The organism is Caballeronia sp. LZ035 (genome assembly GCF_031451175.1).
Classification (GTDB): domain Bacteria; phylum Pseudomonadota; class Gammaproteobacteria; order Burkholderiales; family Burkholderiaceae; genus Caballeronia.
In genome coordinates, this window is sequence record NZ_JARUXS010000003.1 from 1,444,555 (window position 1) to 1,501,397 (window position 56,843).

A 56,843-nucleotide genomic window follows, 5' to 3' on the forward strand; every position below is an offset into this window, starting at 1 on the left:
CCCGATGTTTAGCAAAGCGTCTGGTGCGACCGCAGGCAGGAAAGCCGCGCCGCGGAGCAAAGCGGTGACGCAGGCACGCGATGTTCAGCAAAGCGTCTGTTGCAACGGCAAGCCGAAGCCGCGCTGTAGAGCGAAGCGGTGACGCGGGTGCGCGATGTTCAGCAAAGCGTCTGTTGCATCCGCAAGCAGGGAACCGCGCCGTAGAGCAAGGCGGTGACGCGGGCACGCGATGTTCAGCAAAGCGCCTGTTGCAATCGCAAGCAGGGAACTGCGCCGTAGAGCGAAGCGGTGACGCGGACGCTTCGCCGCGTGATTCAGGCGCTTCACGCGCCCTCCGGCACCTCATCCAGCCGCGCCGCCGGCGACACCGCAATGATCGCCGCCTGCACGACGAAGCACAGGGCCGCCGCCACGAGGCACGGCCCGATGCCAAGCCGCGCGCTGATCGCCGCGCCCAGCAGCGCGCCGAGCGGACGGGCGCCATAGGTCGCCGTGCTGTTGAGCGCGGAGACGCGGCTCAGCATCGAGGCGGGCGTGATGGCCTGGCGCAGTGTCGTGGAGCCGACGGTCCACAGGATCGGCCCCGCGCCCAGCAGGAAGAAGCTCGCTGCCGCCAGCCAGAAGGACGGTGCGGCGAGCGTCGCGACCAGCATCAGCGATGCGGCCAGCCCGCACAGCGGCCCGACCATCAACATGCGTCCGAACGTGATGCGGCGCGCCACCGCAGGCGCCGCCAGCGCGCCGCACACCATGCCGATGCCATAAGCCGCGAGCGTCATGCCGATCGCCGATGCATCGAGACGCAGATGCTGCGCCGCGTACGACACATACACCGCCTGCACGATGAAGAAGCCGAGATTGAAAAACACGGCGGTGGTGAGCATCGGGCGCAGCAGGGCATCGCGCGCGACGAAGCTTGCGCCTTCGCGCAACTCGGCGAAGAAGCGGCGTGCGGCGGCGTGCTGGCGTGGCGGTTCGCGCAAGCGTGCGAGCAGCAGCGCCGCGCAGGCCGAAAGACCGGCTGCGCAACCGTACGCCCAGCCCGCGCCGATCCATCCGACGAGCAATCCGCCCACAGCCGGTCCCGCCGAATACGCGACGCTGCGTGCGAGTTCGATGCGCCCGTTCGCGGCGGCGAGCGCCGTACGTTCGACGAGCGCTGAAACCAGTGCGGGCGCGGCGACGTTATAAGCGACGGTACCGGTCGCGCCGAGAAAGCCGAGCACCGCGAGCAAGGGCAGCGTCAGCGCGTGCGAACGCACGAGCAGCAGAATCGACAACATGGCGAGCGCCCGGGCGCATTCGGCGCAGGTGATGAGGATGCGGCGCGAGCCGCGGTCAGCGATGACGCCGAGCGGGATCGACAGCAGCAGGAAGGGCAGCGTCTGGGCGCTTTGCAACAGGCCGGTATCGGCGGCTGAAGCCCCGAGCGCGAACACGGCGACGAGCGGCGTCGCCGCGAGGCCGATCTGCTCGGCGGACTGCGCAAGGAGGTTGGACCAGGCAAGGCGCTGGAAGGCGGCGGAAAACGGCATGGGCGGGCTCCGGAACGAGAGGATGGCCCATGGTCGCGGGTGAAGCGCGCGGCGGCACTCCGGGGCTTGCGCTGTGATTCGGGCGCTTAGGGCCCGCTACCCAGTTTCGCCTGCTCCGCCACGATCCGGTCCGCGATCTTTCCCGCCAGATCGTCCAGTGAAGACGCCCCTTCCACCTTGTTGATGACGAAACGCGCCGCCGCGCCGTAAGGCTTGGGCGCCGCCGCCGATTTCTGCCCCTTGAGTTCGTCGCTGGTGTCGATGCGCGCCGAAGCCTGACCCGCCGACGCCGACAGACTCGCGAGTTGCACGGTGACGTGGGTGTTGGGCGGCGTGTCGGAGGAATTCATCGAGGGGAGCGCAGCGCCTGGGCCGGTCGGGATGGACTCATCGAATTCGCCGGTCACGAGCCAGCCCGACGCGGGCAGCGCGCTCTGCGACTCCGCCCGGCATGCGTTGACACCGCGCGTCTGGAGCGCCTTCACGATGTCCTCCGCGAGCGCGGACGCGTTTTGATCGACCTTCATCGTGTTGCGCATCGAGCGCAGGCGGGACCCGGGAAGGCGCGACTCCCCGCCCTGATTCACCGCCGTGAAGTCGCGCACCACGACAGGCACGCCAGCGCCGCTGCATGGCAGCGGCTGCGCGTCTTGCGCGAAGGCGCCCGGGCCCATCATGAAACCGAGCACGATCAACAGCCATGACGACGATGTCTTCATCGCAGCCTCCGGCGATGCATCAACGGATCAACGGTTCTACCGCCCGGCGATGATACCGCCGCCCGCCGCACAGCCACGCGTTTCGTGCCCGAAGGTTTCAGGGCGCAGCCGCCATCTCCACCGACCCCGCCCGCTCCATCAGCACCGCCAGCGGAATCGGCCGGCTGAGCAGGTAGCCCTGTACCTTGTCGCAATGAACGGCACGCAAGGTATCAAGCTGCTCCTGCGTCTCGACGCCCTCCGCCACCACCGTCACGCCGAGCTTGTGCGCCAGATCGATTACGCCTTCGACGACGGTGCGCACCATCGCGTCGGTGGCGATGTTGTCGACGAAAGACTTGTCGAGTTTCAGCACGTCCGGACGGAAGCGCGCCAGATAACTCAAACTCGAATACCCCGTGCCGAAATCGTCGATGGCAATGCGCACGCCCATTTCCCGCACCTTCGAGAGCACCTCCTGCGCATCGTCGACGTTGTCGATCAGCGCGGACTCGGTGATCTCCAGCATGATGCGGCTCGAGTCGATGCACGCACGCTTGATCGCCTGCCGCAGCACATGCACGAGACGCGGATCGCGGAACTGCTTCGGCGACACGTTGAGCGCCACGGAACACACGGCCGGCAGCGCGCTGGCAAGCCGCGCCGCCGACTGCACGGCTTCGCGGATCACCCAGTGCCCCGCCTCGACGATCAACGCGCTTTCCTCCAGCACCGGCACGAACGCGCCAGGCGAGAGCATGCCAAGCGACGGATGGTTCCAGCGCAACAGCGCCTCGGCGCCCACGAGCGCGCCTGAATCGACGCGATACTGCGGCTGGTAATGCAGCACGAACTGATTGTCGCGAATCGCGCCATGCAGTTCGGATTCCAGATGCGCACGCGCCAGGTCGTCTTTCTCGCGCTCGCCGAACACGCGGAAGGTGTTGCGGCCGGCGCGCTTGGCGGCGTACATCGCCATGTCGGCGCTGATGAACAAGGCCTCGGGCGTGCGCCCGTGTTCCGGGTACAGCGCGACGCCGATCGAACAGGTCATCGTCACGCTCTTGCAGTCGACCTTGATCGGCCGGTGACACGCCACCGCCAGCTTGCGACACGCGCGCTCGATACTCTCCTGCTCGAACGGGCCGGGCAGGATCACCGTGAACTCGTCGCCGCCCGGACGGGCCGCCACCGCGCCATTCGGCAACGCCTCCTGAAGCCGCCGCGCGATGGTGCGCAACACGGCGTCGCCGGCAATGTGCCCGGCCGTATCGTTGATCGACTTGAAGCGGTCGATATCCACGAACAAGTAGGCGAACGCCGTGCCCGCTTCGCAACGGTCCACCAGCGTTTCCATCATCGCGTTGCGGTTGGCGAGGCCGGTGAGGCTGTCCGTGTTGGCCAGCCGATGCAGTTCCTGAAGACGCTCGCGCTCGTCGGTGGCATCCACGCACACGCTTACCACGCGCGACACCGCGCCGTCCTCGGTCACCGGATAGATATCCGCGCGCACCCAGCGGGTCCGCTCGTGCGGCAGGCACAGCCGGAAATAGCTTTGCGTCGCGGAGCCGGTCTGCACTGCGCTGCGCATTTCGACGCGCAACGCGCCGAGATCGTCGGGATGCACGCGCTGGGCCCACGAGGTCTGATCGGCTTCGAGCGCGGACATCGGCATTTCCCACATGCGTTCGAACGCCGAACTCACGTGCAGCAGTTCGCGAAAATCGTGCGTGGCGGTCCAGAACACCGCATCGACGTGATCTTCCATGTCCTTCTGCACGCGCGCGTTGCCGCGCAGTTCGTCGATGAGACTCACCTCGGCCGTGATGTCGCGCGACTTGCACAGCACGGCCGTCACGCGACCATGTTCGCCGTAGACGGGCGCGAAGGTCGAGGTCCACCATTTCAGCGTGCCGGTCATGGTGCGGCACGCGCCGGAGAAAGAGGTCGATTCACCGGCCTTGGCACGCTCGAAAGCCTGCCGCGCGTCGGGACCTTCCCAGAGCGCGAGCCAGTCGATGTCGATCAGCGCATCCGCGCATTCCGCCTCGATCAGATTGCGGCCCACGTCCGAAATGCACATGATGCGGCCGTCGAGACTCAACAGCTTGAGGCAATCCTCGGCGATGGCAAGCAGCGCGTGCGCAACCTGACGGGCGACGAAAATCTTCCGGTGCGCGGCCTGCATGCGATGCACGACCAGCGTCAACGTCAGCACGAGCGCGGCCAGCGCGATATTCCACGGCATCGGCACGAAGAAGGTGCCGCAGGCGGCAATCAGCACGCCCAGCGGAGCCAGGCCGAGGCCATCGAAACGGCGCGCGTATTCGAGGTACGGCAACTTGCTGGCAACGTTCTCGCCAATGGTTCCGAGAAAGTCGGTCGGTTCTCTCTGCACCGCTTTGACCCTGTTCTGCTATTAGTATGATCGTTGTTTATCGGCGCAGCACCGGGGGTCTTTAGTGCGGCAGAGCTAAACGAAGCCCGCCGCTGCGGTAAGTGTTACGGCACGCTCAGCCATTCAAAGCCGCCGCGATCTCGCGCGCCAGCATCTCCGCCCGATACGGCTTGTTCAGCAGCGTCACGTTCGGCCGGAGCACGCTGTCGCGGGAAATCATGTCGCGGGTATAGCCCGACGCGTAAATCACCGGTACCGGACGCGCCTGGGTGAACGCCCATTCGGCGAGGTCCGCGCAACTCACCTTGCCCGGCATCACGACGTCGGTGAGGATCAGGTCCACATGCACGCCGCTTTCGAGCACGCTCATCGCGGCGTCGCCGTTAGCCGCGCGCAGCACGGTGTAGCGCATCGCTTCCAGAATCGCGACCGTCGAGGACAGCACCGAAGGATCGTCGTCGACAACAAGCACGGTCGCGCCGCCGGTCTGCGCCAACAGCGCATCGGCGCGCGGCGTCGCGGTTTCGTCGTCGTGGCTGCGCGGAAAGAAGATCTCCACGGTGGTGCCCACGTCCACCGTGCTCGACACCGCGATATGCCCGCCGGACTGCTTGACGAAGCCGAATACCATCGACAAGCCCAGCCCCGTGCCATGGCCCTCCGGCTTGGTCGTGAAGAAGGGTTCGAAGGCGCGTTCGAGCACCTCGGGCGGCATGCCTGACCCGGTATCCGAAGCGGACAGCTTCACGTATTCGCCCGGCCGCAGTTCCTTGCCTTCGCAGGCCGCCGCGTCGAGCACTTCGTTCGAACTCGCGAGCATGAACTTGCCGTCGCCCCGCATGGCGTCGCGGGCGTTGATCGCCAGGTTCAGCAGCGCGTTTTCCAGCTGATTCCGGTCGACGCAGAAATTCCACGGCTCCTCGACGATCATCGTGCCGATCGCCACCGACGCGCCCACCGCGTGCTGGAGCAATTCGCGCAGTTCGTCGAAGAGCCGGCGCGGATTGATCACCACCGGCGATTGCGGCTGCCGCCGCGCGAAGGACAGCAGTTGCGAGGCGAGCTTCGCGCCGCGCTGCACCGCGTCCATCGCGGCCTGCAGGCGCTCGGGCACGCGCTTGTCGGTGGGCGGCAGATATTGCAGCAATTGCAGGTTGCCGCTGATTGCCTGGAGTGTGTTGTTGAAGTCGTGCGCGACGCCGCCCGTCATCGCGCCGAGCGCTTCCATCTTCAGGCTCTGGCGCAGTTGCGCCTCGACCGCCGTGCGCGCCGCCACCGCCTCCGCGATCTTGTCTTCCAGGTCGCGCGTCAGTTCCTTGAGCTTTTCCTCGGCCACCTTGCGGTCGTGAATATCGATGATGACGCCGGGAAACCGCATCGGACGGCCCGTTTCGTCGTATTCGCAGCGGCCCGACGCCATGATCCAGGTCCAGCCGGACTCGGCGGTGCGAATCCGGTACTCCGCCCGGTACGACGTGTTCTCGCGCACCGTCCGCGCGATCAGCGAGGTGATGCGCTCGACGTCGTCGGGATGGATGATGTCGAACGCCCGTTCGATCGGCAAACCGTCCGTCACCTGCTTCAGCGCGAACAGGAAAGTGCGCGCAAAGCGCTCGTCGCCCTTGACGCGATTGCTCTGAATCTCCCAGACGAAGGTGCCGAGCACCGCGCCCGAGTTGAGCGCGAGTTGCAGGCGTTCGTCGGCCGCACGGAACGCCGCTTCGGCCTCGGCGCGCGTGCGCTCCAGCGTCACCCGCCCGGTGGTCTCCACGACGACCGCCAGCACCCCGACCGGCACGCCTTCGTCGGAGGCGATCGGGCTGTAGTGCAAATCAAGCCATACGTTGGATTCGCGGCCCGCGCGCGGCAGCACGAAGTCGATGTCCAGATAGGACAGCGTTTCGCCACGCAGCCCGCATTCGACCACATTGCGATTGAACGCCGCCGCTTCCGGCCACGCGCGTTCGATCGGCATGCCGAGGATCTCCGGATGGCGGCCGCCGGAAAAGACCGCGTAGGCGTCGTTGTAGAGCAGCGTGCCTTCCTCGCCCCACAACACGGCCATCGGCAATGCATTGCGCAGCATGAGCTGCACGGCGGAACGCAACACGTGCGGCCATGCGTCGATAGGGCCGAGCGGCGTCGTGCTCCAGTCGAAGTCGCGTATGGCGCGCGCGGATTCCCCCATCCATGAATCGAGTTGGCGGGGGTCGGCGATATTCGAAGTCAAACAGCGGTTCCTTGTTGGTCGGGGCGTACGGCGCACGACACGGCGCCCAGCGGCATCAGGGTTCGGCAGCCGTTTCCATCGCGCCGGAGACCCCACTTCCGCTATTTTGCTCCACCCAGCAAGGAACCGGCCCGCCTCTTCACTTGCGCTTCGGCCGGCGTACTGCACGAATTTTGCCGGTGCGCCCGCCGCCGCAGAAAAAGCGCTCGCCGCCGTCCGATTCGAGCCCCGATACCGCCGCGCCCTCGGGCATCTCCAGCCGCTCCAGCACCTCGCCGGATTGCGGGTCGATGCGCCGCAGTTCGCTTTCATCGCCCTCCCAGGTCGCGTGCCATAGTTCTCCGCCGACCCACGTGACGCCAGTGACGAAACGGTTCGACTCGATGGTGCGCAACACCTTGCCGTCTTGCGGATCGACCTGATGGATCTTGCGCGCCTTGTATTCGCCGACCCAGAGCGTGCCTTCGGCCCACGCCAGGCCCGAGTCGCCGCCGTTGCCCGGCGCCGGAATCGTGGCCAGCACGCGGCCGGTCTCCGGATCGATCTTCTGGATGCGGTCCTCGGCAATCTGGAACAGGTGCTTGCCGTCGAAGGCGGTGCCGGCGTGCGCCGCAATCCCGAACGAGCGGCGCGGCTCGCCGCTGGCGGGATCGAACGCGTTGAGCGACTCGCCGGCAGCGAACCATACGTTCTCGCCATCCCATGTGACGCCGTGTACGCCTTCGACGCCGGCAAACGGCCCGTATTCGCGGATGATTTCCGCCTTCGCGCGTTTCATGTCGATGTCCTCCCGATTGATTGAATGAGCGACGACGGCTTCATCCTAGTCATTCGCCAGCGCCGCAGGGAGTAACAAGACCGTCGTGAATCCGGGCATCGGCGGCGTGGTCCAGCGGCGCGCCCGGCCGCGCCCGAAGGATTGCACCTTGCCGGCGGCGGCGAGCGCGTCGAGCGCGCGTTGCACGGTGCGCTGGCTCGCGCCCAGCGCAAGCGCCAGCGCGGAGCTCGACCAGGCTTCGCCGTCGGCCAGATGCGCGAGCAGCGGCGCGTGTTCGTCCTCGACCGGCAGCGCGAGCACGGCCACCTCCCGCGCATCCAGCAGCTTCAGCGCGAAGCCGCGCGGCGTGGCGTCGATGCGCGCATGCGGCCGCAACAGCGCGCGCAACCGCCCCATCTCCACGCGCAAACGCGCGCGATGCGTTTCGTCGGCCTCGCGGAGGCGGAACGCGCGGGCGATCAGCGCATCGCGGGGGACATCGCTGGGCCACGCATGCGCGAGCATGCGCACAAGCGTGAACAGCACCGGACGCGTCGCCAGCGATACCACGCTGCCCGCTTCGCGCACGCACAGACGGCACGCATCGACGACGAAGGTCTGCGAGGCGAACAGCGCCTCCACTTCATCGAGCAGCAGGAGCCGCTCGCCGTCGCGCGTGATGAGGCGCGCGGCCGGCGTCCGCAACAGACGCCATGCGCTCTCGACTTCCGCCGTCAGCGCCGGAATGCCCGCCTGCTGCGCGGCAGCCTGCGCGCGCGCGAGGGCGTCGCGTGCGTCGCGCGTGCGCAGACGGCGCAGCGCAAGTCCCGCTGCAAACAACGCGTGCGCGGTGCGCAGCGCCGCAGGCAGCGCAGCGGGATTCAGGCTGGCGAGCATCTGGCCGGCTTCATCGAGCTTGCCGAGGAGCAACGCGCGCCGCACGTCGAGATAACGCGCGTGTGCGGCGTTCACGCTGTCGCCGTGTAATTCGAGGATGGCGCGGGCCTGATGCAGCGTTTTCTCCGGCCAGCCGAGATCGCGCGACGCCAGTGCGATCTCCGCTTCCGCGACGACGCAGCGCGAGCGCGCCAGCGCCTCTTTCGCGCCGAAGGCCCGTGCCGCGCGCCTGACGAGCACCCGGGCGCGCGCGAAGTCGCCGAGCTGCGCCATGGCGATGCCGCGCAACGCGAGCGCGCCGGCATCTTCGCGCAACGCGATGCGGTTCAACGCGCCGAGCGGATCACCCGCCGCGAGCGCACGCGCTGCGGCGGTGATCAACGAATCCATGCGAATGCGGGCACGCGGGTCACTCCCGGAGGTAGATGTCAGCGCTCAATCTACCATCGTGCCGCGCCCGGCTATCTCCCCAGCAAGCCGAATACGGCCACCCCGCTCTTGGTGCCCACATACACCTTGCCGTTCGCGATCATCGGCGTGATGAACTTGTTGCCCGGGCCGAACTGGTCGCGGCTGCCGGCGTCGTTGCTGCTGTAGAGCGCGTTGCCGAGATTGGTCGCGTCGTACGCGCGCAGGACGCCCGTGGCGCCGTTTTCCGCCGCCCACAAAACGGCGTTCGCCGTGCCGTTCGCCGAAATGGCCGGCGTCGCACCCGGATAGCCGAACGTGTAGTACGTCTGGCTCGTCGGCGTCCGCGACAGCGACGCGTTCGAGATCGAGAACGCCTTGATGCTATCGCCGACCGCGCCGAAATAAACCGTGTTGTTAAAGTAGGCGGGCGCGCTGAACACCCCGCCGCTGATCTGACCGACCAGCTCCTGGTAAATGTGATCCGCGTTCGAGTCGAACTTGCCCATCGAGAAGCGATTCACGACATAAATGGTCGCGTTCTTGCCCGCGCCCACCGCGAGATGACGCACCGTGCCGTTCACATCGACGAAATCCGGCAGGACCATCGCGCCGCCCGAACCGAGGTCTTCATCCTCGTTCGTCAACTGCATCGTGTTCGACGGCTGGAAATAATCCTGCACGCGCAGCGGCGACAGATTCAGCCTCAGGAAGCCGTTGCCATGGTCGCCGTTGATCGGCATTTCGTGCTCGTTCTGGGTGGGATCGAAGGTGCCGTTTCCATCGAGCAGATAGATGGCCTCGCCGTCCGATGCCGGGCCCGCGCCGCTCATCCAGATCGCGCCCATCTGGCCGTTCGGCGTGACGTTCAGCACGCTCGCCTGTTGCAGCGTGTTGGCGTCATAGCCCATGACCCAGCCGGTGTACGGCAGGAAATCGCAATGCGACGTCCACGCGGTATAGATGACGCCGTTCAGCAGCAGCAGGGACGCGCGCTCCACGTACTGGCCCGGATCGAAGGTCAGCGTGCCGTTCACACTGCCCGATCCGTTGCCGGGATAGGTCGCGCGGATCTCCGTCGGGCCGTTGAACAACTCGGCGCCGGTGGTGAGGTCGAGCGCGTGGATGCGCTGGTGATAGGCGCCCGCCCCATCCTTCGAGACCCCGACGACATAAATCACGCCATTCGGCCCGCGCGTCCGGTCGATGACCGGTGTCGCCGTCACGCCGATGCGCGGCGTGATCTGGTTGCAGTTGTGGTCGTCGCTCGGATTCTCGCCGCTGCGCAGCGTCGAGACGCGCCAGAGCACCGTGCCGCTGTCGGCGTCGAAGGCATAGACGCTCGCGTTCTCGGTGGCAACGTACACCACGTTATGCGTGCCGCCCGCGATGTTCACGCTGGCAAGAAAGAGCGGCTGGGCATCGACGGCGCCATCGGCGGAAAAGATGGCGAGCTTGCCGAAGGTATTGGAACGGACGTTCGCGGGCGTCAGGACTTTCTCGGCCAGTTGCTGGCCCGTGCGTGCAATGTCGTTATGCCAGGTGAGGACGTCCATGGGATTGGCGGCGGCATTCGTGCTCGCTTTTGAAACGCTGGCGGGCGCCTTGACTGCTGAAGCCGGGTCGCCGCCGGAGTCGCCGCCGCTGCACGCGCCGATGATTACCGTGATCAGCACGGCGCCGAGTGCGGCGGTACAGGCGGATAAACGCGCATTCATTTGCAATCTCCTTCAGCGGAAGGCATGGACAGGTCACACGACGTCGAGCGACGACGGTGTCTGAGTAAAGCAATCGTAATGCCCCGTGTCTTTGTGTCCTGATCGATCCCCGCAATACGCGATGGTGTACGAAAGCCGGTGATTTCGCTTCGCCGAACGTTCGGTTTGAATGGAGCAGGCGCTCGTGCAGCGCGCCGGATCCGATACACATTGCTCAGGCACCCAAATCGAATGTGCCCGAGTGCACATAATTCTCCATTCAATTCGCTTACCGAACGGTTAATCCGTTTGTGGATTGCTAACCTTCGATCCAGAGTCTTTTCAGCACGTCTCGCGCTCATCAGGCTGGTCTTTCGAAAGTCCCTCCGCCCCGAGTTCTCTCGACGGGGATCGTGAAGCCGTCGACCAAAACGGCTTCGGAAAGTCAGCCAAGGTGCGAAATCAAATGGATTCCGGCGTGCATGCGTGTGCTCCCTCGCGGACCCGACGCTCCCTGCTGTGGAGCGTGGCCGCACTCGCTTCGGGCGTCACACCTTCATTCGTTCATGCGCAACACGGCGGCCCCGGACTCGTCACGCCGCCCGTTCGCCTCGACGATATCTGGCTCGTCGATCAGACCGGCGCCCGGCGCCGTCTGAGCGACTGGCTGCGCCCCGGCGTCACGGCGCTGCAAACGGTCTACACCGGCTGCGGCACGGTCTGTCCGCTGCAAGGCGCGCTCTTCAGCGCAGTACAGGAACGGATTCCGCGAATCCAGGCGCCTCGCCGCGTGCAATTGTTATCGATAGGAATCGATCCGCTCTCCGATTCACCCGCCGCGTTACGCGCCTGGCTTGCCCGCTTCGAGGCTGGCCCCGCGTGGAATGCGGCGACACCGGCTCTGGCGGATGTGGACCCGATGCGCGCGACGCTGTCGGGCAGCAAGACGCCCCTCGGCAACCTCGCGGACCATTCGACGCAGGTCTATTGCTTCGATGCCAACGCGACACTGCGCTGGCGAAGCGCGGACCTGCCACGCGTCGATGACGTCTGCGACGTACTCGGCGCACTTGCACGTGCATAGCGCATTCATCCCAACAGGGAGCAGATCATGCGAGACCTCCGTTCGACGAAGAGCGTGTTGAGTTGGCTCCGGCGCTGCATGCGCGTGCTGCTGCCGGTCGTGCTGCCGCTGGTCCTCGCATGGCTGCCGGCCACGGTCCGCGCGCAGACCTATGGCCCGCTCACCGTGAATGGCACCAACCTGTGCGCCGATGTCAGCGGCGCATCTGTCACGCAAGGGGCGGCCGTGCTCTCGTGGACCTGCTGGGGCGGTGCAAACCAGCAATGGCTTCCGTCGGCCACCGGCACCCGCTACAACCTCATCAACCGGAACAGCAACCTCTGCATGGACGTCTCGGGGCGCAGCCTGAATCCCGGCGGAGTCATCATCCAGTGGCCGTGCAGCGGCGGTCCCAATCAGGCCTTCTCGATGGTGCCGCAAGGCGGAGGCTATGCGATCGTCGTGCAGCAAAGCGGCCTGTGCGTGAGCACGTCGAGCACCACCACGCAGGGCCCGCAGTTGACCCAGCAGATATGCGACGGCAGCGCCGGGCAAACCTGGAAAGTCGGCGGCTTGCCGACGCAGAAGCCGCCGCTGGTTTCGAAGTGGACGGCGCCCATCACGCTGCCGCTCGTGCCGGTGCAGGCCGCCAATCTGCCCGACGGCACCGTGCTGGTCTGGTCCGCCGACAGCGCGCTCAACTTCACCACCGGCGAAGTCACGCCGGGCAAGACCTACACGGCGATCTTCAATCCCTCGACCGGCAAGAGCCGGCAGGTGATCGTGACCAACACCGGACACGACATGTTCTGCCCGGGCATCGCCAATCTGCCGGACGGACGGATTTTCGTGACGGGCGGATCGGACACGCGCAATACGAGCATCTATTCGCCTTCGACTAACTCGTGGTCGTCGAGCAACCTGATGAACATCCCGCGTGGCTATCAGGGCAGCGTGACCCTCAGCAACGGCAACGTGTTCCTGGTGGGTGGATCGTGGAACGGCGGCCTCGGCGGCAAGACCGGCGAGACGTGGACTTCGGGTTCGGGCTGGCAGGTCAACGGCGCGATCACCGACGACGTCATCCTCACCAACGACGCCGCCGGCATCTTCCGCGCCGACAATCACGCCTGGATGTTCGCGGTCGGCAACGGCCGCGTGTTTCATGCGGGCCCGAGCCGCGCGATGCACTGGTTCGATACGGCGGGCAACGGCAATGTCACCGCGGCGGGCAATCGCGGCAACGACAACGACGCGATGAACGGCAACGCGGTGATGTACGACATCGGCAAGATTCTCGCGGTCGGCGGCGCGCCGAGCTACGACCAGTCGCAGGCGACGTCGAATGCCACGCTCATCGACATCAGCAGCGGCACGGCGGTGACGCGCGCCATCGCGCCGATGAGCTATCAGCGCGCCTTCAACAACAGCGTGGTGCTGCCGAACGGGCAGGTCGTCGTGGTCGGCGGACAGACCTTCGCGGCGCCGTTCTCGGATGACAACGCCGTCCTCACGCCGGAGATCTGGGACCCGGCCACGAACGCCTTTTCGCCGCTCAATCCGCAGGCCGTGCCGCGCACGTATCACAGCATCGCGCTGCTGCTCAACGATGGACGCGTGCTGAGCGGCGGCGGCGGTCTGTGCGGCACCTGCGCGACGAATCACACCGACGTGGAGATCCTGACGCCGCCGTATCTGCTCAACGCCGACGGGTCCGCCGCGTCGCGTCCGAGCCTCACGTCCGTGCCGACCGACGCGCAACTCGGCACCACGATCGTCGTCAACGCCAGCAAGAGCGTGAGCGCCTTCGCGCTGATGCGTTCGTCGTCGGTCACGCATTCGCTGAACAACGAGCAACGGCGCGTGCCGCTGTCGTACAGCGTGGGAACGGCGGGCGAATTTCAGTTGAACATTCCCGCCGATCCGGGCGTCGTGGTGCCGGGCTATTACATGCTGTTCGCGCTGAACGCGAAGGGCGTGCCGAGCGTCGCGCGCGTGTTGCGCCTGCATTGAATGAGGCGGCGATGCGGTGGCATGGCGAGCGGTCTTGCGCTCGCTTGCCTCGCCCTCTCCGTTCATGCGCAGCAAGCATGCGGACCGGGCGACCTCGGCTGTGCGATCTTCACCGGCGAACATCCGCTGGCGGCGCATCTGCGCGACGACAGTCGTGCGTTGCCTTCGTCGACGACCCGTTGTATCAATTGCCACGCCGCGACGCCGGCCTCGGCGAGCTTCGCGCCGCCGCTGACGCATGACGCGTTGCTCGGCGAGACGCGTCGCCGGGGCGGACCGCCGAGCCACTATGACGCGACGGCGTTCTGTCGTACGCTGGAAAACGGCATCGATCCGGCTGGCGTGATACTGCGCAAGGCCATGCCGCGCTATCGGCTGAACGATGCCGAATGCGCGGCGCTGTGGCGTTTCGTCACGAGCCGATGAGTATGAATGCGTTCGACCGCGCTCCAGCCGCATGGTCCGTGGCACACGCTTGCAGAAGGAGTCCATCATGCATGCAATGTTCACCGCCATGCGCGTGATACTGCTCACGCTGTGCCTGTCGAGCCTCGCCTGGGCCGATTCCAACCCGCTGCTGGGCACCTGGCGCCTGAAGTCGTTCGTGCGCGAGGTGGCAGGCACCGGCGAACGATATAACCAGATGGGCGATCATCCCGACGGCTATCTCACCTATTCCCCGGATGGCCGGATGCTGGCGCTCTTCGTTTCCGGCGAGCAGCCGCGACCCAAAGCCGAGCCATCCGCCGAAGAGCGCATTGCACTTCACAAGGCGATGCTGGCCTACGGCGGCACGTACGACGTGTCACCGGCCAAGGTCGTCCATCACATCGACATCGAATGGGACGGCCGGCGCATCGGCACGGATCAGGTGCGCTTCTACACGCTCTCCGGCGACACCCTGACCATCAGGACCGAACCCAACAAGAGCCCGGTGGACGGGCGCGAGGGAATCGGCGTGCTGATATTCGAACGGGTCCACGCTTCACAAGCTCAATAAATCCCATCAGTCTTTCGGGCCATTTTTTTCTCATTATTTTTCGTCGTCTTTCTTCTACCTTGCTGACATTAGCGAAATATTTCGCATGATGAAGCGTCTGCTGAACAAGGACGCGTCTTCAGCCGGATAACAAAAGACGACGAGGGACGACATGGCCAGCACACCGACCGTTTCCATCTGCCTGCCAAGCTGCGACCGGCCGGAACTGCTCGTCGAGTGTCTCGATTCGTGTCTTGCGCAGACCTGGCCGCACATCGAGATCCTGATCGGCGACGATTCACGCGACGACGCCACGCAGCGCTTGATCGACACGCGCTATGCGGACGACGCTCGCATCCACTACGTCCGCAACGATCCGCCGCTTGGCCAGGCGCGCAATGTTGCGAGCCTGTTCGAACGCGCGACCGGCACGCTGGTCATGCTGATTCACGACGACGATTACCTCGCGCTCACCGCCGTCGAACGGCTGGCGTCGTTGTGGGCGCTCTACCCGCATCTCGAAGTGGCGTTCGGCGATCAGCACGAAGTCGATGCCTCCGGTGTCATCGACCCGCAGCGCGGCGCCACGCTCAATGCCGCGTTCCATCGCACGCGGGCCGCGCGCGGGATGCAGCCGCTTCCCGGACGAACCGGCCTCGTGCAGATGTTTCCCAACAATGGCTGGATGGCGCTCGCGGCGCTGGTCCGGCGCGTCGGGTATCGCGAAGAGACCGCGGCCTGCTGCGACTTCGTGTTCGGCGTCGAGTTGTGTCTCGCGGCGTCGCATGTCTATTACTTGCACGAGTACGTGTCGTATTACCGCAAGACCGCTGTCTCCATCTCGAACAGCACCCGCCTGTCGCCGCGCGCGGCCGCGCTGGTCGCCTATTCGTTCGTGCTCGGCCTGCCGCTCGATGCCTCGCTCGAACCCGCTCGCGCCATGGCGTTGCGCAGGCTCGCGCCGATCGTCGTGTCGCTGCGTGCGCGACAGGATGCGCCGCGCGCCGCGCTGCGTACCGCGCTCGCTCATCCGGACGCCTACGGTTACGGGCTCAGCCCGCGCCTCTACTACCATCTCGTGCTGATAGCGCGGGCGCTCCTTGCACGGAGCGTGCGGCAGCGTTCGGGCGCGCCGCGCTTTCCCTGAGAACGTCCCGCATTCCGAATGACCGTGCTGAACATTGTGCAAGGATTCCCGCCGCGCTTCCGGGCAAACCCTGATGAAAACAAGAAGTCCTTGTTAACAAGGACCTTTTCAGCCGGCTACAAATTCCCGCGCCATCGTGTCCTAAAGGGCATCGTTTCGCTGTCGATATATAAGCGGCTGATGAACAACATCGGCCGCGCGACGGGCGAGCCTCTTCGTCCGCCATCGCGCCCCGCGCCCAACGATGCAGCCCACCTAGAGATACCTATGTTTTCGACCATCAAAGGCCGTCTGGCCTTGGCCATGACCATGCTGAGCGCGCTTCTGATCGCGATCGGCGTGGTCGGACTGATCGGCATGAGCCGCTCCAACACGGTCACGCACGACCTGTTCTCCAATCAGATGCCCAGCGCCGTATCGGTGGGCAACGCCGAAATGTTCATGGCGCGCGAGCGGCTGAGTTTCGACCGCGCCGCCCTCAATGTCGGCACGCCCGCGGCAGAAGATGCCATCGACCGGGGCGCGCTGATGCGCAAGATCTCCGACGACGCCTGGGCGAAGTACGCCGGCCTGCCGCAAGGTCCGGGCGAAAAGCCGCTCGCGGACAAGTTCAACGACGAGCGCGTCTCGCTGCAAAAGCTGATCGACCATGGCTACGCCGACATTCGCGCGAAAGACCAGGCGAAGATCATCGACGATGCCAGCGCCATGCAAGCGTCCTTCAACCAGTTCGCGAAAGCGGGCGTCGATTTGCGCAAGCTCCAGTTCGAACAGGCGAACCAGGCGTACGACGCAGGCCAGTCGACCTTCGACCTGTTCCGCACGGTCAGCATCATCGCGATCCTGGTGGGCGTGGCCGCCGCGTTTTATACGTGGATCTCGCTGCGCAGCCGCATCTCCCGTCCGCTCGACGCCGCGCTCGCACAGTTTGACGCCATCGCGTCCGGCGACCTGCGCCGCAGCGTGACCATCACGTCGAACGACGAAATGGGCCAGTTGCTGCGCGGTCTCGCGGCCATGCAGTCGAGCCTCATCGATACGGTGCGCACGGTGCGCGGCGGCAGCGAGTCGATTGCATCGGCGACCAAGCAGATCGCGGCGGGCAACATCGATCTGTCTTCGCGCACGGAGCAGCAGGCCTCGGCGCTTCAGGAAACGGCATCGAGCATGGACGAGCTGACCGGCACCGTGAAGCAGAACGCCGACAACGCACGTCAAGCCAGCGTGCTCGCGGCTAACGCGTCGGATATCGCCGGCAAGGGCAGCCAGGTGGTCTCGCAAGTCGTGACCACGATGGGCGAGATCAACCAAAGCTCGTCGAAGATCGCGGACATCATCACGATCATCGAAGGCATCGCGTTCCAGACCAATATCCTGGCATTGAACGCTGCGGTCGAAGCGGCGCGCGCCGGTGAAGAAGGACGCGGCTTCGCCGTGGTGGCAGGCGAAGTGCGTTCGCTGGCGCAACGCTCGTCGGCGGCGGCGAAGGAGATCAAGGAACTGATCGACAACTCGGTGGAACGTGTGCAGTCGGGTACGGCGCTCGTCGATGAAGCCGGCCGCACAATGACCGAGATCAGCACCGCCGTGCAGCGCGTGACCGACATCATGGGCGAGATCGCGGCGGCGTCCGAGGAACAGAGCAGCGGGATCGATCAGGTGGCCCGCGCCGTCACGCAGATGGACGAAGTGACGCAGCAGAATGCGGCGCTCGTCGAGGAAGCGGCGGCGGCGGCGCAATCGCTCGAAGACCAGGCCGGCGCGTTGCGCACGGCGGTGGAAACCTTCCGCCTGCAGGACGAAGGCATGCGCGCAACGGCCTGAGCCTTTCCCTTCAAGCTGTGACACGCGGCTCGCGTTCCTTCCGGAACGCGAGCCGTGTTTCGTTTCAGACCTTGAGCACGCGCTTGCGCTTCGCTTCGCACTTGATGACCGGCACGGAGACGCGCTCCCGCAGATACTCCACCGTGCGCGCGCAACGTGCGGGCAACGGCCATTCGGCGCGGTGAATGAGCCACAGCGTATCGATGACGGGCGCGCCGCACTCCACGACACCGATCTCGTCCGCCCGTCCAAACGCAATGCGCGCATAACGCGGAATCACCGTAAAGCCGAGCCCGCGCGCGACGAATTCGGGAATCAGGCTGATCTGGTTGCTGAAGCCCTGCCGCCGCAAACTGCCGACGCCGGGATTGCCCGGAAAGCGCCGACTCAACAGACGGCTGGCGGTGGCGTGCGCTTCGGGATAGTCGATGAAGCCGAGCCGCTCCAGATCACTCCATTCGTGCACCTCTTCATGCGCGGGCACGACGAGTTCCAGCGGCTCCTCGATGAATCGGCTCGCAGCAAGACGCGGATCGTCCGGCTTCAAGGCGACGATGCCGAGGTCGTAGCGGCTTTCCAGCACGGCTTCGAGCACTTCGGAATCCGGCGCGAAGCGATGCCGCATTTTCCATTCGGGCCGTTGCTGCTGCAGGTCGAGCAGCAGCGGGAACAGCACGAGTCCGATACTGCCGGGCGTAATCAGCCCGACCTCGCCTGCTTCGTCTTCCGGGTCGGAGAGACGCGACGTGAGCCGTCTGTCCGCCAGTTCCATCTCGCTGCAATAGTCGAGCAGCGCGCGGCCCGCCGGGGTCAGCTCGATGCCGCGCGGACGGCGCACCACCAGCAAGCCAAGCTGGTCTTCGAGATGACGCAGATGCTGGCTGACAGCGGCTTGCGTCAGATCGAGCCGTTCAGCCGCGCGCGTGAAGTTGCCGAGTTCGACGAGCGCGAGAAAGGTGCGAAGCCATTGCGGATTAAGCATCACGAAATCTTATTGAACCAATAATTAGCAGATAGTTTTAATTATAGCGATGTAAGGGTAATCTCTGATGCCTCAACTCACTCGACCGCTTTCAGGGAACTCCGGATGTCAGCACTTTTTACCCCGTTCACATTGAAGGACGTCACGTTGCGCAACCGCATCGCGATCCCGCCGATGTGCCAGTACAGCGCCATCGACGGCTTCATCAACGACTGGCACCTCGCGCATTACACGAGCCTTGCACGCGGCGGCGCGGGCCTCGTGATCGTCGAGGCGACCGCCGTGTCGCCGGAAGGACGCATCACGCCGGGCTGCACCGGCCTCTGGGACGACGCGCAGATCGAAGGCATGAAGCAGATTGCGTCGGCCATCAAGGCGGCGGGCGCGGTGCCCGGCATCCAGATCGCGCACGCGGGCCGCAAGGCGAGCGCGAACCGTCCGTGGGAAGGCGACGACCACATCGAGGCCGGCGATGCGCGCGGCTGGGACACACTCGCGCCGTCGGCGGTGGCGTTCGGCGGCGGTCTGCCGAAGGTGCCCGCCGCGATGACGCTCGACGACATCGCGCGCGTGAAGGCGGACTTCGCCGCCACCGCGCGCCGCGCCCGCGAGGCCGGCTTTGAATGGCTCGAACTGCACTTTGCGCACGGTTATCTCGCGCAGAGCTTCTTCTCCGTCGATGCCAACCAGCGCGACGATCAATACGGCGGCGATCTTGCTGGCCGCAGCCGCTTCATCGTCGAGACCTTCGACGCCGTCCGCGATGTCTGGCCCGAGAACCTGCCGCTGACGGCGCGCTTCGGCGTGATCGAATACGACGGCCGCGACGAGGTCACACTCGCGGAATCGATCGAACTGACAAAGACGCTGCGCGGCAAGGGACTCGACCTGATGAGCGTGAGCGTGGGCTTCTCCACGCCGGATGTGAGCATTCCGTGGGGTCCGGCTTTTCTGGGGCCGGTGGCGCAACGCGTGCGGCATGAAGCCGGGATTCCGGTGGCGTCGGCATGGGGTTTCGATTCGCCGCCGAATGCCGAACACGCCGTCGAGTCGGGGCAACTCGATCTCGTGATGGTCGGCCGCGCGCATCTCTCGAATCCGCACTGGCCGTATCACGCGGCGAAGCAGTTGAAGGTCGAGAAGCCGTCGTGGTCGCTGCCTGCGCCGTATGCGCATTGGCTCGAACGCTACGCTGTCGCCGAGTGACGGCAGCTTCGGCTAGCGTGCCTTGCGGATCGCGGCGCGGGCCGCCTGCGCCGCAAGGTCCGCGTACAACTCGGCCCACTTGCCGAGCAGCGTGCTGTCGTTGGTAAGAAAGAGCGGCGCCGTGACCCAGGCGTTCACCGTGCCGTCGTGCGCGCTGTCTTCGAACACGCGCAGATCGCGATCCTCACTGACGCCCGCCCGCGCCAGTTCGGCGAACGACAACGCCTCTTCCACGCGCGATTCGTGCAGCGGCACGTCGCGCAGCATCGATAACGCGGTGCGTGCGCGGCGCGTCGCGCTCTCGCGGTTCTCGGCAAGGATGAAGATCACCAGCGCCGCAGGCGTTGCCACGCGCAACCGGTAAAGCTGCGCGCGACAGCGTTCGCTCAGTTGCGTGCTCATCGGACGGGTTCCATGCCGTGACGCGCCTTGACGGCATCGGCTTCGGGGGAAGCGGCATAGGCGAGAAACTCGCGTGCGAGTGCGGGCGCGCTCGCCGTGGCCGCGACTGCGCCCGTGAAGACCGTGAGCGTCTGGATGGACGGCGGCAACATGCCGAGCACATCGATGCCCGCCATCCCGATCATCTCGCTCATCTGCTGGAATCCCAGTTCCACTTCGCCGCGCGCGATCAACGTGCCGACTGCGACGCCTGGCTGTGCCTGCACACAGCGCGCCGCGATACGCCCGGCAATCCCCCAGCGCTCGAACAATTGCGTCAGATAGACGCCGCTCGGACCGGTCGAATAACCGATGCTGCGCGCCGCCAGCACCGCTTCGCGCACGGCGGCTTCATCGTGTATGTGCTGATGCGGCGCCCCGGTCTTCACGGCAACCGCTACGCCCGAGCGCGCGATGGCCACGCGGCTCTGTGCATCGACGTGACCCGCCGCAGCGAGTTGATCGATCACGTTCGACGCCAGCACGACGATATCGCACGCCTCGCCGGCCTCGACGCGCTTGCGCGCCGCCACGCCGCCCACGGACTCAATGGAAACGCGCCGGCCCGAATGCCTCGTGAAAGACGCGGCAAGCTCGTCGAGCAGACGGCGCGTGGCCATCGACGAGAGTCCGTTCAGTGCAACATCGGTCATTGCTCGAATCAGTCGATATAGCGCAGACCCGCCCGTTCGAGCGGCTCGCGCATGCTGTACATGTCGAGCCCGAGTATGCCACTCGCGAGCTTCTCGCGTTTTCCGGCTTCGAGCGCCTCGCGCGCGGACGCCTTGTCGAGCACCTGACGCGCCGATGCGGCCGGCACGACCACGACGCCGTCGTCATCCGCGACGATCACATCGCCCGGCGTCACCAGCGCCCCCGCGCAGACCACCGGCACGTTCACCGAGCCGAGCGTCGCCTTCACGGTGCCCTTCGCCGAAATGGCCTTGCTCCAGACCGGAAAGTTCATTTCGGTCAGCACGCGCACGTCGCGCACGCCGCCGTCGATGACGAGCCCCGTCGCGCCGCGCGCCTTGAAGCTGGTGGCGAGCAGGTCGCCGAAGAAACCGTCCGTGCAGTCCGCCGTGCAGGCCGCCACCACGATATCGCCGGGACGGATCTGTTCGGCCGCGACGTGCAGCATCCAGTTGTCGCCCGGCTGCAGCAGCACGGTCACCGCCGTGCCGCTGGCCTGCGCGCCGACGAACACCGGCCGCATGTACGGCTTCATCAGGCCGACGCGCCCCATGGCTTCATGCACGGTGGCCGAGCCGAGCGCGCAGAGCTTCGCGGCTGCGTCCGCATCGGCGCGTTCGATGTTGCGATACACCACACCCAGTTCAAACATGATCAACGTCCCTTTGCCTTGAGCGCCGCATCCAGACGCGGATATACACGGCGCGCGTTGCCTTCGTAAATCTTGTAGCGCGCTTCGGGCTCGATTTGCGCGGCCTCGACATAGCGCTTCGTATCATCAAAATAATGCCCGGTTTCCGGATCGATGCCGCGCACCGCGCCGATCATCTCGCTCGCGAACAGGATGTTATCGACGGGAATCACGCGCGTCAGCAAGTCGATGCCCGGCTGGTGATACACGCAGGTATCGAAGAACACGTTGTTGAGCACATGATCCTTCAACAAGGGCTTTTTCAGTTCCTGCGCGAGACCGCGGAAACGGCCCCAGTGATACGGCACCGCGCCGCCGCCATGCGGAATCACGAACTTGAGTGTCGGGAAATCGCGGAACAGGTCGGAGGTCAGGCATTGCATGAATGCCGTGGTGTCCGCGTTCAGGTAATGCGCGCCGGTCGTGTGGAAGCACGCGTTGCAGCTCGTGCTGACGTGAATCATCGCGGGGAGGTCGTACTCGACCATCTTCTCGTACAGCGGATACCAGCTGCGATCCGAGAGCGGCGGGCTGGTCCAGTGCCCGCCCGACGGATCCGGATTCAGGTTCACCGCCACATTGCCGTACTGCTCGACGCACTTCACCAGTTCGGGAATGCACGTCGCGACATCCACGCCCGGGCTTTGCGGCAGCATCGCGGCGGGAACGAACGAGTCGGGAAACAACTGGCTCACGCGATGGCACAGCTCGTTGCAAATCGCGGCCCACGTGCTCGACACTTCGAAGTCGCCGATGTGATGCGCCATGAAGCTCGCACGCGGACTGAACACGGTGAGATCGAGGCCGCGCTCGCGCATCAGGCGCAGCTGATTGCTTTCGATCGACTCGCGCAGTTCATCGTCGCTGATGCGCAGTTCGGAGACAGCGGGCTTTTCCGCCGGACTCTTGATGCCGGCAATCTGCCGGTTGCGCCAGGCTTCGAGCGCCTTGGGCGCAGTGGTGTAGTGGCCGTGTATGTCGATGATCATCCGTTATAGCTCCAGGGACTAGTGTGCTGCGGTGGTCTGCGCATGCGCTTCGTCAACGTGCGTGCGTTGCGCGACCAGAATCGAAATGGCGGCGAGCGTGGCGGGCACGGCGAGCATCGCGAGGATCGCGCCGAATTCCCAGCCGAGGCCCAGCAGCGCGCCGCCGAATGCGGAACCGAAGATGCTGCCGAAGCGGCCCACGCCGAGCATCCAGCTCACGCCGGTGGCGCGCGCGACAGTGGGATAGCGGCTCGGCGCGAAGGCGTTCAGGCCGGTCTGCGCGCCGCTCATGCAGAAGCCGGCCGCAAACACCAGTACCGCGAGCGACGACGACAGCGCGCCGATCCATGCAAGGCCCAGCACGCAGACCGCTCCGCCGAGATAGGCGGCGCTGATGACCGGCGCGGGGCGCGCCCGGTCCATGATCCAGCCGACCAGGATGGCGCCGATCGTGCCGCCGATCTGGAACATCGCGGTGACGTTGGCGGCCGCCGAGACGGTGAGGCCCGCGTCCTTCATCAGCGTCGGCAGCCAGCCGGTCAGCAGGTAGATCACCAGCAGGCCCATGAAATACGTGACCCACAGTGCGGCGGTCAACAGTCCGTAGCCGTGCGAGAACAGCACGCCGATGGGCCGCTTGGTAGGCAGCGGCGGCTCTTGCGACACGAAGGTTTCGTTGCCGTCGAAGCGCGCGCCGCACACGCGGCCCAGCACCTTGCCGATGCGCTGCGCCGTCGCGCCGCGCACGGCGAGCAGACGCGCGGACTCGGGCAGCAGCCAGATTTGCAGCGGAATCAGCGCGAGCGGCAACGCGCCGCCGAAGATCAGCACCGAGCGCCAGCCGTGTACCGGAATCAGCGCACCGGCAACGAAACCGATCAGTGCCGAACCGAGATTGAAGCCCGTGAACATGATCGTGATGAGCAGCGCGCGCTTGCGTTGCGGCGCGTACTCGGAGAGCAGCGTGGTCGTGTTGGGCATGGCGGCGCCGAGGCCGATGCCGGTCAACAGGCGCAGCAACGCCATGCTCGCGGGCGAGTTCGTGAACGCGGTCGCGATGGTGAACACGCCGAACAGGAACACCGAGGTAATCAGCACCCACTTGCGGCCGATGCGGTCCGAAGCTGGTCCCGCCGCCAGCGCGCCGATCACGAGGCCCAGGGGCGCCGCGCTCATGACGAGCCCGAACGCCGGTCGCGAGATGTGCCAGTCCGCGATGATCGACGGCGCGACGAAGCCCATGATGGCCACGTCCATGCCGTCCGCCGCGACGATGAGAAAGCACAGCGCCACCAGCAGCCACTGGTACGCGGAGATCGGGCGCTCGTCGATGAAGCGCTTGATGTCGATGGTTTTACCGTTTGTCATGTCTGTCTCCTCCACGTGTCGTTCAGTTCTTGCTCTTGTCCCAGTCGAGCTTGTCGGCGCTCTTGCCCGCGACCGAATACAGCGCACCGGGCGCATTGCGGGTCTTCTGGAATTCTTCGAGGGTTTCGCCGCGCATGGCGGCATAGATATGCAGGTTCGATACGCCCGTCACCGCGCCGAGCTTTTCGAGCATGAAGAAGATGACGCCGTAGTGCAGCAGGCCGCGCCAGTCGCGACGGCGGATCAGGTCGCGTTCCTGTTCGGAAAGACCGGCCGCTTCGAAGCTCGCTTCTTCATCGGCCTTGAAGGCGTCCCGATGCGCGGGCTCCACCATGCGATGCAGGTAATCGTTGATTCGATACGCGCGCACGGCGGTTTCGATCGAGAACGGATAGGTGCCGTCGAGCTGCTCGACATCGGTGAGCTGCACCGCCATCTTCTGGCGATGACGCTCGATGATCGCGGGCTTCGTCTCGCTGCCCTCGCCTTCGTAAATCGCCGTGGCGATGCCGGCCATCGACGGCAGGTAGTAGCTGCGGTGCTTGCACACGACAGTCGACGACAACGCGCCGCGCATCGTGAGCCACATGATGACTTCAGCGCCTTCGTAGCCGCCGAGCGTCGCGTACTCGGCGAGCGTCATGTCCGCCAGTTGCTCGGGATCGCGCTCGAAGAGATCGAGAAAGCGCGCGTCCCACTCCGTGTTGTTGAAGCCCGCGCGTTCGCCGTGAACCTGATGCGAGAGACCGCCGGTCGCGAGAATTGCCACCTTGAGGTCTTCCGGATAACTCTCGATGGCGCGGCGCAGCGCCTGCCCGAGTTTGTAGAAGCGGCGTGCGCTCGGCACCGGCAATTGCAGCACGCCCATTTGCAGCGGCACGAGCTTGACCGGCCAGGCGGGCTTGTGCGGGCACAGCATCGAGAGCGGCGAGAAGCAGCCGTGATCCAGCGGCTTGTTCTGGAAGAACGACATGTCGAACTCGTCGCTCATCAGCGACGTGCCGATATGCGCGGCCAGTTCCGGATGGCCCTTGATCGGCGGCAGATCGCGCGCGCCGCCGCCTTCGTCCGCGACGCTCCATTCAGGACCGACACCCAGCGTGAACGCCGAGTAATGATCGAAGAAGAAGGACGTGACGTGGTCGTTGTAGATCGAGATGATGACGTCGGGCTGCTTCTCCGCGATCCAGTCCGCGAGCGGCGCGAAGTTTTCGAAGATCGGCGCCCAGACGGGATCGTCGCGCTTGTTCTTGTCGAACGCGAAACCGATTGTCGGCGTGTGCGAGGCGGCAATGCCTCCAATGATCCGTGCCATGTGCGCTACTCCTTCGAAATGCGTCGCCGGGCGGGCGTGCTTCAGGGAAAACTGAAGTCGAAGGGTAGCGGAGATCGCGCGTTGTCAGGGACTACGCGTTAACCAGAAGATAGCTTTTATGGAAGGGGCGGGGTGCAGCTGGAAGGCCGCTACGACAAGCCTCGGCGGCAGTGGCTCACACGCCGTTCGCCGCGTGCCGCGATAAACAAAACAGATGACAGGGGAAGCAGGACGCAAGGAGGGCCGTGGAATCGCCATCCGCGCGCCTCGTGCGGGTTCCAGCAATCAACGAGCGATCGACCCCGCCTGCGACACACCATTCCAGTCCGCGCCATATCCACCGACCGCAGCCTGATGCGCTGCCTTGTGAAATTCCGCGGCCTGCATTTCGCCTTCGGGGAAATAGGCCCAGGCGGTCGGGCTGTAGCCGGCCTTCTCGGCCTGAACCAGGTCGGCGCGTACCTGCGCGCGGGTCAGGGGCGGTGAATCGGCCTGCGCGAACGTGATGGCCGGAGCCGCAACAGCCAGCGCAACGACGACCCTGATGAGCGATTTCATGGCAAACCCCTGTGTTGCGGCGCGCTGCGCCCACGTTGTACTTCACTCGTGGGAAAAGCTTAGCAGCGCGCCTGGACAGGGTAAATGCCGGAGCGGGTGATCGGGATCGCTAGTGAGTCAACCGCACCGGGAAGTCAGCGCGGTGTCATGCGGTCGATCTTTCGCGGACAGATTCGCGACAGCATTGCGCGACTTCAGAAGGTATGCCGGATCCCCGCAATGATCGAGATCTGGCCGCCGCCGGCGGGCGGACTCGCGGTGGGCGACAACGTGGTCGCCGCGAGTGCGAGGTTGCCCGAGTTGTTGATGTGTTCGCCGGTCAGATAGAGCAAGGTCCGCTTGGACAACAGATACTCGCCGCGCAGCACTTCGATGAGCGCCTTGTTCGGTGATTGATCGTATCGGAGCTGGGCCACCATGCCGTCGATATGAAAGAACGGATTCACCGGCACGGTTCCCGACACCCAGAACAGATTGCTTCTCGGCGTGGCGATGCCGTCGTCGAGGCGACGTATCCAGCCCACGCCCAGCTTGGTCCCATGGAATTTGACATATCCGCCCAGCGTGATGCGGGCATCGGCCTTGTCCGGTGAGGTGAGCCCGCCCCAGGTCGCCGCCGTGCCGCCGTAGTTCCGCTCGTAGGAAGTCGCCACGCCCCACGTATGCGCGTCGTACTTGAGCAGCGCCGACCATTCCCGGCACTGATTCGACGGCGTGGTCTGCCCCGGGCAATTCGTGGCGACCGAACTGTTGCCCGCCACGGCGTCGCGGCCGAAGCTGTAGTTCACGCCGCCTTCGAAGTCGCCGAGGAAGTAGCGATAGCTCACCGAGTTGTCGGCCCGCGCATTGGCAATGCCGTTGTCGAGCGTCGTGATGCCTTGCGCACCCGTGCCGAACGGGTTGATGAACGACACGCCATAGAAACGCATCGTGTACTGGCGGCCGAAGGTGAGCCGTCCGTATTTCCCGTCGATGCCCACGTAGGATTGACGCCCGAACAGACGGCCGCCCTGCCGCGAGGCGCCGTTGGTCGGCTGGAAACCGCCTTGCAGGTCGAAGATGGCCCGCATGCCGCCGCCGAGGTCCTCGACCCCGCGAATGCCGAAGTAGGACGTGGCGGTGCCGTCGCCGGTGCGCCAGCTGTTCCTGGTGGCGTTCTTGCCGTTCGCCACGTTGTTGACGAACTCCAGGCCCTGATCGATCAGGCCATACATGGTGACCGAGCTTCCGCCCAACGGCAGAGGTGCGCTCGACGTCTGGCCTTCAGCATTCGCCCACGCGGGAACGATGCTCATCAATGCTGCGCAGGCCCACGCTGCGTTCCGGTGATTCATGATCGACGCTGTCTCCTTGACGGGATCCGTACTTGACCCCGCAGGCGCGACAGCAATCGCCTTCAGGTGTGGATCTCGTTCTTTTCATGTGTGTGTGTAACGCACACAAATTCTGCCAGCAGGAGGAGGCGTCGATATTGAATAAAACTGCGTGCCGATTGAAGGAATGGTTAAGGCAGATTCCGGCCTGGGGGCCGGCGCCGATCTACAGGTCGTTCAAGCGGTTTCCACCGCCTGGGTGAATTCCAGAACGATGAACTCGGCCGGCCGCACCGCCGCCAGGCCGATCTTCGCGATCATCTTGCCTTGAGCAATGTCGTCGGCCGACATGGTGATGTCCTTGCCGATCTGCACGAAGTAAGCCTCGTCTTCAGACGCGCCGGCCAGCGCACCCTGCTTCCACAACTGATACAGATAACTGCTGATGGCCGATCGCACCTTTTCCCAGGTCAACGGCGCATTCGGTTCGAACACCATGTTCTGCATAGCGTTATCAACATCGCGTTCGACGCTGTTGAACAGACGTCGTACCGAGATATAGCGCCAGTTGTCGCTGTCTTCGAGCGTACGCGCACCCCAGACGACGGGTCCAGTGCTGTCGAATGAGCGAATCATGTTGATGGCACGGCCGCTGGTGTACTGCGCCTGAAGGTCGTCCGTCACGTGATGAATTGGCGTATAGCCTGCCGGCAAGGGCATGTTGGCCGGCGCCTTCCAGACACCTCGCTGGCGGTCGTTCTTGCAGTAGAGGCCGGCCATGACGGCGCTTGGAGCAACGTCGGCTACGCTCCACGGCGTCTTGATGTAGGGATAGTAGACCGCTTCACAGGCTTTCGACACGTAGCCTGCCGCTGCCGTCGCGTCCTTGATCTCGTCGTGGGGTCCATCGAGAATCCTGAAAACAGAATCCGGCAATCCTGCGACGTGTTCCTGAAACGCAGGCATGGCTCCATCATTCGCGACCACCAGCGTAATAGCTGAACCCAACTGCTTCGCGGCTGGGACAAGGTTGTTGTAGTTGACCGCATAGCAAGGCCCACCGCCCACTTCGAAATAAGCCTTCAGACCCGCATGCTTCGCTGCGGTCAGATCAATTTTTCCCGAATAATAGGCGAGCACATCGAGCCAATTATTGAACCGCACGGGCTCGCTCGGGAAACCGCTAGGCATGGTGATCAACGGCACCGCCGTCGACAGCATACTGACCGATGCCGCAGTTGAAGCATCTTCCTTGATATAAACACCGGGGTAAGTTGTTTCGACGGTCATCGGGTCGGTCTCCGCGTGAAGTGATGACTTCCATTATGCGAAGCTCCCCAGAAAACTCTTAACCGACATTACAAAATGACCTTTCGGTGCAGAACGTTGATTCCCCTTCCTATGTTCGAACGGAGTTGAAGCACAACCGAAAGATTTCAACCGGCATAGCGAAGTGCCGCATGCCGGTCACTGCGCTCACCTCATCCCCATACCTCATCCGGCACGGGCAAGCCTTCCAGATCCGCCCTGGTCAACGGACCATCAGGCGTCACGCCATGCGTCTCCAGCATCAGCATGATCTGCCGCGTGTGCTGCGTGGCGTGCCATGCCGTGCGTTCCAGCACTTCGTGGAAGGGTCGCGTGCCGTAGTAGGTCGACACCGTGTAGTTCACCTCGGGGTCCGGTTCCGCGGCCCACCACGCATCGAAGCGGCGATGCACGTCGTCGCCCCAGCGGGCGATGTCGTCCGCCGTCCACGTCTCGGGGGGCACCTCGTCGAAGCTCTCGAAGCGCAGCAGCAGCCCTTGCGACGCTTCCATGCCCATCTCCGCGATGCGGTACACGTGGTAGCACAACTGCGCGGGCGTACGCCGCCGGTCGCGAAACGGTTCGTGCAGATGTTCCGGCGCGAACTGGCGCACATAACGCGATACCGCACTCATCACCGTGTCGAGCCGTTGCACCAGCATGCGCGGCGGCAAGGGCTCGGCGAGCGTCGTGCGCAGGTCGAGAAACTTCACCACGTCCTTGAGCGATTGCGCGAACGTGTAGCGCGCGCCGATGGACACCACCGGCACGCTGCGCACGCCGAGCGCGAACAACTCGGCCTGCGCTTGCGGGTCGTTATGCACGTCGCGCGATTCGAACTCGACGCCCTGCTGCGTCAGGAACTCTTTCGTGCGCAGGCACGACGAGCAGCCCGGCTGCCAGAAGACCTTGATGCGCGCACTCGTCGCGATATCGGTCATGAGTCTCCTCCGTTGCGTTGCATTGCATCGCGCGAGATCGAACCACGCGCGCTAGTCGTAAATGCGCATCGCCATGTCGTGATGCGCGGCGATGCGCGCCTCGAACGCGCGCGTTGCCTCCGTGATGTTCACGCCGCGAAAACCGCCGCGCACCGCCTTGCTCGCCACGTCCTTGTAAGTCGGCAACAGGCCCGGCGCGAGCGGCTGCGCATCCGGAATCGCCAGCCATAGACGATACAGCAGACGGCGCCGTCCCGGTTCCGGCCAGTCCTCGTAGCTGGTGCGCGAATGCAGTTGCGTATGGTTGTTGAGGAACTGCATGTCGCCGGGTTCGAGATGCATCGCGAAGCGCACATCCTCGCGGGCGAGGATGGCGTCGAAGAGATCGAGCGCCTCGGTCTGCGCCTGCGTCAGGCGCGGCAAGTCGGGAAAGCCATCTTGCGCGCCCTTGATATGGTTGCGCACATGACGGCACGCGAAGTGGCCTTCCGTGACCGAGAACACCGGCGACTCGTACCACAGCCCTTCTTCCGGCGCCTGCTCGCCCTGCCGGCTGAAAATGAACGGCTCGTACAGCACCGCGACGAGATCAGGGCGTTCCTGAAGCATCACGTTATGCGCATGCACCGAACTCGCGATCAGACTCTCGCCGCCGCGCTTCGCCGCGTTCACGCACATGAGTCCGACGATATCGGCGTTGTCCGCATGGAAGTCGAGCTTCGAGTTCGTGTTGTAGCCGCGGCCCGTGGTGCTGCGATAGGTTCCGCCGGCATCGGTGACATCGGACATGAACTGGCTCTGCTTGCCTTGCGGACGCGGCACACCCATATGCAGCCCGAGCCCCCAGAACAGCAGACGCAGATGCGCCGGCTCATGGCGCGCCACCGGAAAGCCGCGCAACACCATCACACCGAGTCCCTGCTGGGTCTCGTCATGCACGACAGCGAGCGCGGCGCGGCCGGCGGCGCCGAGCGGAAAGTCTTCCACGCCGAGATCGAACAGCGTCTTGCCCGATGCCACCGCTGTGCGCATCGCCGTTTCGAAATCGGCGATGGCGTCGTCCGACAAACGATGAAACCACGCCTCGGTCTGCGCGAGGTCCGGTCCTTTCCAGCCCGCGCGGCTTGCAACCTGCTGAATCATGAAGCTCGTCTCCTATATCGGTCTACGTTCGCTCAATGCTCGATCTGTGCCGCACGGTACGCGTCCTGTTCGGCGTCGAGCTTCGCGAGCCGGTCCGCATCCATGCCGAGCATGCGCGCCGGATTCTCGCGCACCATCTTGCGCACCGCGGTCTCGGACATGCCCAGCGCGAGGAACGTGCCGATCAGCATGCGCATCGTCTCCGGACCCGGCGGCGACCATTCGAAGAAGTAGTCCGTCGTCAGGATGACCTTGTCTTCGCCGATATCGCCGACCACATCCGCGAAGTCCTTCGGCTTCATGCGCATCAGCGGCGGCAGGCAGCCGAGCGCACAGAACTCGCACACCGCGCCGAGCGCGCACATGTCGCGGATTTCCTGGCGGTTCGCGCCCACCGAGTTGCTGTCCGGATGCGAGAAGATCACTTCGTTGATGCCGTAGTCTTTCGCTTCCAGCGCGAGCGCGATCGACTCCGTCGGCGAAACGTGTCCCGTGCAGATGGTCATGCCGTACTGGCGCGCGCAGTCGAGGCACTCGCGCGTTTCCTGCAGCAGCTTGCCATTGGAGCCCGTCAGCCGGATGCCCTTGCCCGGCCGCAGCGTGCCCTCGGCGCGGTCGAGAAAATGCCGCAGATGCCGGCTCATGCCGCCGCGCTCGATGTCATGCTCGGCGCTCCAGGTCGGCATGAACACGACTTTCGCGCCCTGCTTCGCCGCGCTTTCGATCGCCAGCGGATTGAGCCCGCCCACCGCGTAATTCAGCGTGATGCTCGGGAAGATCTCGATGCCCGGCACCATGTTGCTCAGGTGATACGCGCGGCCCACGGTCGGGAACATGTGTGACTTCAGCACGATGCCGAGCATGCCGGCATTGCGCGCGATCGACATTTCGTCGATGTCTTCCAGACGCGTCTTCGCCTCGAAGCTGATCTCCGGGAAGCCGTGATGATGCAGGTCGATGGCGCCCTTCAGGATGCGGTCCGTGACGGTCGCGCCGCCCGGCGGATACGGATAGTAGTTCGATGTCATGCGTGGGGTCTCCTGTATCTTTCGCTACGTTCGTTAGTCGAGACGCTTCTTCACGTCCGCGAGAATGTGAGCTTCGAACTCGCGCATCGTCTCGATGCCGAGCGCGCTGTTGGTCTCTGCGAGACTCGCCATGCGCTCGACCCACGCGCGCGAGTCGCCGCTTTGCTTGAGATCGGCGAGAAAGTCCTCGACGATGCGCACGGTCAGCCGCACCGTGCTGCTCGGGAACAGCGCGATCGCAAAGCCCAGTTCCTGCAGTTCCGCCGCGGAGAGCAACGGCGTCAGTCCCGATTCCGACATGTTCGCGACCAGCGGCCCGCCCGCCAGTTCGCGTCCGATGATCTCCAGTTCTTCAAGCGACTGCGGCCCGTCGACGAACACGACATCCGCACCCGCATCGCGGAACATGCGGCAGCGTTCAAGCGCTTCGTCCAGTCCGTGCGGACCGCGTGCATCGGTGCGCGCGATGATCACGGTGTCCGGATTGCTGCGCCCTTCGAGCGCGGCGCGCAGCTTGCGCAACGCCACCTCGCGCGACTCGACGATCTTCGCGTCCATGTGGCCGCAGCGCTTGGGCCACGCCTGATCCTCGATCTGGATCGCGGCCACGCCCAGGCGCTCCATGCCCTGCACGGTGCGAATCATGTTGGTGACGTCGCCGTAGCCGGTGTCGCAATCGACGATCAGCGGCACGTCGGCGACGCGCGTCGTGGCGAGCACGGCGTTCTCGATCTCGCCATACGCGACCAGCCCGATGTCCGGCACGCCGTAGCGCGACGCCGCCGTGGCATAGCCGCTGAGATAGGCGGCCTCGAAACCGGCGCGCGCGATCATGCGGATTTCCAGCGGCGAGCCGCCGCCCGGCACGACGACGATGTCCTTCCGTTGCAGGCGTTCGCGCAACACGCTGGCATGCGATGCAGATTTCATGACTTGTTTTCAGGTTGGGGATAGCGTCGCGACGCGATCCGTTGCAGGAAATTGACGAGCTGGTCGAGGGCCACCGCGAGCACCAGCACGAGCAGCACGCCAAAATAGACGTTGGGGGTGTTGAAGAGCGTGCGGTTCTGCGTGATGACGAAGCCGATGCCCGAGGTCGCGGCCATCATCTCCGCGACCACCACGCCGATGGCCGTCATCGCACTGCCGAGACGCATGCCCGACAACACCGAAGGCACCGCGGCGGGCAGCATCACGTGACGCACCAGCTGCATGCGGCGTGCGCCCATGCTGCGCGCCGCCACGAGCAGTTGGCGGTCCACCGTGCGCACGCCCGCGGCGGTGGCGAGCAGCATCGGAAAGAAGCCGTAGACCGCGCCGAACACGATCTTCGATTCCATGCCGATGCCGATCCACGCGGTCAGCAGCGGGTAGAGGATCACGAGCGGCACCGCATACAGCGACGACGCCAGCGGCAGCAGCGTGTCGCGCAGCGCGGCCACGCTGCCGAGCAACAGCCCGCACGCACCGCCCACCACGAACACGATGGCCAGCGCGGCCGCCATCTCGGCCACTGTGGACGCGAGGTTCAATGCGAACATCGGACCGTTGTCGAAACCGGCCACGAGCGTGGACGACAGCGGCGCGAGCATCACCTCGGGCACCCAGCCGAGACGCGGCGCCAGCTCCCAGAAGACGAGCAGCAACACGATGCAGACCAGCCGCAACGCCGATGCGCTCAGCGCAGGACGACGCGGCGCGCGCTCGGCGGCTGCTTCTGCGGCGGCGGGCGCGTGCTTCGTGCGGACCAGGGGCGGCGAGATCATGCGTGCTCCACCGTGCGGATGAGTTCCCAGATCTCGTCGCGCAGTTCGCCGAAGCGCGCGGTCGCCATCGTCTTGAAGGTGCGCGGACGCGGCAGGTCGATCTGGATGCGCTTGATGATGCGTCCCGGACGCGCCGCCATGACGACCACTTCATCGCACAGATAGACGGCTTCCGTGAGGCTGTGCGTGACGAACACCACGGTCTTGCGATGCTGCTCCCAGATGGACAGCAGTTCGTCGCCGAGCGAGAGGCGCGTCTGTTCATCGAGGGCGGCAAACGGCTCGTCCATCAGCAGCACGCGCGGGTTCTGGCAGAAGCCGCGCGCAATCGCCACGCGCTGCTTCATGCCGCCGGACAGTTCGTGCGGACGGCGGTCGAGGAAATCCTTCAGTCCGACGCGCGCCAGCATCTCGCGCGCGAGCGGCCGGCGCGTCGCCACGTCGATGCCGCGCAACTCCAGCGGAAACTCCACGTTCTCCAGCGCGGTCTTCCAGGGAAGAAGACTCGACTCCTGGAACACGACGCCGATTTCCTCCGGCTCCGGCTGCGTGATACGCCGCTCGCCCACGCGGATGCAGCCCGCGCTCGGCGCGAGCAGGCCTGCCATCATCATCAGCAGCGAGGACTTGCCGCAGCCGCTGGGACCGACCAAGCCGATGAACTTGCCGTTGTCGATGCTGAACGATACGTCGTCGAGCGCGTGGACCGGCCCGCTCTTCGATTGATAGGTTTGCGACACGCCGTCGATGTGCAGCGCGGCGGTCTCGTTGCGAGAGAGTGCGTTCGGTGTGCTCATTCGAATTGTGTGTTGTCGTGGGGTTGTGCAAACATCGTCAGCCGCGCCAGGCGCCGACCCGATGCTCGTACCAGCGCAATGCTTCGTTCACCATGATCGACACGAGGCTCGCGAGCACGATGCCCGCCAGCAGACTGACGATGTCGAAGTTCATGCCCCAGTTGGCGATCAGATAGCCGAGCCCGGCGCGTGACACGTACATCTCCGCGAACAGCACGCCGGTGATGTTGAAGATCATGCCGAGGCGCAGGCCTTCGAGAATCACCGGGAGCATCGCGGGCAGATACACATGACGATAGATCTGCGCGCGCGTCGCACCGAACGAACGGGCCGTGCGCACGTAGTCCACCGGCACGCTCTCGGCCGCCGCGATGGCCGCGACCACCAGCACGAAGATCGCCTGGAACATGCCGAAGGCCACTTTCTGCGAGAAGCCCATGCCGAGCGCGAGAATGAAGACCGGCAGGAACACCGACTTCGGCACGCTCGACATGAAATAGAACAGCGGCCGGAACGCCGCGCCCCAGTACGCGTTCTCGCCGAGGAACAGGCCCAGCGCAATGCCCACCGGCGTGACCAGCACCACCGCCAGCATCACCTCGCCGAGCGTCACGCCGAGGTGATGCAGCGACTGCGCATCGCCGAGCAGATGGAGCATGCGGGCGAAAACTTCGGCCGGTCCGGGCAGCAGCATCGGATCGACGAAGCGGCCCGCCACCGTCAGGTGCCACGCGAGCACGAAGCCCGCGATGATCGCCGCCTGCGTGAAACGTCGTGCCCAGGGGCTCATGGCGTCACCGCTCATGGGGCCACCGTTTTCACGGGCACGAAGCGCGTGGTGAACAGGTCCTTTGCGGGCGGCGTGTCGTTCATGCCGGCGAGCTTCGCGAGCTTGAGCGATTCCTCGACCCACTCGGCCTTGATCGAACCGTCAGGCGAGAGGCCCTTGATGGTGTTGTCGTATTCGAGCTTGGCGATTTCCGGCGGCAGACCGGTCTGCTTCTGGATGAAGGCAATCGTCCACTCGGGGTGCGCCTGCATGTAGACCACCGCGCTGTACAGCGCCACCAGCGTCTTCTTCACGCCGTCCGGGTTCTTCGCGAGGATCTCGTCGGAGGCCATCCACACGTCGGGCACATTGGCGGGCATGGCCTTGCCGAAATCGACCAGACTGCGGCCCGTGCCCGCCTGCAACATCTTGTAGCTGAGCGGCGGATACGCGACGATCGCGTCCACGTTGCCCGACAGCAGGTTCGGCACCATGCCCGGACCGCCCACCGGAATGCGGTTCACCGGCGCACCCGCTTCGTTGGCCGCCCACAGCCCGAAGAAGTCGGTCGTGGAGCCGGTGGCCGAGATGCCCACCTTCTTGCCCCCGAGATCCTTGACGCTCTTGAGCGGCGAATCCTTCTTGACGATCACGTCCCAGCCGCGCGGCGTCAGCGAGTCCGCGCCGACGATGGTCGCCTTCACGCCGCGCTTCTTCGCCAGCGCGAGGCCCGGCGGAAAGAAATTGACGATATCGACTTCGTTGGCAGCCAGCGCCTCCATGCAGGCCGCGCCGCCCGGAAAGCCGGTGAACTGCGTCTGCACGCCCACCTTGTCGAATAGTTTGAGCTCCTGGGCGGCCATCACGGGCAGCACCGGCCCGTAGTTGCTCGTCCCGCCGATGCGCACCACATCCGCCGCATACGCGCCCGCCGCGCACATCCACCCCGATACCGCCAGCGCCACCGCGCCCAAGCGCATCAAACCCTTCATGCTGTCTCCGATTGTGTAGTGTTGTGGATCAAAGTGTCGAACACTTTTGTTTGAATTAAATGTTAAAACGTATGGCGCGTCAACGGAAACTATTGGACAATCCGCTCATGGACTTCCCTCATATCCCTGTTTCCGCTGACCTCGAAGCCGACATCGAAAGCGTCGGCCGCTCGGGCGAAACCGTCGAGCGCATCGCGGCCGAACTGAAGAACCGCATCCTCGAAGGGCGACTCGTGCCCGGCCAGCGGCTGATTTCACGCGATATCGTCGAGCAGCTCGGCATCAGTCGCGGCTCGTTGCGTGAAGCGTTCCGGCGGCTGGAAGCGGACGGTCTGATCGATGTCGTGCCGAATCGCGGCGCGGTGGTGCGCAGTCTGTCGGCGGCCGAGGTGGCGCACGTCTATCAGATTCGCGAGGCGCTCGAAGGTTATGCGGCCCGCGTGGCCGCGCAGAACATCGATGTCGGCGACAACCGCGCGCGCTTCGTCGCGGTGCTGGAGCAGGGCCGCGTACACAACGATCGGCCGGACTTCCAGCGCTTCATCGTCGACAACCGTGCGTTTCATCAGGAAATCGTGCACATGTGCGGCAATCCGCAACTGGGCGAACTGATCGACAAATATCAGCTGCCGGTGTTCATGATCCAGTTGCGCCAGCAGATCGGCAGCGCGCAGATGATGAAGAACGCGCTCGCGGAACATGAGGACATCGCCGAGGGCATCCTCGCGGGCAATGCGGACATGGCTTATCAGGCCATGAAACGCCATCTCTGGCATTCCGCCGACCTGATCCTGCAACTGCCCGCGCTCGCGGGCCTGGGTGCGCCGCTGAGCTGAAATTGCGGTTTGAAGGAGGAGACAGTCATGACATCCCACATAACAACTCATCAGGATGGCGAAGAATGAGCGCGCAAACGATGTTCGACAAGGTCTGGAACGCGCACGTCGTCGAGGAATTGAGCGACGGCACCACGGTCCTGCATATCGATCGCCATCTGCTGCATGAACTGACCGCCGTCGAAGCGATCCGCGTGCTGGAGCGGCGCGGGCTCGGCGTGCGCGACGCGAAGCTGACCTTCGCGACGCCGGATCACGTGATATCGAGTGTGCCGGGACGCCGCGCCGGCGACCAGCCGTGGGCCACGGAAATGGTCGAGGCGTTCCGCGAGCAGACACAGCGTCTGAAGATCGAGCGCTTTGATCTGGACGACGCGCGCCAGGGCATCGTCCACGTCATTGCGCCGGAACAGGGCCTGACCTTGCCCGGCACCACACTCGTCTGCGGCGACAGCCATACCTGCACGCATGGCGCATTCGGTGCGATGGGCTGGGGCATCGGCTTGTCGGAACAGGTGCAGGTGCTGGCGAGCCAGACCTTGCGCCAGCGCAAGCCCGCGCGCATGCGCGTGACGCTGCGCGGCACGCCCGCGCGGCGCGCGACGGCCAAGGACGTCATCCTGCATGTGATCGGCAAGCTGGGCGTGGCGGGCGCGGTGGGTCACGCGCTCGAATTCGCCGGCGACGCGGTACGCGGCTTCGACATGGAAGCGCGCATGACGCTCTGCAATCTCGCGATCGAGATGGGCGCGCGTCTCGGCATGATCGCCCCCGACGATGTCACGTTCGACTATCTGCGCGGCCGTCCTTATGTGCCGCAAGGCGATGCGTTCGATACCGCCGTTTCCGCATGGCGGCAACTGGCGACGGACGCCGACGCCATCTTCGACAAGGACGTGGACGTGGATATCGAAGGCATCGATGCGCAGATCACCTGGGGCACGACGCCCGAGCAGGTGGTGTGCATCGACGGCTATGTGCCCGATCCCGCCGCCGAGCCGAATCCGCAACGGCGCGCACAGTCGGAAGCCGCGCTCGGCTATATGCAACTCAAGCCCTTGCAGCGCATGGAAGGCACGCGCATCGACCGGGTGTTCATCGGTTCATGTGCGAACAGCCGCATCTCCGATCTGCGCGCCGCCGCGCAAGTCGTGCGCGGCGCGCGCGTGGCGAAGCACGTGAACGCGTGGGTCGTGCCGGGCTCTCTGCCGGTGCGCGAACAGGCCGAACGCGAAGGGCTCGAACAGATTTTCCGCGACGCGGGCTTCGAATGGCGCGAGCCGGGCTGTTCGATGTGCGTCGGCGCAAACGGCGATCTCGGCGCAAGCGGCGAACGCTGCGTGTCGACCTCGAACCGCAATTTCGTCGGACGGCAGGGACCGGGCGTGATGACGCATCTCGCCAACCCGGCAACGGCCGCCGCATCAGCGCTTGCAGGCGAAATCCAGGGGGCCGCATGAAAGCCTTCGACGTGTGTACGGGACATGCCGCGGTGATCGACCGCAATGATGTCGATACAGACCTGATCGTGCGGATCGAGCGCATCTCGCAACTGAAGCGCGGCGAGTTTCAGCCTTGGGCGTTCGAGACGCTGCGCTATCGGCCGGACGGAACGGAGAACCCGGAGTTCGTGCTGAACCAGCCGCCGTTTCGCGACGCACGTATTCTCGTGACAGGCAAGAACTTCGGCTGCGGCAGTTCGCGCGAAATGGCCGTGTGGGCACTCGACGAGTTCGGCATACGCTGCGTGATCGCGTCGAGCTACGGTGACATCTTCTACAACAACTGCTTCCAGAACGGCGTGCTGCCCGTGCGTCTCGCGCCTGAAGAGATTGCCGCCATCATGCCGGTTGCGGCGCGCGGCGAGTTGCTGACGGTGGACCTGCACGCGTGTGAGGTGCATGTTCCGGGCCTCGAAGCGTTTGCGTTCAGCCTGCCCGAATCGCAGCGCGTTGCATTGCTGAACGGTCAGGACGATGTCGATCAGGCCGTGGCCCGAGAAGCGCGTGTCGCCGAGTTTCAACGCGCGGACCGCGCGCGGCGGCCATGGGTTTATGCTTCGGCGTGACCCTCACGCACGCACCGACACCATGACACCGGAAGAACTCTCGGCAATTTATCGCGCGTATATCGACTGCCTGAATGCGCAGGACTGGGACCATCTCGGCAACTTCGTCGACGAAACCGCACGGCACAACGGACGTGCGTTCGGCCTGGCGGGTTATCGGCGAATGCTGGAGCAGGACTTCCGCGATATTCCGGATCTGCGCTTCAACATCGAGTTGCTGGTGGCGGAACCGCCGCGCATTGCCAGCCGTCTGCGCTTCGACTGTTCGCCACGAGCGGACTTCATGGGCCTGAAGATCGACGGCCGCCGCGTGACGTTCTGCGAGAACGTCTTCTATACGTTCCGCGACGGCAAGATTACCGAGGTCTGGTCAGTGATCGACAAGACCGCGATCGAAGCGCAGCTTTAGGCTCTAAGCGCTATCCGTGAAGAACCGGCCGACGATCTCGTCGCGCAACCGGCCGACGCCCTGATCGCCCGGCTTGCGCGGCCTCGGCAGCGTGACGTCGATCACATCGCCGATACGCCCTGGCCGCGCCTCCATCACGACAATCCGATCCGACAGCAACACGGCCTCTTCGACATCGTGCGTCACCAGAACCATCGTGATGCGCTCATGCGCCCAGATGCGCTGCAACTCGGCTTGCAGACGCGAGCGCGTGAGTGCGTCGAGCGCGCCGAAGGGTTCGTCGAGCAACAACAGGCGCGGCCGGTTGACGAGCCCGCGTGCAATCGCGACGCGCTGCGCCATGCCGCCCGACAACTGATGCGGATAGTGCCGCTCGAATCCTTCGAGACCGACGAGCGCGACATGCTCCGCGACCGCACGCGTCTTCTCCGCCCGGGTGAGCGGCGCATTGCGCAGCGCCACGGCCACGTTCTGCGCGACATTCAGCCAGGGAAAGAGCCGATGATCCTGGAACACGATGCCGCGTGACAGATCCGTCGTCACGACGCGCTCTCCGTCGAACTCGATCTCACCGTCATGCGCGGGATCGAGCCCGGCGATGAGGCGCAGCAGCGTCGATTTTCCGCAGCCGCTGGCGCCGACGATGCTCACGAACTCCCCGCTCGCAATCGACAACTCGATGCGATCCAGCACCGGCGGCGCGGTGTCGTCGTTGAAGCGCTTGCTCACGTGCCGCAGCGTCAGGCCGCTTTCCTGTTCAATCAGGCTTGTCATGTTCATTCTCCTCAAACCGCGCGCGACGCGCCGAACCAGCGGCGCTGCACGCCGCGCGCAAGGGCATTCAACGCCCATCCCGTGATTCCCACCACGATTACGCCGAACACGACGAGATCCATGCGGAACTGTTCGCTGCCGTCCACGAGCAGATTGCCGATGCCACTGCCCGCCACGAGCAGATACTCCGCGCCGAGCGTCGCGAGCCACGAATAGATGAGCGCGAGATAGACGCCCGTGAAGATGGACGGCAAGGCGGCGGGCAGCACGACGAACGCCAACGTCTGCAAGCGGCCATAACGGTAGGCGCGCGCCACGTCGAGATACGTGGGCGACACAGCGCGAATGCCGTCGCTGGTGTGCACGACGACCGGCACCAGCGCGGCCAGCGAGAGAAACACGACCTTCGCGACATCGCCGAGCCCGAACCACACGGAGATCAACGGGATCCACGCGAACAGCGAGACCTGCTTGAACGTATTGAAACTCGGCGCGATGGCGCGATTCGCCAGCTTCGACACACCGAGCAGCGCCCCGAGCACGAGTCCGAGCGTTGCACCGATGGCAAAGCCCGTCAGTTCGCGCGCCAGCGAGGCCGAGAGCGCACGCGTCAGTGCCCCGCTGCGGGTTTGCTCGACGGCCGTCTGCCATACGCGCCCCGGCGAGACGAGGATGCCGTGATCCGCCTGTGCGTGACGCGTGAGCCACCACCACAGCGCGAGTCCCGCGACGGGCAGCACGGCGCCGCGCCATGAGCCTTTGACCGCGATCTGTTCCTGTTCCAGCGTAGACATGTTCTTATCCTCAGTCGACGCGGCCGCGCTGGAGCCTGCGTTCGAACGCCGTGAGCAATCGATCCGCCGCGTAACCGATCGCGCCGACAATCAGCACCGAAGCCAGCACGAGATCGAGCTGAAACAATTGCCGTCCATAGACGATCAGATAACCGAGCCCTTCCGACGACGCGACGAGCTCCACCACCACCAGCGTGAGCCACGCTTTCGTGAACGCGAGCCGCACGCCAGTGCCGATCACTGGAATCGCGGCGGGCAGCGTGACGCGCGAGATCACTTGCCAACGTGTATAGCGATACGCCGCTGCCACTTCCCGCAAACCGCGCGGCGTGTTGCGAAAGCCTTGCAGCGTGGAGAGCGTGACCGGCACGAGCGCCGCGTGGCCGATCAACAAATACTTCAACGGCTCGCCGATGCCGACCACGATCATCAGGAACGGCAGCCAGCCGAGCACCGGCACCTGCACGATGGCGTTGAAGCTCGGCAGCACCCAGGCTTCGAGCGTCCGCGACAGACCGAGCGCGCCGCCCAGCAGCACGCCGAGCGCCACGCCGCCGCCGAAGCCCACTGCCGCGCGCGTCATGCTCGCGGAAAGATGCATCCATAACTCGCCGCTCTTCACCAGCGCGGCCAGCGTGTCGAAGACGAGCCCGGGCGGCGGGAGCACTTGTGCCGAGATCCATCCATAGTGCGATCCCAGCACCCACAGCAGCGCGCAGCCTGCGGGCAGGAGCCAGGGCAACGCGGTCCAGCCGGCAGCGCGCAGCGCGTCGTTGGAAAGCGCCCGGTGCGCACGTACGCTGGGCAACGCTACACGAGTCAGGGTACGGGCCATCTTTACAGGTCTCCTCGAACCATCAAGCGATGGGTTTGCCCGCCGCATCGAAACGCGGCCAGTAAGCTTCGAGCTTCAGCGTCTTCAACGCCTGATCGAGATACTTCGGCTCGAACCAGCCGTTCACGCTCACGGGCTGACGGATCAGGTTGAGACGCAGCGCATCGTCGGCGACGGACTGATAGCGCGCCACCAGAAACGGATCGATCAGCGGCGACATACGGTCCTTCAACGGCTGCTTCGCATACTCCGCTTGCCACGATTCGGTCGGCACGCCACTCTTTGCCCACAGCGTGAAGAGCGCATCGCGGTTGGCTTCGTCGGAAGACCATTGCGCCGCCTGCACGACCGCCGTCACCACTTTCTGCACGATCTCGGGGTGCTTTTGCTCGTAGTCGTCGAGCACGAGCAAGTGAGCCTGCCGCGTCAGTTGCACGCCGTCGTCGCGCGATGCATAGACGATCTTCGCCAACCCCTGACGTTGCAGCTTGAACAGCGAGTAGTCGAGGAACACCGCATCGACACCCTTCGATGCAAGCGCCGCCTGCGCAGCCGCCGTGTCGAGATTGATGACGCGCAGATCGCGCTCGCTCAGGCCGTTTTCCTTGAGGACGTTGTCCGCCACCAGTTGCAGATTGGTCCCGCGAAACACGCCGACGCGCTTGCCCTTCAGGTCCTTCACGCTCTTGATGGCGGAATCCGGCGGCACGGCCAGATACACGCCCGTGCGCACGTTCGACGCGAGCAGCAGATGCGTCTTCAAGCCATTCGCGCGGCCCAGCACCGAAGGCAGATCGCCTTGATAAGCAAAGTCGATCTGCTGGTTCGCGAGCGCCTCGTTCACGGCCGGGCCGGCGCCCTTGAAGAACAGCCATTGCACCTTGGCCTGCCCGGACAACGCATCTTCCACGCGATGCTGCAACTGCGCGGTCGCGGCCGGTGACCCGCCGAACGTGGGCGGATCGCCGCTGCCCTGTTGCGCCACGCCGATACGGACCACGGTGGGATCGGCTGCTTGCGCAGGAGTGTTGAGCGCGACGAACAGCGTCGCCGCGAAGGCGAGGAACTTGAATCGTGAGGTCATCTTGCTCTGGCTGAAGAAGGGTTGACGCCGCTATAGCGCAAGGAGAAGCGCGTCAGGCGGCGCGCGTTTCCTGCTTGACGATGCGGCTGCGGCGTCCGTCGATGCCCACAGGCACGTCGCCATGAACCGTCGCGCGGCGCACGACGCGATGCGCATCGCCATAGTCCGCCACCGCGTAATGCTGGGTCGCGCGGTTGTCCCAGATCGCGACATCGCCTTGCGTCCAGCGCCAGCGCACGGTGTTCTCCAGCCGCGTGACGTGATCGTGGAAGAGTTCGGCCAGCCGGTCCGAATCGCGCTGCGACAGCCCGACAAAGCGCTGCACGAAATGCCCCAGCACGAGCGTGCGCTCGCCCGTTTCCGGATGCACGCGCACGACCGGATGCTCGGTCTCATAGAGCGTCGACGTGAACTGCTTGCGATACGCGCGCTCGGAATCGGTGTCGGGCACGTTGCGCGTCGCGGCGTAGTCGTAGGTATTGGAATGCAGCGCCCATAATGCGTCGGCGAGCGCGCGCAGCGGTGGCGGCAGGTTGTCGTAGGCGGCCGCCGTGTTGGCCCAGACCGTGTCGCCGCCGGCGGGCGGAATCACCACGCCGCGCAGGATGGAGATCTTCGGATAGGCATCGACGAAAGTGACGTCGGTATGCCAGGAGTTCGCGCGTGTGCCGTGTTTGGAATCGAGTTCGAGCAAGCGGCTGCTGCCGGCAAGCGATGGCACCGTCGGATGCGCGACGGTTTCGCCAAAACGCGCGGCGAAGGCTTCCTGTGCGGCGTCGTCGAGATGCGACTGGCCGCGAAAGAACAACACCTTGTGCTTGAGCAGCGCCTGATTGATTGCGCCGATGGCGGCATCGTCGAGGTCCGCGGACAGCGTCACGCCACGCACTTCAGCACCAATGCGTCCGCCTATGGGACGCACCTGGAACGGTTCATTCGACGTGACGGGTTCGCGCGCGGCATCGGCGGCGAGTGTGGGGCTCGTGGACATCGGGACACTCCGTTGGTATGCGTTTGTCGGATGCAGCCGCGTTCAGCGCGACGGAATCATTGAAGCATCGACAGCACATTCGACCAACGAAGCGTTTCGACTAAGCTTTACAGCGATCAGCGCGATTCATATTGACGCAGGCCCGCGATGCTTTCCTGCAACTCTTCCTCGAGCCGCGCCATCAGTTCGGCTGCCGGCAGTTCGCGCACCAGCGCGGCCGCCTGTCCAGCCCATTGCGCGCCATAGCCGAACTCACCCTGCGCCTTCGCGGCCGCATGGAGCGCCTTGCCGGCGTCGTAGGTGACCGGATAGTCGGGAATCGCGGGCGCCTGCGCGCTGCGGCCGAGTTCCGTGAAGCGGTTGACGAGGCTGCGCGCCTCGCGGCCCGAGATCGCGGTGGTGAAGGTCGTACGGCGCGCCGCATCGCTTAGCAAGGCACGCCGGTAGCCCGCATCGATCGCCGTCTCCTTGCACGGCACGAAGGCCGTGCCGAGTTGCGCCGCCTGCGCGCCCAGCGCCAGCGCCGCTGCAATGCCCGCGCCGTCCATGATGCCGCCTGCGGCGATCACGGGAACATCGAAGGCGCGCACGAGGAGCCGCGTGAGCGCCAGCACGCCGAGCCTGTCGTCCTCTCCGGCGGGATCGAACAGGCCTCGATGTCCGCCTGCCTCGATGCCCTGCGCGACGATGGCATCCACGCCCGCCGCTGCCACCTGTTCGGCTTCCCGCACATTGGTTGCGGATGCAATCAGTTTGATGCCCGCGCCGCGCAATGCGTCGATCGCACGCGGCGACGGCAGCCCGAAGTGAAAGCTCACCACCGCCGGCTTCTCTTCGACGAAGACCTGGAGCATCGCTTCATCGACGACAAAGCTCGTATAGATCTCGCTCAGCGTGGCGGGCGGCGTCGCGCCGTATTGCGCGAACACCGGCGCGAGCCAGTCGGTCCATGCCTTTTCCACGGCCGCGTTGGCGGTTGACGGTGCGTGACAGAAGACGTTGACATTGAAGGGTCGGGCGGTCAGCGCGCGGGTCTCGCGAATGACCTTGCGTGCGCCTTCGGCGTTCATCGCACCGACGCCGAGCGAGCCCAGCCCGCCCGCTTCCGATACGGCCGCGACGAGCGCCGGCGTGCTGACGCCGGCCATCGGCGCCTGGATGATCGGCGTCCGGATGCCGAGTCGCGATGTCAATGGGTTCGTGCTCATGGATGATCGTCCCTTGAAGGTTGCATTCAGCGCGTGCCGAGCTTCTCGACAACGAAGTCGACAAACGCCCGCACGCGCGACGACAGATGCCTGCCGTGCGGATAAAGCAGGATGAACGGCCGGCTGCATCCGCCGGCCTCAGTCAGCACCTCGACGAGCGTGCCCGCGCGCAGTTCCTTGTCCACCACGAAGCGGTAGGTCTGGAACAATCCCGCGCCATGCAGCGCGAGCGGAACGCCCGCGAGCGCGTCGCCGGAGGTGCCGTAGACGGCTTCCACCACCAGTTCCACCGCGTCGCCGTTCTGCATGAAGCGCCACGGCACGGGCCGGCCGGTACTCGGCATCTCGAACTGGATGCAGTCGTGATGGCTCAGGTCTTCGATCGTGCGAGGTGAACCCGCCCGCTCCAGATAAGCAGGCGAAGCCACGATCACGAGTTCCGCGTCCTCCAGCTTGCGCGCGATCAGGCCGGAATCGCGCGGCGCGCGGCCGCGTATCGCGAGATCGAAGCCTTCCTCGGCGAAGTCGATATTGCGGTTGCTCAGATGCGCTTCCACCGTGACATCGGGATAGCGCGCGCGGAATTCCGCGAGGATGGGCAGCATGCGAAAGTGACCATAAGGCGTCGGCATGCTGATGCGCAACACGCCCTTCGGCGTGGTCTGCTGGCCGGTGGCTTCGCGCTCGGCTTCGGCCAGACGATTGAGCGCGTCGCGGCATTGCTCGAAGTAACGGCGGCCGGCATCGGTCAGGCGGATCTGGCGCGTGGTGCGCACGAACAGCCGCACGTCAAGACGCTTTTCCAGCCGCGCGACGGAGCGGCTCACGGCAGCGGGCGTGACGCTCGCGGCCGTCGCGGCCAGCGTGAAGCTGCCGAGTTCAGCCGCGAGGCAGAACAGCTCGATGCTGCCGAGAAGAAGGTCGTCGAATTGCCGCTGCATGATGATGGACTATACGTCCGGGTTCGCTGTGCTGCATCTTCGCCATGCGCGGCGCGCGAGTCAATCGACGCGCAGGCATTTGACTTGTGACGGCGTGGAACAGATGCGCCGCTTCAAGTCGGCTCGAAAAAACGCCCGCTTTTCCGGTCAGGAGAAAGCGGGCGCTGCTTGCAGGCGTGCCATCGGGATGGCAGGCGATGCCTTACTTCGCGGTCGGCATCGCGAACTCGGCGCCCTTCTCGGTGCTTTCGGGCCAACGCTGCATGATCGACTTCTGCTTCGTGTAGAAACGCACGCCTTCCTCGCCGTACGCGTGCATGTCGCCGAACAGACTGCGCTTCCAGCCGCCGAAACCATGCCAGGCCATCGGCACGGGAATCGGCACGTTGATGCCGACCATGCCCACTTCAATGCGGCGTCCGAACTCGCGTGCGATGTGGCCATCACGCGTGTAGCAGGCCACGCCATTGCCGAACTCGTGCTCGTTGACGAGCTCCACGGCTTCGCTGAAGTCCTTCACGCGCACGCAGGCGAGAACCGGTCCGAAGATCTCTTCCTTGTAGATGCGCATCTGCGGCGTCACGTGGTCGAACAGCGTGCCGCCCGTGAAGAAGCCGTCTTCGTGACCCGGCACCTTGAAGCCCCGGCCATCGACGACCAGCTTCGCGCCCTCGTCCACGCCCATCGCGATATAGCCTTCGATGCGCTCCAGCGCCTGGCGCGTGACGATCGGGCCCATTTCGGCATCGTCTTCCATGCCGTTCTTGATCTTGAGCTGCTGCGCGCGCTCGGCAAGACGCGGCACGATCTTGTCCGCGACATCGCCCACCAGCACCGCCACCGAGATGGCCATGCAGCGCTCGCCCGCCGAGCCGTAGCCCGCGCCGATCAGCGCATCGATGGCCTGGTCGAGATCCGCATCCGGCATCACGACCATGTGGTTCTTCGCGCCGCCGAGCGCCTGCACGCGCTTGCCGTGCTTTGCGCCCGTCTCGTAGATGTAGTTTGCGATCGGCGTCGAGCCGACGAAGCTGATCGCCTTCACTTGCGGATGCGTGAGCAGCGCATCGACGACGACCTTGTCGCCCTGCACGACGTTGAAGATGCCGTCGGGCAAACCGGCTTGCTTGAGCAGTTCCGCCATGAACAGCGACGCCGACGGATCGCGCTCGCTCGGCTTCAGGATGAACGCATTGCCCGCTGCGATGGCGACCGGGAACATCCAGCACGGCACCATGCACGGGAAGTTGAACGGCGTAATGCCCGCGACAACGCCGAGCGGCTGGCGCGTGGTCCAGTTGTCGATGCCGGTGGACACCTGTTCGGTGTAGTCGCCCTTCAGCAGTTGCGGAATGCCGCAAGCAAATTCGATCACGTCGATACCGCGCGACACTTCACCCTGCGCATCCGAGAACACCTTGCCGTGCTCGGCGGTGATGATGGCCGCGAGTTCGTCGCGATGCTTGTTCATCAACTCCAGGAACTTGAGCATGACGCGGGCACGGCGGATCGGCGGCATGTCGCGCCAGGCCGGAAACGCCTGCTTCGCACTGGCCACCGCAGCGTCGACGTCGGCGGCTTCGCCGAGCACGAGCTTGCGCGGACGTTCGCCCGTCGCGGGGTTGAAGACCGGCTGCGTGCGCGTGGCCGAGCCGTTCGTCCGTTGACCGTGGATGTAATGGACCACGTCGGCGGTGTCGTTGAACGCTTGCATCTCGTCTCCTTCACTGAATGTTTGGGCAATGGTCACAGTGTAGGAAGCATCGGGCCGCGCGCAAAGACGCTATGATTGAACTCATTGTTTATTCTGGCAAACAATGAGCAGATGGAAGAGCAAAAGATCGAGGCTCTCTGGACCCATTTGCACTGGCTCACGGTGCTCGCGGAACAGGGCAGCTACACGGCGGCGGCCGCGCGCCTGAATGTCTCGAAGGCGGCCATGAGCCAGCGCATCGCGGAACTGGAGCGCGCAGCGGGCGTGCCGCTCGTCACCCGCACCACGCGCAGCGTGCGTTTTACCGAGGCAGGCCGCCGGCTCGTCGATGACACGCGCGAGCAATACCAGCACATCGCGTCGAGCTTTCTGAGCGTAAGGGAAATGGCGGGGGTCGCGCGCGGGCTGATCCGGCTGACCGCGCCGATGGCGTTCTCCCGCCAGCAACTCGTGCCGAAGATGTCGGGGTTCCTGCATGCGCATCCGGACGTGCGCGTGCAACTGGAAGCCGCCGACCGGCTCAGCTCCATCGCCACCGAGGGTTTCGATCTCGCAGTGCGTCATAGCGCGCAGGTGCCGGACACGCACGTCGCCTGGAAACTGTGCGACACGTATTCGGTGATCGTGGCCACCCGCGCCTATCTCAAGCGGCGCGGCACGCCGCAAAACCCGAACGATCTCGCCACGCACGACTGCCTCGTCTATCCGCGCGCGCAGTCGTCGAGTATCTGGTCGTTCCAGCGCAAGGGCAGCCGCAAGAGTTCGGCGGGGCCGACCACACTGGCCGTCAGCGGGCCGTTCGAAGCGAACAACAGCGAAGTGTTGCGCGACGCCGCCCTCGATGACCTGGGCATCGCGTTGCTGCCGGATTTCACCGCGCAGGCGGCGGTGCAGACGGGCAAGCTCGTGGTGCTGCTGCCGGAGTGGCGGCCGGTCGGCGCGTTTGCGGATCAGCTTTTCGTGGTGCGGCCGTATTCGCCGCATGTGCCGCGAGCCGTGGCGCTGTTCATCGGTTATTTGCGGGAGACCTTTTCGGGCGGGTTTCCGCTTTGATTTGCAGGCCCAGAATGCAAAACGCGCCCGCATGAATGCGGGCGCGTCGCTTGAGGCGCTGCTGCTTGCTTAGTGATGCGCAAACGTCGACGTCACGTCGTTTTGAATCGTGGTGATGCGTGCGCCCGATTGCGAGTTGCTGTCCGCCACACCGCCGTAGGCACTTTGCGCGGCGACACGCGCTTCAGCTGCCTGGATGTCGGCGGGATACGTGGTGTCGTTGACGACGCCCGGGTTGTAGCCTGCCTTTTCCAGTTGAACGATCTGCGCGCGGACTTCAGCGCGTGTCAAAGGTTGGCTGGATTGCGCGAAAGATGCGACCGGAGCGGCAAAAGCAAGAGCGATCGCTGCAATACCGATGAGCTTGTTCATGATTCATTCCTCCGTACCTTCAGTTTTTGGGTTGTCGCTCACGTTGCCTTGCTGCCTGGCCTTGCTGCTTCGTTTGCGACCGTTGAGGCAAGTTTAGGGATCGACTCATCTAGGGTAAATACCTAATCTGCGAAATCACTTTTGGCGAAAATCCGACTAATCCGGGCACACGCGAAGCCGGACGATAGCGGTCCGTATCGGCTATAAAGAAGAACGAGCGTGGTCTTTGGCGCGAACGATCGTTTGGACAGGAGAATCGCCTTGAAGCGCATCCTGGTAATCGGCGCGGGTTTCGCGGGACTGTGGAGCGCGCTGTCCGCCGCGCGCAAGCTCGACGAAATGGGCCCAGCCGCCGGGCAAACCGAAGTGGCCATCATCAATCCGGCGCCGTTTCACAGCGTGCGGGTGCGCAACTACGAACAGCCGCTCGACCCCACGCTCGTCCAGCTCGACACCGTGCTCGGCCCGGCCGGCGTGCGCCTGATCCAGGCGAAGGCCACGGACATCGACAGCGCGAACCGGCGCGTGACCGTCGCGCATGACGGGACCTCCGAGACGCTCGACTATGACCGCCTGATCCTCGCTGCGGGCAGCGTGCTGGTACGCCCGCCCATTCCCGGACTCGAGCACCATTCCTTCGACGTCGATACCTACGCCGGCGCGTGCCGCTTGCAGGCGCATCTGCTGACGCTGCCCGCGCTGCCGGATACGCCCGGCCGCTACACGGCGGTCGTGATCGGCGCGGGTCTGACGGGCATCGAACTCGCGGCGGAACTGCCTGCGCGGCTGCGCGAGATCGTCCCGGAAGGCGAGCGCGGCCGCGTGCGGGTCGTGCTCGCGGATCGTTCGACGCGCATCGCGCAAGCGATGGGCGGCGCGCAGCCGGTCATCGAGAACGCGCTGGGTGCGCTGGAAGTGGAGATGCGGCCGGGGGTGTCGCTGGAAGCGCTCGATGAACGGGGCGTCACGCTTACGAACGGCGCCACGCGCGAAACCATCGAAGCCGCGACGGTCATCTGGTGCGGCGGCATGCATGCGAACGCGCTGGCGGCGCAGTTACCCGTGACGCTGGATCCGCTCGGCCGCGTGCCCGTCGATACGTTCCTGCGCGCGGAAAACGTGCCCGGCGTATTCGCGGCGGGCGACTGCGCGCGGCTGTTGATCGACGGCACGCGGCCTTCGGTCATGTCGTGTCAGCATGGCAGGCCGATGGGTCGCTATGCCGGCCACAACGCGGTGTGCGATCTGTTCGGTATCGAGATGTTGCCGCTGTCGATCGACTGGTACACGACCATCTGCGATCTCGGGCCGTGGGGCGCGGTTTATACGGAGGGATGGGACAGGCAGCTGGTCTCGCAGGGCGAGCCGGCCAAGCAGACGAAGCGCACGATCAACGGCGAGCGCATCTATCCGCCGAGGAACGGCTCACGCGAGGCGCTGTTCGAGGCGGCGGCGCCCGTGGTGCAGACGCCGCCGCCGACGCATCGCAGCTGACTCGCTACGATGCCGTGAAGCTGCGAAGCGTCAGGCCTTCTGAACGGACGCGTCGTAGATCTCGTTGATCGACTGTTCGAGCGTCTTGTCGAACTCGCTGTCGCTCATCGACTTCTTCAGCTCGTTGATGAGCGCGCGCGAGAAGCTCGCGATCATGCCGTGGTTCTGCGCGAGCTTCTTGCACGCGTCGGTGCGCGTATAGCCGCCCGACAGCGCCACCACGCGCACGACACGCGGATGCTCGATCAGCGGACGGTAGAAATCCGCCTCGTCCGGGATCGTCAGCTTGATCATCACCTGGCTGGATTCGGGCAGCGCGTCGAGGCCCTTGAGCAGTTCGTCGCGCAGGATCTTTTCTGCGCCCTTCTTGTCCGGGCTCTTGATCGAGACTTCGGGTTCGAGGATCGGCACGAGACCGTGCTTGATGATCTGTGCGCCCACTTCGAACTGCTGTTTCGACACAGCGGCAATGCCCTTTGCGTCGGCCTGATGGATCACCGAGCGCATCTTCGTGCCGAACACACCGAGCTTGGCCGCACGCGCGAGCAGGTCGTCGAGACCGGGGATCGGCTTCATCACCTGCACGCCGTCCGCTTCGGCTTCCAGACCCTTGTCGACCTTCAGGAACGGCACGATGCCGCGGTCTTCCCAAAGGAACGTGGGCACCGGCTTGCCGCCGGCTTCACCATCCATCGTGCGCTCGAACAGAATGGCGCCGATCACTTTCTGGCCCGTGAACGAAGGCGCCGTCATGATGCGCACCCGCATCTCGTGCATCAGCTTGAACATTTCGGCGTCGCCGTTATAGGCGTCTTCCGGAATGCCATATTGCTTGAGCGCACCTGGCGTCGAACCGCCGCTCTGATCCAGAGCAGCGATGAAACCATTCTTCTCAGCCATTTGCGCGAGCATCTTTTCGTTAGCCACGAACATTTCCTCCTCGAAGTTCAAACACCAGGTTCGGCGCATTCGAATTCACGCCTTTACCCGGGCTTATGGATCAGCTTCCTCAAGTGTAATGGTTTTGACGGATATAAAAGGCGCGCAAAGCCGCGTTTTGCGAGCAAAGCGGCCGCGAATGGGCCGCTATCGTGCGTTAGCGCACTTGCTGCCGCGAATAAACCGCTTGATGCAGCTTATGACGTGGCGGACTCGAGATCGCTTGCGCCGACAGGCTTGACGCCTGTCCGCCAGAACCGCAGGGCCCGACGCAGCACGGAAGGCGCGTGGGCGAAGTCAGCGGCTTGCGGGAGTTCCGCATGATCGTTCGACGTGATGCTGGAAGTTTCGCTCGATGGCGCTGGTGCAGTCACTTCAGGTTCGGGAAGCGGCGCGAATCTCTCTCTGGCATCGCCACAACGCGCATTCAACTGGCGGCGTGTTTCGGGGTCATCGATCAAGGCCTGCGCACTCAACATGCCGCGTTCGAATTGCAGCGCATAGGCGATGTCGGTGAAATTTTCATAGCGGCCGGTATCGGCCAGTTCGAAGGCCAGTTCCGCGGTGCGGCGGCGCTTCCATGCTTCGAGATCGTCTTGGCCCGTGCTCACGAATGTCCTCTCCTGAGCGATGAGGTGCCGATGATGTTAGCCCGCCGCCAAACGTTTTACCGTTGTCGCGTCACAACAAGCAGACGAAAGACGCTCAACAAATCGTACAAAAAATGCTTGCCTTGCGCATGGGATTCGCTTAGCCCGCGCGTAACGTGCGCTCAGGGACACTGTTTCTGCTGCCGGCATGTTGTATTGCTTACAATTGCGCCAACCGGAGCGGCATCATCCGGGCGTCCATCAGTTCGCTGCGGTCTTGCGAGCCTTACCTTTAGCAACCATCAAGCGAATGGAACACGAGTCGAGAGAACTGATCCTGCGGGATCTTGGCGCGGTGGCCCGCATCAACGCCGTACCGTCGATGCTCGAGATGATCTGCAGTGAATCCGGCATGGGATTCGCCGCGGTTGCGCGCGTCAGCGAGCTCACCTGGACCGCTTGCGCGGTGAAGGACACCATCAGCTTCGGGCTCCAGCCCGGCGGCCAGCTCGACCTTCACACCACGTTGTGTCACGAGTCGCGCGAGGAGCGCGTCGCCATCGTCGTCGATGATTTCGACACGGATACGCGCTACTGCGGACATCACACGCCGACCATTTACAAGCTGCGAAGCTATATCTCCGTGCCGATCGTGCTGCCGGACGGCGAGTACTTCGGCAATCTCTGCGCAATCGACACCCGGCCCATGCACGTGTCCGATCCGCGCGTGGTGCGCATGTTCGAAGTCTTCGCCAATCTCATCGCGTTGCAACTCGACAGCGACAAGCGCCAGTGGTCCACCGAGAACCTGTTGTCGAGCGAGCGTGAGAGTTCGAAGCTTCGCGAGGAATTCATCGCGGTGCTTGGCCATGACTTGCGCAGTCCGCTGGCGGCGATCAGCGCGAGCGCCGACTATCTGCGGCTGAAAGCGGACACGCCCGACATGACCAGGGTGGCGAAGCGGCTGACGTCGAGCGCGTCCCGCATGTCGAAGCTCATCGACGACATCATGGATTTCGCACGCGGCCGGCTGGGCAACGGCATTCCCGCGCGTATCGAGCGAGTGCAGAATCTCGGCCCGTACCTGCAAACGGTCGTCAACGAGATCACGCAGGCGAACGAAGACCGGAAGATCTTCGCGACCTTGGCTATCGAGCGTCCTGTCGATTGCGACCCCACGCGCTTGCAGCAACTGCTGGCGAATCTGCTTGCCAATGCCGTGACCCACGGAAGCGCTGACGAACCCGTGCGCGTGTCGGCCATCACCGATGCTTCTCATCTCGTCATCGAGGTAGCGAATCAAGGCGATTCCATCGCGGAGGAGTCGCTCGCGAAAGTGTTCGAGCCGTATTGGCGCGCTGCGAACAAGACGCCGAGCGAGGGCCTGGGCCTCGGGCTGTATATCTGTCAGCAGGTGGTCAACGCTCACAAGGGAACGATCGAGGCGTGCTCGTCGCAGGCAGACGGCACCTGTTTCACCGCGCGCATTCCGCTGGTCGCATGATGGCTGGATCAGGTCCGAACCATGCGCTCATGCACGATGGATTGATTCTGCATAACGACAGTGAGATGAGGACACCACTCAGCATGAACGGCCTGGTCGCAAAAGCCCAATGCGTCGTCTGGACGCGCCGGAAAAAAAGTGCGCTCGATGCCCCCCGCGTGCTCGTGGTGGACGACTTCACGGATACCGCGGACGCCATCAGCATGGTGCTGGCCATTGGCGGTTTCGATTCGAATGCCGTCTACAGCGGACGCCGCGCGATCGACACAATCGGTCAATGGCACCCGCAGATCGTCCTGCTGGACATCTGGATGCCGGATATGTCGGGACTGGAAGTGGCCACGCATCTGCGGGCCAATGCGAGCACATCGGATACGGTGCTGATCGCGCATTCGGCGGCGTCGTCGGAGTCCGACCTCGAACGCGCGAAGCAAGCGGGATTCGACGCGTTCTGCGCCAAACCTACAGACTCGGCGATTCTTGCGCCGCTGTTGCGGCATTTTGTTCCGGACGCTTAGGCGAACCGGATCGTAACGCCGCAAAGTCGGGAAGCTACAGATCGACGCGTTCGCGCGGCTCGTGCATCGGACAGCCGTTGCGCTCGCCGCGAAAGCCCGACGACATCTCGTACGACATCCGTCGCGAACGCATCACGCCGCCCAGCGGCCGATGCGCCGCCACGCCGTGCCACGGACTGAAGGCCATGCCGTCGTCGATGCCGCGCGCCCGCTCCGGGTTCCACGTGCTCTGCGGCGCCACGCGAATGCGCGCCACGGTCACATAGGGACTCTCGTCTTCCGGCCACTGCACCGAAGCATCCTCGACAGGCATCTTCTCGATGTCGGTCGCCAGTTGCACGCGCACTTCCCATTCGGCGCCGTTCGCCGCGAAGAAATCGCTGACGGATTCGCGCAGGCCATCGGGCCGGTCCCTCAGATCGACTGGCGCATCCGTCAGCGCCGTCAGTTCCGGCGATACAGGCGCGACGCTTACCTTGCCGAAATATCGGCCATGAAGAAGCGGCACGGCCGTATAAAACGTCTCGCCAAGAATGTTCGTCTCAGGATGACCGCCCAGGCTCTTGATCATGCCGCTTTCGCCGCCCAGCTTCTCGATCAGCGCTTCCGTGCCGCGCAGCATCGCTGAGAGCGCCTTCTTGCCGCCGGGCATCTTGTCGGTGGTCTTGGCGAGCAGCTTGAGATTCGCGAGGAACTTCTTGGGCGTCGCGGCCGTGAAGGCCGGCGCGTTGATCATCACCAGATCCTGCGTGCGGTCGCCTTCGCTGCCCGGCAAACGCTCGCCCTCCACGCCGATGATCTTCACAGCGAGTCCGCGCGGCGTCGACACGTTGTCGTCGAGCACGTCGCCGGGATTCGTCGACAAACGCAGCACCACGGGAAAGCTTGCAGCCTGCGCGAAAATGCCTTGCGCGAGTTCAGGCGGCAGGCCGGCGCTGACCTGCATTTCGCCGATCAGAAGGCCGTGGCTTTTCGCGTGGACGCTGCGGATCGCGTGTCCCGAGTCGGCATACGTCTTCTCGGTGATGCCGCGCATGGTTTCCGCGAGTTCTTTCGTGGTCTCGGCTTCGTCGTCGGGGATCTGTTCGAAGGTGGGGTCAAACGGCAGCGCGGGGATGGGCATGGAAGCTCCAGGTTGTGGGTGTTATGAACAACACCCAGCAACCGATGTGCCGCCGTGCGTGGATAGATCAGGAAGCGTCGCTCACCACGCTCCGGCAAACGCCAGCACCGCGCGATTGAACGCACCCGGACTCGCGACATTCATCCCATGCGACGCCCGCGCGATCGTCTGGCGCTCGGCGAACCCGATCCACTCCGTCAGCTTCTCGACGTTGTTGCGGAACATGCGCGGGCTTTTCTCGCCGTCGATCAGCAGCGTGCGGCACTTGATATCGCGCGCCAGGTCCCGCGTGTAGGCGGGCAGCGGATCGCGGAATTGCTTCGGCAGGGTCAGCGCGTTGTCGAGCGCCATGCGGCGGAAGCTCGGCGTGCTCTTCTTCCAGAAGCCCGGCATGCTCACCGAATCAACGAACATCTCCAGGCCGCGGTCGAATTCGCCCTGTTCGATCAACTCGGCCACGCGCGCACGCAGCGCGTTCGTCGCGGGCGGCAGCGCGGCCGGTGCAGCCTGAGACTTCGTTTCCAGTTCCAGCGGACCGCCCGGATCGGCCAGTGTGAGCGTCTTCACGAGGCGCGGAAACTCGCGCGCCAGATGAAACGCAATCGCGCCGCCGCGCGAATGCCCGACGAGATGGACGGGTGCCAGTTCCAGCGTCTCGATGAACGCCGCCATCTCCGCCACGTGCGCTTCCCAGCCGAACTCGCCCTGCACGAAGGCATCGACGGCCGGCCAGTAATGCGACAGGCTCGGCACGATCACGCGGAACTGCTTCGCCAGCGGCAGGACTTGCGCCTCCCAGTAGCGGTAATCGCACAGCGATCCGTGGATGAGCACCATCGGCTCGCCTTCCCCACACTCGATATACGGCACGGAAATCCCGGACGCGGTCGTGGCAAACGACGGTTCAGGCAGGCCTTGCACGGCGGTGAGGACGGAAAGATCGGTACGGGCGTTCATGGATGGGCTCCTTGACTGCATGATGCGCCCCGCTCAGGTAAAAGAAAAATGCATAATCTTGATAGAATCGTTCAGATTTTCTGATACCACGCCTGCCCCGACCATGAAAGCACTCGACCTGGATGTCCTCGCGATGATCGTCGCCGTGGCGGATACCGGCAACATCAGCCGCGCGGCGGAACTCGTGCATCGCTCGCAATCGGCGGTGAGCATGCAGATCAAGACGCTGGAAACCGCGCTCGGCAAGCCGCTGTTCGTGCGCAAGCCGCGCAGCGTCGTGCCCACGCAGGACGGCGAGGTGCTGCTCACCTACGCACGCCGCATGATCGCGCTGCGCGACGAGGCATGGGCGGCGGTCGTGCGGCCGGACGTGACGGGGCGCGTGGTGATCGGCGTGCCGGACGATTACGCGTCGTCGCTGTTCCCGCCCATTCTGAAGAAATTTTCCGCCACCTATCCAAAGGTCGAGATCCAGGTGGTCGGCCTGCCGAGCGTCGCGCTCGCGCCGATGGTGAAGGACGGTTCGGTGGATCTCGTCTGCGCGACGCGGGTCAAGGGGCTGTCCGGCGACTTCGTGCGTCACGAGCCGATGGTGTGGGCCGCCGCGCCCGGCGCCACGGATATCTGGAAAGAGCGGCCGCTGCCCATCGCCGTGTTCCTGCCGGGCAGCGTCGCGCGGGAGAACGCGATCCG

General features: G+C 64.8%; 54 protein-coding genes (1 of these 54 running past the window's edge). 16 read left to right on the top strand and 38 right to left on the bottom strand.

The window, feature by feature from the left end; all coding sequences use genetic code 11:
- Window positions 1-323 precede the first annotated feature (323 nt).
- The 7 genes from QCE88_RS29210 to QCE88_RS29240 all read right to left on the bottom strand — a co-directional run bounded on the left by QCE88_RS29210 (window position 324) and on the right by QCE88_RS29240 (window position 10,641).
- The gene (locus QCE88_RS29210; protein ID WP_309908418.1) at window positions 324-1,535 is read right to left on the bottom strand and encodes an MFS transporter; all 1,212 of its coding nucleotides are present in this window, start codon (window positions 1,533-1,535) and stop codon (window positions 324-326) included.
- 86 nt (window positions 1,536-1,621) lie between these two features.
- Window positions 1,622-2,254 (bottom strand): hypothetical protein, encoded by a 633-nt coding sequence (locus tag QCE88_RS29215; RefSeq protein WP_309908420.1) that lies wholly within the window; start codon window positions 2,252-2,254, stop codon window positions 1,622-1,624.
- Between the two features lie 97 nt (window positions 2,255-2,351).
- Complete coding sequence (locus tag QCE88_RS29220; RefSeq protein ID WP_309908421.1) at window positions 2,352-4,631, bottom strand: EAL domain-containing protein; 2,280 nt, start codon at window positions 4,629-4,631, stop codon at window positions 2,352-2,354.
- 115 nt (window positions 4,632-4,746) lie between these two features.
- Complete coding sequence (locus tag QCE88_RS29225) at window positions 4,747-6,861, bottom strand: ATP-binding protein (RefSeq protein WP_309908423.1); 2,115 nt, start codon at window positions 6,859-6,861, stop codon at window positions 4,747-4,749.
- 139 nt (window positions 6,862-7,000) lie between these two features.
- Window positions 7,001-7,639 carry a glutamine cyclotransferase gene (locus tag QCE88_RS29230; protein WP_309908425.1) on the bottom strand — a complete coding sequence of 213 codons (639 nt, stop codon included), beginning with the start codon at window positions 7,637-7,639 and terminating at the stop codon, window positions 7,001-7,003.
- Between the two features lie 45 nt (window positions 7,640-7,684).
- Window positions 7,685-8,905 carry a helix-turn-helix domain-containing protein gene (locus QCE88_RS29235; RefSeq protein ID WP_309908426.1) on the bottom strand — a complete coding sequence of 407 codons (1,221 nt, stop codon included), beginning with the start codon at window positions 8,903-8,905 and terminating at the stop codon, window positions 7,685-7,687.
- Between the two features lie 71 nt (window positions 8,906-8,976).
- Window positions 8,977-10,641, bottom strand: a complete 1,665-nt coding sequence (locus QCE88_RS29240) for a PQQ-binding-like beta-propeller repeat protein (protein ID WP_309908427.1) — start codon at window positions 10,639-10,641, stop codon at window positions 8,977-8,979.
- A 505-nt stretch (window positions 10,642-11,146) separates the two neighbouring features.
- Here QCE88_RS29240 and QCE88_RS29245 point away from each other — a divergent pair.
- The 6 genes from QCE88_RS29245 to QCE88_RS29270 all read left to right on the top strand — a co-directional run bounded on the left by QCE88_RS29245 (window position 11,147) and on the right by QCE88_RS29270 (window position 17,646).
- A complete protein-coding gene (locus QCE88_RS29245) occupies window positions 11,147-11,704 on the top strand; it encodes an SCO family protein (RefSeq protein ID WP_409018238.1) in 558 nt (185 codons plus the stop codon).
- Between the two features lie 27 nt (window positions 11,705-11,731).
- On the top strand, window positions 11,732-13,696 hold the full coding sequence (locus QCE88_RS29250) for an RICIN domain-containing protein (RefSeq protein ID WP_309908431.1): 1,965 nt from the start codon (window positions 11,732-11,734) through the stop codon (window positions 13,694-13,696).
- Between the two features lie 21 nt (window positions 13,697-13,717).
- Complete coding sequence (locus tag QCE88_RS29255; RefSeq protein ID WP_309908433.1) at window positions 13,718-14,122, top strand: hypothetical protein; 405 nt, start codon at window positions 13,718-13,720, stop codon at window positions 14,120-14,122.
- A gap of 67 nt (window positions 14,123-14,189) precedes the next feature.
- Complete coding sequence (locus tag QCE88_RS29260; protein WP_309908435.1) at window positions 14,190-14,696, top strand: lipocalin-like domain-containing protein; 507 nt, start codon at window positions 14,190-14,192, stop codon at window positions 14,694-14,696.
- Window positions 14,697-14,847: 151 nt separating this feature from the next.
- Window positions 14,848-15,822: a glycosyltransferase family 2 protein gene (locus QCE88_RS29265; protein ID WP_309908436.1), complete on the top strand. Its 975-nt coding sequence runs from the start codon at window positions 14,848-14,850 to the stop codon at window positions 15,820-15,822.
- A 267-nt stretch (window positions 15,823-16,089) separates the two neighbouring features.
- Window positions 16,090-17,646, top strand: a complete 1,557-nt coding sequence (locus QCE88_RS29270; RefSeq protein ID WP_309908438.1) for a methyl-accepting chemotaxis protein — start codon at window positions 16,090-16,092, stop codon at window positions 17,644-17,646.
- Window positions 17,647-17,710: 64 nt separating this feature from the next.
- On the opposite strand, the gene QCE88_RS29275 is transcribed toward QCE88_RS29270, so the two are convergent.
- Entirely contained in the window at window positions 17,711-18,628 is a 918-nt protein-coding gene (locus QCE88_RS29275) for a LysR family transcriptional regulator (RefSeq protein ID WP_309908440.1), read from the bottom strand.
- A 105-nt stretch (window positions 18,629-18,733) separates the two neighbouring features.
- Between QCE88_RS29275 and QCE88_RS29280 the strand changes: the two genes are divergently transcribed.
- Window positions 18,734-19,834, top strand: coding sequence for an NADH:flavin oxidoreductase/NADH oxidase (locus QCE88_RS29280; RefSeq protein WP_309908442.1), 1,101 nt, complete (start codon window positions 18,734-18,736; stop codon window positions 19,832-19,834).
- 12 nt (window positions 19,835-19,846) lie between these two features.
- Here the strand turns inward: QCE88_RS29280 and QCE88_RS29285 are convergent, their stop codons facing one another.
- From QCE88_RS29285 to QCE88_RS29365, 17 genes are all read right to left on the bottom strand, one after another.
- Window positions 19,847-20,236 (bottom strand): hypothetical protein, encoded by a 390-nt coding sequence (locus QCE88_RS29285; RefSeq protein ID WP_309908443.1) that lies wholly within the window; start codon window positions 20,234-20,236, stop codon window positions 19,847-19,849.
- Window positions 20,233-20,928, bottom strand: coding sequence for a substrate-binding domain-containing protein (locus QCE88_RS29290; protein ID WP_309908444.1), 696 nt, complete (start codon window positions 20,926-20,928; stop codon window positions 20,233-20,235). The genes QCE88_RS29285 and QCE88_RS29290 overlap by 4 nt, the downstream gene beginning before the upstream one ends.
- 8 nt (window positions 20,929-20,936) lie before the next feature.
- Window positions 20,937-21,620 (bottom strand): 4-carboxy-4-hydroxy-2-oxoadipate aldolase/oxaloacetate decarboxylase, encoded by a 684-nt coding sequence (gene ligK / locus QCE88_RS29295; protein ID WP_309908445.1) that lies wholly within the window; start codon window positions 21,618-21,620, stop codon window positions 20,937-20,939.
- Between the two features lie 2 nt (window positions 21,621-21,622).
- Window positions 21,623-22,648 (bottom strand): amidohydrolase family protein, encoded by a 1,026-nt coding sequence (locus tag QCE88_RS29300; RefSeq protein WP_309908446.1) that lies wholly within the window; start codon window positions 22,646-22,648, stop codon window positions 21,623-21,625.
- Window positions 22,649-22,666: 18 nt separating this feature from the next.
- Entirely contained in the window at window positions 22,667-24,016 is a 1,350-nt protein-coding gene (locus QCE88_RS29305; protein WP_309908447.1) for an aromatic acid/H+ symport family MFS transporter, read from the bottom strand.
- Between the two features lie 22 nt (window positions 24,017-24,038).
- Window positions 24,039-25,331, bottom strand: coding sequence for a gallate dioxygenase (locus QCE88_RS29310; protein ID WP_309908449.1), 1,293 nt, complete (start codon window positions 25,329-25,331; stop codon window positions 24,039-24,041).
- Window positions 25,332-25,616: 285 nt separating this feature from the next.
- Window positions 25,617-25,889: a DUF4148 domain-containing protein gene (locus QCE88_RS29315; RefSeq protein ID WP_309908451.1), complete on the bottom strand. Its 273-nt coding sequence runs from the start codon at window positions 25,887-25,889 to the stop codon at window positions 25,617-25,619.
- Between the two features lie 194 nt (window positions 25,890-26,083).
- Complete coding sequence (locus QCE88_RS29320) at window positions 26,084-27,223, bottom strand: porin (protein WP_309908452.1); 1,140 nt, start codon at window positions 27,221-27,223, stop codon at window positions 26,084-26,086.
- Window positions 27,224-27,439: 216 nt separating this feature from the next.
- The gene (locus QCE88_RS29325) at window positions 27,440-28,492 is read right to left on the bottom strand and encodes a phage tail sheath C-terminal domain-containing protein (RefSeq protein ID WP_309908453.1); all 1,053 of its coding nucleotides are present in this window, start codon (window positions 28,490-28,492) and stop codon (window positions 27,440-27,442) included.
- 191 nt (window positions 28,493-28,683) lie between these two features.
- Window positions 28,684-29,451, bottom strand: a complete 768-nt coding sequence (locus QCE88_RS29330; RefSeq protein WP_309908455.1) for a glutaredoxin domain-containing protein — start codon at window positions 29,449-29,451, stop codon at window positions 28,684-28,686.
- Between the two features lie 51 nt (window positions 29,452-29,502).
- Window positions 29,503-30,594, bottom strand: coding sequence for a TauD/TfdA family dioxygenase (locus QCE88_RS29335; RefSeq protein ID WP_309908457.1), 1,092 nt, complete (start codon window positions 30,592-30,594; stop codon window positions 29,503-29,505).
- 32 nt (window positions 30,595-30,626) lie between these two features.
- Window positions 30,627-31,622 carry a DUF6282 family protein gene (locus QCE88_RS29340; protein WP_309908458.1) on the bottom strand — a complete coding sequence of 332 codons (996 nt, stop codon included), beginning with the start codon at window positions 31,620-31,622 and terminating at the stop codon, window positions 30,627-30,629.
- A gap of 33 nt (window positions 31,623-31,655) precedes the next feature.
- The gene (locus QCE88_RS29345; protein ID WP_309908459.1) at window positions 31,656-32,552 is read right to left on the bottom strand and encodes an isocitrate lyase/phosphoenolpyruvate mutase family protein; all 897 of its coding nucleotides are present in this window, start codon (window positions 32,550-32,552) and stop codon (window positions 31,656-31,658) included.
- Window positions 32,549-33,388 (bottom strand): ABC transporter permease, encoded by an 840-nt coding sequence (locus tag QCE88_RS29350; RefSeq protein WP_309908461.1) that lies wholly within the window; start codon window positions 33,386-33,388, stop codon window positions 32,549-32,551. Before QCE88_RS29350 ends, QCE88_RS29345 begins: the two co-directional genes overlap by 4 nt.
- The gene (locus QCE88_RS29355) at window positions 33,385-34,185 is read right to left on the bottom strand and encodes an ABC transporter ATP-binding protein (RefSeq protein WP_309908463.1); all 801 of its coding nucleotides are present in this window, start codon (window positions 34,183-34,185) and stop codon (window positions 33,385-33,387) included. The genes QCE88_RS29350 and QCE88_RS29355 overlap by 4 nt, the downstream gene beginning before the upstream one ends.
- Window positions 34,186-34,222: 37 nt before the next feature.
- Complete coding sequence (locus QCE88_RS29360) at window positions 34,223-34,975, bottom strand: ABC transporter permease (RefSeq protein ID WP_309908464.1); 753 nt, start codon at window positions 34,973-34,975, stop codon at window positions 34,223-34,225.
- Between the two features lie 11 nt (window positions 34,976-34,986).
- The gene (locus tag QCE88_RS29365; protein WP_309908466.1) at window positions 34,987-35,946 is read right to left on the bottom strand and encodes an ABC transporter substrate-binding protein; all 960 of its coding nucleotides are present in this window, start codon (window positions 35,944-35,946) and stop codon (window positions 34,987-34,989) included.
- A gap of 107 nt (window positions 35,947-36,053) precedes the next feature.
- On the opposite strand from QCE88_RS29365, the gene QCE88_RS29370 reads away from it, so the two are divergent.
- From QCE88_RS29370 to QCE88_RS29385, 4 genes are all read left to right on the top strand, one after another.
- Window positions 36,054-36,782, top strand: a complete 729-nt coding sequence (locus QCE88_RS29370; protein ID WP_309908467.1) for a GntR family transcriptional regulator — start codon at window positions 36,054-36,056, stop codon at window positions 36,780-36,782.
- Window positions 36,783-36,847: 65 nt separating this feature from the next.
- Window positions 36,848-38,242: a 3-isopropylmalate dehydratase large subunit gene (gene leuC / locus QCE88_RS29375; RefSeq protein ID WP_309908468.1), complete on the top strand. Its 1,395-nt coding sequence runs from the start codon at window positions 36,848-36,850 to the stop codon at window positions 38,240-38,242.
- Window positions 38,239-38,850, top strand: coding sequence for a 3-isopropylmalate dehydratase small subunit (leuD, locus tag QCE88_RS29380; protein WP_309908469.1), 612 nt, complete (start codon window positions 38,239-38,241; stop codon window positions 38,848-38,850). Before leuC ends, leuD begins: the two co-directional genes overlap by 4 nt.
- Window positions 38,851-38,872: 22 nt before the next feature.
- Window positions 38,873-39,259, top strand: a complete 387-nt coding sequence (locus QCE88_RS29385) for an ester cyclase (RefSeq protein WP_309908470.1) — start codon at window positions 38,873-38,875, stop codon at window positions 39,257-39,259.
- A 3-nt stretch (window positions 39,260-39,262) separates the two neighbouring features.
- Here the strand turns inward: QCE88_RS29385 and QCE88_RS29390 are convergent, their stop codons facing one another.
- The 8 genes from QCE88_RS29390 to QCE88_RS29425 all read right to left on the bottom strand — a co-directional run bounded on the left by QCE88_RS29390 (window position 39,263) and on the right by QCE88_RS29425 (window position 47,600).
- The gene (locus QCE88_RS29390) at window positions 39,263-40,033 is read right to left on the bottom strand and encodes an ABC transporter ATP-binding protein (protein WP_309908471.1); all 771 of its coding nucleotides are present in this window, start codon (window positions 40,031-40,033) and stop codon (window positions 39,263-39,265) included.
- Window positions 40,034-40,044: 11 nt separating this feature from the next.
- Window positions 40,045-40,827: an ABC transporter permease gene (locus tag QCE88_RS29395; protein WP_309908473.1), complete on the bottom strand. Its 783-nt coding sequence runs from the start codon at window positions 40,825-40,827 to the stop codon at window positions 40,045-40,047.
- Window positions 40,828-40,837: 10 nt separating this feature from the next.
- Window positions 40,838-41,662, bottom strand: a complete 825-nt coding sequence (locus QCE88_RS29400; protein WP_309908474.1) for an ABC transporter permease — start codon at window positions 41,660-41,662, stop codon at window positions 40,838-40,840.
- 22 nt (window positions 41,663-41,684) lie between these two features.
- Window positions 41,685-42,746 (bottom strand): ABC transporter substrate-binding protein, encoded by a 1,062-nt coding sequence (locus QCE88_RS29405; protein WP_309908476.1) that lies wholly within the window; start codon window positions 42,744-42,746, stop codon window positions 41,685-41,687.
- Window positions 42,747-42,798: 52 nt separating this feature from the next.
- Entirely contained in the window at window positions 42,799-43,737 is a 939-nt protein-coding gene (locus tag QCE88_RS29410; protein WP_309908478.1) for a TauD/TfdA family dioxygenase, read from the bottom strand.
- 116 nt (window positions 43,738-43,853) lie between these two features.
- Window positions 43,854-44,945 (bottom strand): nitronate monooxygenase, encoded by a 1,092-nt coding sequence (locus QCE88_RS29415; protein WP_309908480.1) that lies wholly within the window; start codon window positions 44,943-44,945, stop codon window positions 43,854-43,856.
- Between the two features lie 26 nt (window positions 44,946-44,971).
- Window positions 44,972-45,886, bottom strand: coding sequence for a LysR family transcriptional regulator (locus QCE88_RS29420; protein WP_309908481.1), 915 nt, complete (start codon window positions 45,884-45,886; stop codon window positions 44,972-44,974).
- Between the two features lie 202 nt (window positions 45,887-46,088).
- Window positions 46,089-47,600: a CoA-acylating methylmalonate-semialdehyde dehydrogenase gene (locus QCE88_RS29425; RefSeq protein ID WP_309908482.1), complete on the bottom strand. Its 1,512-nt coding sequence runs from the start codon at window positions 47,598-47,600 to the stop codon at window positions 46,089-46,091.
- Between the two features lie 111 nt (window positions 47,601-47,711).
- Here QCE88_RS29425 and QCE88_RS29430 point away from each other — a divergent pair, with 111 nt between their 5' ends.
- A complete protein-coding gene (locus QCE88_RS29430; protein WP_309908483.1) occupies window positions 47,712-48,653 on the top strand; it encodes a LysR family transcriptional regulator in 942 nt (313 codons plus the stop codon).
- 69 nt (window positions 48,654-48,722) lie between these two features.
- On the opposite strand, the gene QCE88_RS29435 is transcribed toward QCE88_RS29430, so the two are convergent.
- Complete coding sequence (locus QCE88_RS29435; RefSeq protein WP_309908485.1) at window positions 48,723-49,025, bottom strand: DUF4148 domain-containing protein; 303 nt, start codon at window positions 49,023-49,025, stop codon at window positions 48,723-48,725.
- Between the two features lie 261 nt (window positions 49,026-49,286).
- On the opposite strand from QCE88_RS29435, the gene QCE88_RS29440 reads away from it, so the two are divergent.
- The gene (locus tag QCE88_RS29440) at window positions 49,287-50,519 is read left to right on the top strand and encodes an FAD-dependent oxidoreductase (protein WP_309908487.1); all 1,233 of its coding nucleotides are present in this window, start codon (window positions 49,287-49,289) and stop codon (window positions 50,517-50,519) included.
- A gap of 30 nt (window positions 50,520-50,549) precedes the next feature.
- Here the strand turns inward: QCE88_RS29440 and QCE88_RS29445 are convergent, their stop codons facing one another.
- On the bottom strand, window positions 50,550-51,452 hold the full coding sequence (locus QCE88_RS29445) for a fructose bisphosphate aldolase (RefSeq protein ID WP_409018239.1): 903 nt from the start codon (window positions 51,450-51,452) through the stop codon (window positions 50,550-50,552).
- A gap of 203 nt (window positions 51,453-51,655) precedes the next feature.
- A complete protein-coding gene (locus QCE88_RS29450) occupies window positions 51,656-52,069 on the bottom strand; it encodes a hypothetical protein (RefSeq protein WP_309908490.1) in 414 nt (137 codons plus the stop codon).
- Between the two features lie 289 nt (window positions 52,070-52,358).
- On the opposite strand from QCE88_RS29450, the gene QCE88_RS29455 reads away from it, so the two are divergent.
- Both QCE88_RS29455 and QCE88_RS29460 read left to right on the top strand, forming a co-directional pair.
- Complete coding sequence (locus QCE88_RS29455) at window positions 52,359-53,552, top strand: GAF domain-containing sensor histidine kinase (protein ID WP_309908491.1); 1,194 nt, start codon at window positions 52,359-52,361, stop codon at window positions 53,550-53,552.
- The gene (locus QCE88_RS29460; protein WP_309908493.1) at window positions 53,495-54,070 is read left to right on the top strand and encodes a response regulator; all 576 of its coding nucleotides are present in this window, start codon (window positions 53,495-53,497) and stop codon (window positions 54,068-54,070) included. Before QCE88_RS29455 ends, QCE88_RS29460 begins: the two co-directional genes overlap by 58 nt.
- A gap of 34 nt (window positions 54,071-54,104) precedes the next feature.
- Here QCE88_RS29460 and QCE88_RS29465 read toward each other — a convergent pair whose 3' ends face one another.
- Window positions 54,105-55,193 (bottom strand): catalase family protein, encoded by a 1,089-nt coding sequence (locus QCE88_RS29465; protein WP_309908494.1) that lies wholly within the window; start codon window positions 55,191-55,193, stop codon window positions 54,105-54,107.
- 81 nt (window positions 55,194-55,274) lie between these two features.
- Window positions 55,275-56,150, bottom strand: coding sequence for an alpha/beta hydrolase (locus QCE88_RS29470; RefSeq protein WP_309908495.1), 876 nt, complete (start codon window positions 56,148-56,150; stop codon window positions 55,275-55,277).
- Window positions 56,151-56,253: 103 nt separating this feature from the next.
- Between QCE88_RS29470 and QCE88_RS29475 the strand changes: the two genes are divergently transcribed.
- Window positions 56,254-56,843 carry the 5' portion of a LysR family transcriptional regulator gene (locus tag QCE88_RS29475; RefSeq protein WP_309837022.1) on the top strand. The gene runs 262 nt beyond the window's last position, so only the first 590 of its 852 coding nucleotides appear in the window; it begins with the start codon at window positions 56,254-56,256; its stop codon lies beyond the right edge, outside the window.

Bases quoted from the DNA above. Each gene is read 5' to 3' on its own strand.
- QCE88_RS29210 (WP_309908418.1), bottom strand. From the start codon at position 1,535: ATGCCGTTTTCCGCCGCCTTCCAGCGCCTTGCCTGGTCCAACCTCCTT.
- QCE88_RS29215 (WP_309908420.1), bottom strand. From the start codon at position 2,254: ATGAAGACATCGTCGTCATGGCTGTTGATCGTGCTCGGTTTCATGATG.
- QCE88_RS29230 (WP_309908425.1), bottom strand. From the start codon at position 7,639: ATGAAACGCGCGAAGGCGGAAATCATCCGCGAATACGGGCCGTTTGCC.
- QCE88_RS29235 (WP_309908426.1), bottom strand. From the start codon at position 8,905: ATGGATTCGTTGATCACCGCCGCAGCGCGTGCGCTCGCGGCGGGTGAT.
- QCE88_RS29240 (WP_309908427.1), bottom strand. From the start codon at position 10,641: ATGAATGCGCGTTTATCCGCCTGTACCGCCGCACTCGGCGCCGTGCTG.
- QCE88_RS29250 (WP_309908431.1), top strand. From the start codon at position 11,732: ATGCGAGACCTCCGTTCGACGAAGAGCGTGTTGAGTTGGCTCCGGCGC.
- QCE88_RS29255 (WP_309908433.1), top strand. From the start codon at position 13,718: ATGGCGAGCGGTCTTGCGCTCGCTTGCCTCGCCCTCTCCGTTCATGCG.
- QCE88_RS29260 (WP_309908435.1), top strand. From the start codon at position 14,190: ATGCATGCAATGTTCACCGCCATGCGCGTGATACTGCTCACGCTGTGC.
- QCE88_RS29265 (WP_309908436.1), top strand. From the start codon at position 14,848: ATGGCCAGCACACCGACCGTTTCCATCTGCCTGCCAAGCTGCGACCGG.
- QCE88_RS29270 (WP_309908438.1), top strand. From the start codon at position 16,090: ATGTTTTCGACCATCAAAGGCCGTCTGGCCTTGGCCATGACCATGCTG.
- QCE88_RS29275 (WP_309908440.1), bottom strand. From the start codon at position 18,628: ATGCTTAATCCGCAATGGCTTCGCACCTTTCTCGCGCTCGTCGAACTC.
- QCE88_RS29280 (WP_309908442.1), top strand. From the start codon at position 18,734: ATGTCAGCACTTTTTACCCCGTTCACATTGAAGGACGTCACGTTGCGC.
- QCE88_RS29285 (WP_309908443.1), bottom strand. From the start codon at position 20,236: ATGAGCACGCAACTGAGCGAACGCTGTCGCGCGCAGCTTTACCGGTTG.
- QCE88_RS29290 (WP_309908444.1), bottom strand. From the start codon at position 20,928: ATGACCGATGTTGCACTGAACGGACTCTCGTCGATGGCCACGCGCCGT.
- ligK (WP_309908445.1), bottom strand. From the start codon at position 21,620: ATGTTTGAACTGGGTGTGGTGTATCGCAACATCGAACGCGCCGATGCG.
- QCE88_RS29300 (WP_309908446.1), bottom strand. From the start codon at position 22,648: ATGATCATCGACATACACGGCCACTACACCACTGCGCCCAAGGCGCTC.
- QCE88_RS29305 (WP_309908447.1), bottom strand. From the start codon at position 24,016: ATGACAAACGGTAAAACCATCGACATCAAGCGCTTCATCGACGAGCGC.
- QCE88_RS29310 (WP_309908449.1), bottom strand. From the start codon at position 25,331: ATGGCACGGATCATTGGAGGCATTGCCGCCTCGCACACGCCGACAATC.
- QCE88_RS29315 (WP_309908451.1), bottom strand. From the start codon at position 25,889: ATGAAATCGCTCATCAGGGTCGTCGTTGCGCTGGCTGTTGCGGCTCCG.
- QCE88_RS29320 (WP_309908452.1), bottom strand. From the start codon at position 27,223: ATGAATCACCGGAACGCAGCGTGGGCCTGCGCAGCATTGATGAGCATC.
- QCE88_RS29325 (WP_309908453.1), bottom strand. From the start codon at position 28,492: ATGACCGTCGAAACAACTTACCCCGGTGTTTATATCAAGGAAGATGCT.
- QCE88_RS29330 (WP_309908455.1), bottom strand. From the start codon at position 29,451: ATGACCGATATCGCGACGAGTGCGCGCATCAAGGTCTTCTGGCAGCCG.
- QCE88_RS29335 (WP_309908457.1), bottom strand. From the start codon at position 30,594: ATGATTCAGCAGGTTGCAAGCCGCGCGGGCTGGAAAGGACCGGACCTC.
- QCE88_RS29340 (WP_309908458.1), bottom strand. From the start codon at position 31,622: ATGACATCGAACTACTATCCGTATCCGCCGGGCGGCGCGACCGTCACG.
- QCE88_RS29345 (WP_309908459.1), bottom strand. From the start codon at position 32,552: ATGAAATCTGCATCGCATGCCAGCGTGTTGCGCGAACGCCTGCAACGG.
- QCE88_RS29350 (WP_309908461.1), bottom strand. From the start codon at position 33,388: ATGATCTCGCCGCCCCTGGTCCGCACGAAGCACGCGCCCGCCGCCGCA.
- QCE88_RS29355 (WP_309908463.1), bottom strand. From the start codon at position 34,185: ATGAGCACACCGAACGCACTCTCTCGCAACGAGACCGCCGCGCTGCAC.
- QCE88_RS29360 (WP_309908464.1), bottom strand. From the start codon at position 34,975: ATGAGCCCCTGGGCACGACGTTTCACGCAGGCGGCGATCATCGCGGGC.
- QCE88_RS29365 (WP_309908466.1), bottom strand. From the start codon at position 35,946: ATGAAGGGTTTGATGCGCTTGGGCGCGGTGGCGCTGGCGGTATCGGGG.
- QCE88_RS29370 (WP_309908467.1), top strand. From the start codon at position 36,054: ATGGACTTCCCTCATATCCCTGTTTCCGCTGACCTCGAAGCCGACATC.
- leuC (WP_309908468.1), top strand. From the start codon at position 36,848: ATGAGCGCGCAAACGATGTTCGACAAGGTCTGGAACGCGCACGTCGTC.
- leuD (WP_309908469.1), top strand. From the start codon at position 38,239: ATGAAAGCCTTCGACGTGTGTACGGGACATGCCGCGGTGATCGACCGC.
- QCE88_RS29385 (WP_309908470.1), top strand. From the start codon at position 38,873: ATGACACCGGAAGAACTCTCGGCAATTTATCGCGCGTATATCGACTGC.
- QCE88_RS29390 (WP_309908471.1), bottom strand. From the start codon at position 40,033: ATGACAAGCCTGATTGAACAGGAAAGCGGCCTGACGCTGCGGCACGTG.
- QCE88_RS29395 (WP_309908473.1), bottom strand. From the start codon at position 40,827: ATGTCTACGCTGGAACAGGAACAGATCGCGGTCAAAGGCTCATGGCGC.
- QCE88_RS29400 (WP_309908474.1), bottom strand. From the start codon at position 41,662: ATGGCCCGTACCCTGACTCGTGTAGCGTTGCCCAGCGTACGTGCGCAC.
- QCE88_RS29405 (WP_309908476.1), bottom strand. From the start codon at position 42,746: ATGACCTCACGATTCAAGTTCCTCGCCTTCGCGGCGACGCTGTTCGTC.
- QCE88_RS29410 (WP_309908478.1), bottom strand. From the start codon at position 43,737: ATGTCCACGAGCCCCACACTCGCCGCCGATGCCGCGCGCGAACCCGTC.
- QCE88_RS29415 (WP_309908480.1), bottom strand. From the start codon at position 44,945: ATGAGCACGAACCCATTGACATCGCGACTCGGCATCCGGACGCCGATC.
- QCE88_RS29420 (WP_309908481.1), bottom strand. From the start codon at position 45,886: ATGCAGCGGCAATTCGACGACCTTCTTCTCGGCAGCATCGAGCTGTTC.
- QCE88_RS29425 (WP_309908482.1), bottom strand. From the start codon at position 47,600: ATGCAAGCGTTCAACGACACCGCCGACGTGGTCCATTACATCCACGGT.
- QCE88_RS29430 (WP_309908483.1), top strand. From the start codon at position 47,712: ATGGAAGAGCAAAAGATCGAGGCTCTCTGGACCCATTTGCACTGGCTC.
- QCE88_RS29435 (WP_309908485.1), bottom strand. From the start codon at position 49,025: ATGAACAAGCTCATCGGTATTGCAGCGATCGCTCTTGCTTTTGCCGCT.
- QCE88_RS29445 (WP_409018239.1), bottom strand. From the start codon at position 51,452: ATGTTCGTGGCTAACGAAAAGATGCTCGCGCAAATGGCTGAGAAGAAT.
- QCE88_RS29455 (WP_309908491.1), top strand. From the start codon at position 52,359: ATGGAACACGAGTCGAGAGAACTGATCCTGCGGGATCTTGGCGCGGTG.
- QCE88_RS29465 (WP_309908494.1), bottom strand. From the start codon at position 55,193: ATGCCCATCCCCGCGCTGCCGTTTGACCCCACCTTCGAACAGATCCCC.
- QCE88_RS29470 (WP_309908495.1), bottom strand. From the start codon at position 56,150: ATGAACGCCCGTACCGATCTTTCCGTCCTCACCGCCGTGCAAGGCCTG.